The organism is Micromonospora sp. WMMD735 (assembly GCF_049178995.1).
GTDB classification, from domain to species: Bacteria; Actinomycetota; Actinomycetes; order Mycobacteriales; family Micromonosporaceae; genus Micromonospora; species Micromonospora wenchangensis.
Genome location: NZ_JBMHMJ010000002.1, coordinates 640341 through 696600, shown reverse-complemented (window position 1 = coordinate 696600; position 56260 = coordinate 640341). Strand labels below are relative to the sequence as shown.

The window sequence follows — 56260 nt, the reverse complement described above, 5'->3', positions numbered from 1 at the left end:
CGGCCAGTGCCGGTGCGGCCGAGGCCGACCAGGCGAAGTCGAAGCTCGGCGCCTCCATCCGTTCGGCGAGGACGGCGAGGAAGGCGCGGATGACGGTGACCGTCTCGGCCCACGACCGGGGCAGGTACGCCAGCTCGTACCGGCCGTAGTGCGCGGACGCGGCGGAGAAGTCCTGGGCGGGCAGCGGAGCGGGCCGCAGGTCGGTCAGCCGGGCCTTCCACCAGGACTCGTGCCGGCGCAGTGGTCCCTGTGCCTCGGCGATCGCCGCCAACCGCCCGGGGGGCGCGGCCGGCAGCGGCCGGCCCGGTGCGATGCCCAGCCGTTGGGCCACGGCCCGGCCGCTGAGCGCGCTGCCGTCGGTGGCCGTGAAGTCACTCAGCAGCAGGTCGCCGTCGGGGGTGGAGAGGGTGATCGCGGAGTCGGTCACGGCCGTCGCGACGGTCACCGACGGCGGGTCCTCGCGGGGGATGCGCCGGATCTGCCTGGTGAACACCGCGCCCTGGGCGGTGACCAGGGCCGGCACCCCGAGCGGGTTGGGGAACGTGCCGTAGTCGAGGGCCTTGGCGATGCGTTCGGCCTCGACGGCGGAGGTGCCGGCGTGGATGAGCCCGCCGCCGGCGATCCGGTCGCGCTGGTGGTAGAAGCGGCGCTCACGGTCGGCGGTGTCGACCGGTTCGGGCAGTGCGCGCCGCAGCAGGTGCGGGACGAGGTCGGCGAAGAGCGCGATGCCCACCTCGGCGGTCTCGTAGGTCAGGGACAGCGCGGTGGAGTGGGTGCGCACCGGGAACCACCGCTCCAGCAGCACGGGGCCGGCGTCGACCGTCTCGGTCATCCGGTGCCAGGTCGCGGCGTGCCGGGCCGCCCCCTCGTAGAGCGCCCAGGCGGCGACGTTGCTGCCGGAGTAGCGGGGCAGTGGACCGTCGTGGAAGTTGATCGCGGCGACCCGCGGCAGCGCCAGCACCGGGCCGGGCAGGATCCGGAAGTTGACGATGCTGAACAGGTAGTCGACCCCGGTGGCGGTGAGCGCGGCGGCGAGGTCGGCGTGCGGGTCGAGCACCGGGACGTCGTGCGCGTCCGCCCAGGCGGTGGCGACCGGTTCGTCGGTGAAGACGCCCTCGATCCGTACCCCGGCCGCGACGAGCTGGTCGGCACAGCGGGCCAGGACCCGGGTGCCGCCGATGAGGAAGCAGTTGACCACGGCCGTCATCCCTCGGTGTCGACGGAGTCGGCCGTCTCACGCGCCACCCAGGCGTCGATCTGGGAGACGACCTCCTCGTCCAGGGAGAGCTGGCCGGGTGACCAGAGCGGGTTGGACAGGCCGCGGTGGGTCCGCTCGCACATCTCCCAGTCCTCGTAGTTGGCCTTGTCCCAGAGCGCGAAGACGGCCTCGTGCGAGAAGTCGCTGCGGGCCGTCTCGGAGGGGTGGAACAGCCAGAAGTGCCGTACGTAGCAGGTGCTCGGGCTCTCCGGCCAGACCCACTGCATCATCACGTAGTCGGCGGTGAAGCCGAAGAGCAGGTTCGGCAGGATGGTGATCCAGTTGATCTTCTTGAGGTCGGCGTCCGGGACCAGCGGCATGGGTGCCCGGTCGCTACGTCCGGTCATCGACACCGAGTTGTACTTGTCCCGGATGACCTGCCACGCCCCGACGATGTCGCCCTTGAGCTCGTAGGTGCCCGCGTCGTCGAAGTCGGTGATCCGGTGCAGGTCCTTGTGCGCCGTCGGGAAGTGCAGGCTCTCGTTGACGTTGTGCGCCACCAGCTTCCAGTTGGACGCGACCGGGTAGTCCTTGGCCTGCACGCACTTGAGGTCGGCCAGCTCGTAGACCCGGGCGAACTCGCCGAACTCGCCGAGGGAGGCGTCGAGGTCGGGGGCGTCGTCGGAGAAGGTGATGAAGACGACCCCGAACCGGATCTCGGTACGCACCGGCAGCAGGCCGTTCTTCTCCTTGTCGAAGAAGTGGTCGAAGTACGTGCCGTTGAAGCTCTTGAGCTTGCCGTTGCGGTCGTAGACCCAGCAGTGGTAGATGCAGACGATGCTCTGCCGCTTGCCGGCGGCCTCCTCCACCAGCCGGTACCCCCGGTGGCGGCAGTAGTTGTGGTACGCCTGGATGCCGTCGTCGCCGTTGATGATCAGGATGGAGCCGGTGCCGATGGTCAGGGTCGCGTAGGAGCCCTTCTCGGTGAACCGGGAGACGTGGTCCACCGGCAGCCAGCGGCGGCGGTAGATCCGTTCCAGCTCCCGCTGGTGCTGCTCCTCGCCGGTGTAGAACGCGTGGGACCGGCCACGGCCGCCGGTGTCGTAGTACGGCCGTTGGTCGTCCTGTTGGCCGATGAGATCGAACATGCTGGACGCGCGCGTCATCTGCCTGCCTCCTCCGGGGGGGTCAAGTGCCACGAACGGACGGCGGAGGACGGGGGGACGTCCTCCACCGTCGTGCCGCGCTGTCCCGCGCGGCCTCACGCCGATCAGGACGGTTCGTAGATCCGCTTGTGCTGGGGTACGCCGGCGTCGTCGTAGATCCGGTCCAGGTTGTCGGGGGCGAACAGCTCGTGCCCCTCGACCCCGCCGGCGATCATGCCGAGCATCTTGGTGGTCCACTCCCGGCTGGTGCTGATCGCGCCGAGCACCGCCTCCAGGTACGGGTCGAGGGTCAGCTCGGCCATCGCCGTGGTGTAGTCGTAGACCGGCGCGCTCTCCTCGTCGCGCACCTTGACGTAGTCGGCGAGGGCGTCGTCCATGGTCCGCTCGCCGGAGAGCGCCTCGTGGATGCGGTCGGCGAGCAGTTCGCCGTGCAGGAAGGCGTCGGTCATGCCCCACCCGGTGATGGGGTCCTTGTGGTAGCCGGCGTCGCCCACCAGCGCCCAGCCGGGGCCGTGCGAGCGGCGGTAGTAGTTGTCCGGGTAGCGCATCGGCCGCAGCGGTTCCTCGCGCCGGCCCTGCTCGCGCAGCTGCGCGCCCATCTCCGGCTCGACGTCGTCGAAGACGGCCAGGAAACGCGCCTCGGGGTCCTGCCGGAACTCCTTGAGCTGCCGGCGGGTGCAGATGACGGCGACCATGTTGACGTCGCCGTTGGTCGGCCAGGTGCCGAACCACTGCTCGTGGAAGCCGGTCTTGTGGTGCAGGCCCCAGTCCAGGCCGCTGTAGTAGGAGTAGTAGGTGAACCCGGCGGCGGGCCGCACGTTGTACAGCTCCGCGCCGACCTTCCGGGCCACCGTCGAGTGGAAGCCGTCGGCGCCGACCACCACCGTGGACCGGAACTCCTGCTCCGGCCCGTCGCCCTCGCGGCCCCGGATGCCGACCACCCGACCGTCGGAGAAGACCAGGTCGGAGACGGTGAACTGCTCCAGGACCTCGACGCCGGCCCGGCGGGCCGCGTTGACCAGGATCTCGTCGAGCACGACCCGACGCGGGCAGTAGACGGCGTCGATCCCGTCGATCGGGTCGGCGAACCCGATCAGCGGGATGCCGTGGTTGGCGTAGTTCATCGTCCGGATGGCCGGCGTCTTCGCGTCGATCACCTCGTCGAGCAGTCCCCACGCCTGGAGGCGGGACAGCCCGGCCTGGTGGATGTAGTGGGTCGACACCGCGTCGCTCGGAAAGGAGGAGCGGTCGACCATCAGAACCCGGTGGCCCTGCCGGGCCAATAGCATTGCCACGGGCGAACCCGCGCAGCGTGCACCGACAACGATTACATCGAACATGGGCCTGCTCCGATCAGTCGTCAGCCCTGGAAAGCAACCGTCCAATGCGGATGTGGGATTGCCAAGAGAGTACGTTTCCGCGTTCCTCATGGTCAATACGCAGGTTCGCCGTGGGGTGGTGAATGAGAACGCTAACAAGAAGGAGTCCCTGCTTGTGGACCATGCTCGAATCGGCAAGATGTGACGTGGGTCACATGCATAAAACAGCCTGAATGAAAGCTGAGAATTGCACTGAGCTGGGATGATCACTTTCGGTTTACCAAATCACCCCGACCAATCACAGAATCGAGTCGGGGTGAACGGCCCGGCAACCACCCCCCGAAGCGGCACCATCCGGTGAAGCACCCCTGGGCGAATCGGCGGTGAGGCACCCCAGGGCGGGCCAAACCCCCAAGAGGGGCAACGATCTCCCGTTAACACGTACCGCAACATTTCGGTCACGATCGCCCTGAACAGGAGATACGTCGACAAGAATCGAGTTCTGTCGATTAACGTCCGGTCAACACCGCGATGGTGAAGAATCCTGACGATTGCCTCCGGCAATCTCTGGCCCACCATTTGGTTGCCTCGACGAATCGTTGCCCCGGGCGCTTTTCTTTGCGGCGGGCGGCGGAGGGCGGCCACCCGGGACGGCACCACCCGCCGCCATCCGGAAACGCCGACCTTTCCGTCGCGGGTAGTCGAGAGTTTCGGTACCCATAGAGACGGTGGCTACCGGGCCGCCGAATAACCATTCCGGCGGATCCGCAGGACGGTTTCGGGCACCGGAATCATGGAAACATCTGTCGGGCCAGAAATGACGACGCGTCGGGCACAATTCGGCACGGTCCGTGACTGCGATGCGCGGGAAAACGGTCACCCGGGCATGGCACCGGCCGACGCGGCCGGGTGACGACGTCTTTCCCGGCGTCGACGGATCACCGCTTTCGCGCGGACGTCACGTCGCGGTCGTCCACTCACCGGACCACCCCGGTGGTCGGCCACACCGGCCCCCCGGGCCGCCCGGCGGACCGGGTCGGTCGACGTTCCCGACCCGGCCGGCGTGCCGGCGTGCTCCGGGCCGCCGGGCCGTGCGGCCCGATCAGCGGGGTGCCATCCGCAGGGCACCGTCGAGGCGGATGACCTCGCCGTTGAGGTAGTCGTTACCGATCAGGGAGAGCACGAGGGCGGCGTACTCCCCCGGATCGCCGAGTCGGCCCGGGAACGGCACCCCGGCGGCGAGGCCGTCCCGGTACTCCGCCGACACGGTCTGCATCATCGGCGTCAGCATGATGCCGGGCGCGATCGTCATCACCCGGATACCGTGCGGGGCGAGGTCGCGGGCGGCCGGCAGGGTGAGCCCGACGACGCCGCCCTTGGACGACGCGTACGCCACCTGGCCGACCTGGCCCTCGTAGGCGGCGACCGACGCGGTGTTGACGATCACGCCCCGCTGGCCGTGCCCGTCCGGGGCGGTCTGTGCGATCCGTTCCGCGGCGAGCGTCAGCACGGTGAAGGTGCCGATCAGGTTGACCCGGACGACACGGGCGTACAGGTCGAGGTCGTGGACGCCGCGACGGCCGAGAATCCGCTGCGACGGGGCGATGCCGGCGCAGTTCACCACCGTCCGCAGGGGATGGTCCCCCACGGCGGCCCGGTCGACCGCCGTGCGGACCGCCGCCGGGTCGCACACGTCGACGTCGACGAGCCGCACCCCGGACGGGGGTTCGCCGGCCGCCGCGACGGCTGGCCCGAGGTCGAAGCCGTGCACGGTGGCGCCCGCCGCGGCCAGTGCGGCGGCGGTCGCCGCACCCAACCCGGACGCGGCGCCGGTGACGACGGCGGTGGTGTCGGCGAGATCCATGCGGGTGCTCCTCGTGCCGGGGGTGGGGTCACGCGTCTTCTGCCGGGGGGCGGGGTCAGACGTCCGCTGCCGGGGGCGTGGTCAGACGTCGGTGACGCGCAGGCCGGCGTGCGCCCGGTAGCGCCGGTTCACCGAGATCAGGTTGGCGGTGAACGCCTCGACCTGGTGGGCGTTGCGCAGCCGGCCGCCGTAGACGCCCCGTACGCCGGGGATGGCGGCGGCGAGTTCCCGGACCAGGTCGGTGGCCTCGCGGTCGTCGCCGAGCACCAGCACGTCGGTGTCCACCCGGTCGAGATCCGGATCCTCCAGGTGTACGGCCGAGACGTGATGGAACGCGGCGACGACCCGCGACCCGATGAGGATCGCGGCGGCCTGCTGGGCGGCGGAGCCCTCCGCGACGGGCAGGGCGTAGGCACCCTGCTTGTCGAAGCCCAGCGGGTTCACGCAGTCCACCACGATCTTCCCGGCCAATGCCGGGGCGAGCGTGGTGAGCAGCTCGGCGTGCCCGTCCCAGGGCACCGCGACCACCACGATGTCGGCCTGCCCGGCGGCGTCGGCGTTCGACCCGCCCCGCACCCGGCCGGGCAGCGCGGCGGCCGTCTGCGCGGCCCGCCCGGCGTCCCGCGACCCGAGTACGACGTCCAGCCCGGCCGCCCCGAACCGTCGGGCCAATCCCCGCCCCTGCGGCCCCGTCCCGCCGAGCACGCCGACGGTACGGCCCCGCAGCTCGTCACTCACACTCACGTAGGTCTCCTTCTCGTGCCCCACCGCCCGCCCCGTGCCGTCCCGACCTCCGTCCCGCCGGCCCTCCCGTCCCCTGCCCTCCCGCGCCCCTCCGCCCCGCCGTTGCGGTGATCAAGAGGTTTGCGTCAGTCGATCAAGAGGTTCGCGTCATCGTGGAGATCATTCCTGACGCTTTTCTCTTGATCACCGGAGTGGAGCGGGCGGAGCGGGGCGGGGCGGGGCGGGCGGGAGGGGTGAGGGGGTGGGAGGGGAAGGTGGCGGGTGGGGCGGGGTGGGTCAGGGGTGGGGTTGGTAGAGGGTCAGGGGGTTGCCGGTGGGGTCGGTGACCAGGGCCCGGCGTTCGTGCGGGCCGGTGATCGGGGTGGAGACGGTGACGCCCGCGGCGGCCAGGCGGGCGAGGCAGTCGTCGAGGTCGTCGACCTGGATGCTGAGCACGGTGCGGCCGGCGACGGGTTGCTGGCCGGCGTCGGCCAGGCCGAGGGTCACCGTGCCGTCGGTGACGGCGGCGTACCGGTCGCCGTCGCGGAAGCGCACCGTCAACCCGAGCGCGGTGTAGAAGGCGAGTTGGGCGTCCAGGTCGTCGGCGGGGACGATCACGTGACCGATCCTCATGGCCGGAACCTCGGCATCACCTCGCGGGCGAACCGCTCCACGATCTCCATCGACCGTTCGATCGGCAGGCCGAGCCACTGGGCGCGGAAGACGAAGTGGTTGTAGCCGGCGTCGGCGAAATCCTGGATCTTGGCGGTGATGTCGTCGGGCGAGCCGAAGAACAGCGCCTTCTCCTTGATCGCGTCCCACTGCGACTCGAAGAAGTCCATGCCGTACTGGACGTACTCGCCGTAGGAGCGTTTCACCTGCTCACCGGCGACGGCGAAGGCGGCCTCGGCGGAGTCGGCCACGCACAGGTCCCGGTGGATCGGGAAGACCGCGTCGGACTCGTCGAACCCGGCGGCCCGGCGCTGCTCGCGGTAGTCGGCCAGGTTGCCCACGGCCCAGTTGCGGCGCACGTTGGACGGGGCCAGCCAGGGCAGCCCCTGCCGGGCGATCCGGGCGATGCCGGTCGGGCCGTTGGCGCCCACCCAGACCGGCGGGTGCGGGCGCTGGACCGGCAGCACGCTGCACCGCACCCCGTCCAGGGTGAAGTGTTTACCCTCGTGGTGCACCGGCTCCCCGGTCCACAGCTGCTGCATCACCGAAAGCGCCTCGTTCATCCGGGACACCCGGGTACGCCGTTCGATGCCGAACGACGTGAACTCGACGTCGCGGTAGCCCGAGCCGATGCCCAGGACGAACCGGCCGCCGGACATCTGGTCGATGGTGGCGATCTCCTCCGCCCAGTGCACCGGGTGGCCCAGCGGCAGGATGAGGATGCCGGTGCCGAGCTGCATCGTCCCGGAGTGGTCGACGAGCCGGCTCAGCAGCGGCAGCGGCTGCGGGGTGCGCAGCGACGACAGGTAGTGGTGGATGCCGAAGACCGAGTCGTAGCCCAGGTCCCGGACGTGCTGGACGTACTCGACGGTCTCCCCGATGCGCCGGCCCAGGTCGTCGCCGGGGGCGTACTGGTGGTCGAGCAGGATGCCGAACCTCACGCCGTCGCCTACTCTTCCCGCGACCGGCTGTCGCTGAGCCGGAAGTACGGGGCGACCAGCCGGTCCCGGTCGGCGAGCGCCTGCCCGATGCCCTTCTCCCGGCGTTCCTTGAGGAAGTTCCAGTCGCCGTCGGCGAAGCTGACGTTGGTGGCCCAGCCGTGCCCGACCCAGCCGGTCATCGCCCCGAGGCCCTTGCCGCGCGCCTCCATCACCACCTGCATCATCGACTTGCCCATCATCAGCGAGTCCAGCGGCATCACCGCGATCGCGTCGGCGTAGTCGTCGACCCACTTCTGGAGTTCGTCGCGCGGGACGACCTTGGTGACCAGGCCCTTGCGTTCGCCCTCCTCCGCGCCGATCGCCCGCATGGTGAGCATGACGTCCTTCATCGTGGTCAGGCCGACCTTCTCGATCCAGTGGTACATGTCCTGCGGCGCGGGCCCCAGGTAGCGGAACGCCGGGTGGGTGAACCGGGCGTCCGGGGAGGCGATGACGATGTCGGCCGACAGCGCGATCTGGAAGTGCCCGCCGTAGCAGTAGCCCTGCACCTGGCAGATGGTCGCCTTGAGCGACTCGATGATCGGCCGGGTGAAGCCGGAGCTGAGCACGTTGCGGTCGGGCAGGATGCGCTGCCGCTGCGCCGGGCGACGCCGGGACGCCTTGTCGGTGCCGGTCTTGTAGCCGATGTAGTGACCGAGTTCGGCGGCGTCGGCACCGGTGCCGAAGTGCTCCCCCTCCCCCGTGAACACGATGACCTTGACCCGGTCGTCGGTCTCCGCCTCCTTCACCAGGTCACCGACCCGTTCGAAGGCGGCCACCGGGATGGCGTTGAGCCGCTCGGGACGGTCGAAGGTGATGGTGGCGACGGCCCGCTCCTCGTCCACGTGGTAGCGGACGTACTTCGCGAGGACCTCGGGGTCGACCTCCATGTTCTCGACGTCCCACTGGTTCTCCAGCAGTTCGGCTTCGGTCTTCTTCACGGCGGATTCCTTAGGTCAGGTGGTGGTACGGAAGGCAGGGATCACTTCGGTGGCGAACAGCCGCAGCGAGGCGCGCAACTTCTCGGTCGGCATGCCCAGCCAGCCGGGCCGGAAGATGAGATGGTCGAACCCCAGGTCCCGCAGGGCGGAGATCCGCTCGACGAGGAACTCGGGCGAGCCCAGCAGCAGCGTGTTGCGGACCAGCTCGTCGAACCGGTCCCGCTGCCAGCGCAGCGCCGGGTACTCGGCGTACGTCGAGTACTCGACCCGGGCGTGCGGCAGCGCCTCCGCGACGGCCTGTTCGGTGCTCGGCGCGCAGTACAGCTCCACGCCGACGGGCCGCTGCACCGTCGCCGGGTCGCGCCCGTACTCGGCCAGCGCCTCGTTGTAGACCGCCAGGTGTTCGGGCAGGAACCGGCGGCTCGGGGAGTTGCCCGGCGCGTACCAGGCATCGCCGAGCCGGGCGGCCCGACGGACGGCCTTCTTGCCGCCCGCGCCGATCCAGATCGGTGGCCCGCCCGGGGTCAGCGGCGGGATGCCGATGGTGGCGTCGACCTGCGGGTAGAACTCCCCGTCGTGGGTGACCGGCGCGCCGCTCCACAGCGCCCGGATCAGCCGCAGGCTCTCGTCGAAGCGGCGGAACCGGGTCTCCGGGTCGACGCCGAAGGCGGCGAACTCGTTCTCCCGGTAGCCCGCCCCGACGCCGAGGACCACCCGCCCGCCGGAGAGGTGGTCCAGGGTGGCGAACTCCTCGGCGACGTGCACCGGGTGGAACATCGGCAGCAGCAGGATGCCGGTGCCGAGCAGCATGTCCCCGGAGCGCGGGATGAGGCTCGCCAGCATCGAGATGGGCTGCGGGGTGGCCAGGTTGGACTGGAAGTGGTTGATCGTCCAGACCGAGTCGTAGCCCAGTTCGGCGGCGAGTTCGACGGTGCCGAACAGGTCGTCGAGGTGCCTGCGGAGGTCGTCACCGGGTGGGTACTGGTGCGACGCCATGATGCCGAACCTCATCGGCTTTCGCCTCCCTGCGACGGTGCCGCCGCGCGGCTGATCTTGCCGGCCTCCGGCAGGGGAGCCGCTGCGCGGCTGATCTTGCCGGCCTCCGGCAGGGGAGCCGCTGCGCGGCTGGTCTTGCCGGTGGCGCTGCGTTCCAGCGCGGGCACGAACTCGATCCGCCGGGGGGCCTTGAAGTGGGCCAGCCGCTCCCGGGCGTACGCGACGAGCCGCGCGGCCAGGTCGGTGTCGTCGACCGTGTCGTCGGCGGCCCGGACCACCAGCGCCACCGGGATCTCGCCCAGCCGGTCGTCCGGTCGGCCGAGCACCCGGACGTCGCGCACGAGCGGGTGCCCGCGCAGTTCGTCCTCGATCTCCTCGGGCCAGACCTGGAAACCGCCGCACTTGATCATGTCCCGCTTGCGGCCGACCAGGAAGAGCACCCCGTCGGGGTCGACGTAGCCCATGTCGCCGGTGTGCACCCAGCCGTCGCGGACCAGCTCGGCCGAGGCGGCGGCGTCGTCGACGTACCCCCGGGTCAGCGCGGAGCGGACCACCACCTCGCCCTGGGCGCCGGTCGGCAGCGCGGCCCCGGCGTCGTCGCGGATCTCCAGCTCGACGCCCGGGTAGACCCGGCCGGCAGAGCCGGGCTTCCACCGGCCGGCCTTCATGTCCCGGCCGGTCCAGCCGGCGATGTGCCCGGCCTCGGTCGAGCCGTAGTTGACCAGGATGGGCACCCGGTAGCGCTCCTCGAAGGCGCGCCGCACCGGCCAGGAGATCGCCTGCCCGGCCACCAGCACCGACCTGACCCCGTCGAACGGCAGGTCCCGTTCGGCGTGCACGATGTCGAAGACCATGGTGGGCAGCAGGAACAGGTTGTCGAACCCGAACCGGGGCATCAGGTCGGCGAGCCGGTCGACGCCGAAGCGTTCCCAGACCACCGCCGGGCGGCCCACGAAGTACGCGAACAGCAGCGCGTGCTGGCCGCCGCTGTGGAACAGCGGCAGCGCGATCAGGTTGGGGCGGGCGTCGCGGGCGGCGCTGCCCTCGGCCTCGGTGCCGGTGGTGACCCGGGCGAGGCGCATCAGCGACTCCCGCGTCCCGCCGTGGGTGACGCTGACCGCTTTGGGTCGTCCGGTGGTGCCGCCGGTGAACAGGATGCACGCCTCGGCCTGCGGCCCCACCTCGACGCCGGTGACCCGGGTCTCCCGCCGCCACGGCAGCTCGGGCACGCCGGTCAGCGGCGTCGTGATGGACCGGACCGGGACGGCGGCACCGTTCCCGTCGGGGTCAGACCGGGCGGCGAGGAAGGCGGCGACCACGTCGGGCCGGCGGTCGTCGACCAGCAGCAGCCGGGGCGCGGTCTTCGCCACCGACTCGGCCAGCTCGGCGGCGTTGTAGAGGCTGCTGACGGTGACCGGCACCGCGCCGATCTTCCAGGCCCCGAAGAGCAGGAAGACGATCTCGGGGCCGTTGGTCAGGTAGCAGGCGACCCGGTCGCCGGGGCCGACGCCCTCGGCGCGCAGCGCGGCGGCGACGCCCCCGGCGAGCAGGTCGATCTGGTCGAAGGTCCAGGACCTGCCGTCCTCGCCGTGCAGGCCGGGCAGGTCGCCCCGGTCGGCGCACCGGCGCTCCAGGACGCCGACCAGGTTGCCGCCGTTCACCGGGTCACCCCGGGCACGGTCGCGGCGATCCTCGGGGCGACGGTCGTGGCGACCCTGGGGATGACCTCCGCGCCGAAGCGGGCGAGCTGTTCCATCGCCTCGTCCTGGCTCGCGCCGACGAACTGGTGGCGCAGCGAGACCTCGGTGATACCCAGCTGGGTCTCCCAGCGGCGCAGCTTGGCCACGATCTCGTCGGCCGAGCCGACCAGGCAGTCCTCGGCCAGGTACCGGTCGAGGTCGAGGGACTGCGCGTCGTCCCAGGACTTGTAGCCGGCGTACTGGCGCTGCAGGTGCGGGCGGACGGCCGCGACCGCCGCCGGGTAGCTGTCGCCGAGGTACGCCTCACGGCTCATCGGGTACTCCCGGTCGAGGGGGAAGCCGCGCTCGGCGAGGTCGGCCCGGTAGATCCCGAGCAGCCGGGCCAGTTCGGCGTCGTTGCCCTTGGGGCCGATCAGCCAGGGGGCGTCGAGGCGGGCGGCACGGCGGACTGCGGGTTCGGCGAACGCGCCGATCCACAGCGGCGGGCCGCCGGGCTGGGCCGGGCGCAGCGCCAGCGACGCGCCGGGAACCTCACCCCAGCTGCCGGCGGCGTCGATCGTCTCGCCGTTCCACAGGGCGCGCAGGATCGGCACGTACTCCCGCAGCCGGCGCAGCCGGTCCTCCCAGGCGACGCCGAACGCGGCGGTCTCACGTTTGCGGTAGCCCGCGCCGATGCCGACGGTCAGCCGGCCGCCGCACAGCACGTCGAGGGAGGCCAGGTCCTCGGCGAGGGCGACCGGGTTCAGCAGCGGGGCGAGCAGCACGCCGAACCCGATCCGGACCCGGGAGGTGGCGTGGGCGAGGTAGCCGGCCAGCGGGACGGGTTGGACGAACGCCGACCGGGCCAGGTAGTGGTGGCCGAGGTAGACGGCGTGGAAGCCGGCCGCCTCGGCGGCGGCCGCCTGGGCCAGCACGCCGTCGATGCCCTCGGCGGCGGACGCCGACGGATCGAACTGGGCACTCAGGAAGCAGCTGATCTTCACCCGAGGACCGCCTCGGCGGTGGGCACCCGCTCGGCGGCGCGGTCCTGGGCCCGGAAGTGCGGGATGACCTTGTCGGCGAACTCCTCCATGGAGCGCAGCGCGGCGGCGCGGTCCAGCGACGGGATCCGCAGCCAGCCGATGTAGTGGTTGATGCCGAGCTGGTCGCGCAGCATCTCGATGGTCTCGATGACGCGCTCGGCCGGGCCGAAGTTCCCGCCGTGGGTCAGCGTCTGCTCCAGGGTGAGCAGCTCGATGTTCTTGGCGACCGCCGCGTAGTAGGCGCGCTCCTGGGCGATGGCGTCCTCCGAGCCGGGGATGACCTTGCCGACGGACTTGTAGTAGTTCATCGCCGCCGTCGCCGCCGTCCGCAGGCCCTCGTCGCCGTCGCCGCACCAGACCTGCTGCATGAACGGCAGGTCGTAGGTGGACAGGTCGAAGCCGTTGTCCCGCATGCTCTGCCGGTAGAGGTCGAAGTTCTTCTGCATGATGCCCAACGGCGTGAAGTTCGGTGAGGTGATGATCGACTCGCCGACCGCGCCGCGGTCCCGGAAGCTCTCCGGGGAGACCGTGCCCTGCAGGATGGGCGGCCCGCCGGGGGTGTACGGCCTCGGGTAGGTGGTGACGTTGTCGTAGTGGAAGATCTCGCCGTGGTAGGAGAAGTTCTCCTGCGACAGCGCGAGCCGCAGGATCTCCAGGGTCTCCTGGTAGCGCTGCTTGGACTCCGCCAGCGGTACGCCGAAGCCGGCGAACTCGGCGGGCTGGTAGCCCCGGCCGACGCCGATGGAGACCCGGCCGCCGCTGAGCACGTCGAGGGCGGCGATGTCCTCGGCCAGGCGCAGCGGGTGGTGCAGCGGGAGGACCAGGACGGCGGTGCCGATGGTGATCCGGCGGGTCCGCTCGGCGACGGCCATGCCGAAGTTCAGTGGGCTGCCGAGGATGCCGTACTTCGAGAAGTGGTGCTCGGCGAGCCAGACCGAGTCGAAGCCCAGCTCGTCGGCCAGCTGGATCTCCTCGAGGGTTTCCCGGAGCACCTGATGGTCCGATGCGCCGTCGGCCACCGGGAACAGGTTCATGATTCCGAACTTCACGGCCTTCTCCTCATTTATTCCGACCAGGCGGTATGTTAGTGCCCCGGGCTGGTGCCCGGCAAGACTTCCGCAGGTCAGCCGCGTGCGGCCCGACGTGCCCGGATGCGCAACTCCCCGGCCCGCCGCCGGTGCCACGACCCCCGCCCGCAGCGGGCGTCGAGCACGAACGCGCGACGCAGGAACAGGTGCGGGTCCGCCTCCATGGTGATGCCCATCCCGCCGTGCACCTGGATGCACCGCTCGGCGGCGAACACCGCCGCCTGCCCGGCCGCCGCCTTCGCCGCGTGCACCTGGACCGCGGCGTCCGGGCGTCCGGTGTCGACCGCCCACGCCGCGTACAGGGTCAGGTCCCAGGCCGCCTTGCGCGCCGTGGCCGCCTCGGCCAGCGGGAACGCGACCCCCTGGAACGACCCGATCACCCGGCCGAACTGGCGACGGGTGCGGGCCTGCTCGGCGGCCAGGTCTATCGCCCCCTGCGCCACCCCGCACAACTCGGCCGCCACCACCAGCGCCGCCCGCAGCGGCCCGGTGCCGGCCGGGCCGGGCCGCTCGGGCGCGGCCACCGTCACGTCCGCCAGCGGCACCGACGGGTCCAGCGACTGCCGCGCGGTGATCCGGACCGGGTCGGCGAACCAGACCCCCGCCGGGCCGAGCGCGACCACGCCGTCGGCCTGCTCCGCGTACGGCACCAGGGTGCGCACCAGCGGGTCCACCGGCACCCGGTCGGCCCAGCCGGAGCCGCCCGGCACGTCGACCGCCGCGGTGAGCACCCGCCGACCGTCGAGCACCTCCTCGGGCAGCGGCCCGCGCTGCCCGTCGCCGCAGAGCAGCTGCACGGCCGCCGCGTGCGCCGGGAACCGGCTGGGCAGCAACCGCCCGCCGAGCGCCTCGACGGCGACCAGCAGGTCGATCAGGCCCGACCCGATGCCACCGGCCGACTCGGGCACCCCGAGCAGCCCGAAGTCGCGCAGCAGCGGCCCGTCCCCCGCCGGGGCCCGCCACCCGCCCGACCACGCCGCGCGGGCCGCGCCCCGGTCGGCGTCCGCGAGCGCGCCCACGGTACGGCCGATGTCCTGCTGTTCCTGGGTGAATGTCGCGCGCACCGGACCACCTCGCTCAGCGGGAGCGGGGCAGGCGCAGGACCCGCTCCGCGAGAATCGACTTCTGGACTTCCTCCGTGCCGCCCTCGATGGTGTGGGCGCGGGCCCGCAGGTAGCGGCGCATCCGGGCGGCGGCGCCGTCGCCGTCGACCAGCACCCCGCCGGCCTCGTCGAGCTGCACGGCGAGCCGGTTGGCGTTCTGCACGACCCGGGCCCACAGGCTCTTGAGCGCCGAGGTCTCCGGCCCCGGCACCCCGCCGGCCCGGCTCTCGCCGAGCATCCGCATCGACCCGATCCGGACCGCCTCGGCGTCGCACTGCAACGCGCCCACCGCGTCGACGAACGCGCTGTCGTCGGCGACGCCCCGCTCGACGGCGACGTCGATCAGCCGGTCGACCGCCTGCCGGGCCCAGACCCACAGGTTGAGCGCCATGCTGCCGCGCTCGAACGCGAGCGTGGTGAGCGCGACGGTCCAGCCGTTGCCGACCCCGCCGAGCACGTCGTCGTCGGCGACGAACACGTCGTCGAGGAACATCTCGTTGAACTCGGTGTCCCCGTTGATCATCACCAGCGACCGGACGGTGAACCCGTCCATCGGGGCGAGGAAGTAGGTGATCCCCTCGTGCTTCGGCGCGGCGGCGTCGGTACGGGCCAGCAGCAGGCAGCGCGAGGCGTTGTGCGCGTTGGACGTCCAGATCTTGGCCCCGTTGATCCGCCAGCCGCCGTCGACCCGGGTCGCCGCCGTGGTCAGGCTCGCCAGGTCCGACCCGGAGCCGGGCTCGCTGAACCCCTGGCACCAGTACTCGTCGCCGCGCAGGATGCCGGGCAGGTGCCGGGCCTGCTGGGCGTCGGTGCCGTGCGCGATGATCGTCGGCCCGGCCAGCATCATGCCCACCCCGTTGAGCGGGTACGGCGCGCCGCGTACCGCGGCCTCCTCGTTGAAGACGGCCTGTGCCAGCGCGTCCATCCCCCGGCCGCCGTGCGCCGCCGGCCAGGACAGCCCGGCCCAGTTGCCGGCGCAGAGCCGGTCCTGCCACACCCGGGACCAGTGCTCCCGCTCGTCCTGGGTCAACTCCTCCTGGTCGGGCACGTCGGCCAGCGCCCCGTCGAGCCACCTGCCGACCTCGTGCCGGAACGCCAGGTCGGTGTCGCTGTCAGCGAAGTCCATGCCCACCCCCCTGTGGGTCGTCGGTGTCGCCGGTCATGCGCTGGCCTCCTCGGCGGGCACGAGCCGGGCCTTGTAGAGCTTGCCGTTCGGGTCGCGGGGCAGCGCGTCGCGCACGACGTAGGACTGCGGGCGCTTCGGCTTGGCCAGCCGCTCGGCGAGGTACCGGCGTAGCTGCGCGACTGCCGTATCCGGGTCGGGCGCGGTGTCGGTGAGCACGACGTGTGCCTGGGGCACCTCGCCGAACTCCGGGTCGGGCACCCCGACGACGCCGACGTCGGCGACCCAGTCGTGGCCGATCAGCGCCGCCTCGATCTCGGCCGGGTAGACGTTGACCCCGCCGACGAGGATCAGCTCGGCCGCGCGGCCGGTGATGTAGAGGAAGCCGTCGGCGTCGACGTGGCCGACGTCCCAGACGGTCATCAGGCCGTCGCGCCGCGCGCCGTCGGTCTTGCCGGGGTCGTTGTGGTACTCGACCCGGTCGTCGCCCTGGCGCATGTAGACGATGCCGGTCTGCCCGACGGGCACCTCGTTGCCCAGCTCGTCGAGGATGCGCAGGGTGGAGATGGAGGCCGGCCGGCCGACCGTGCCCGGGTGGGCCAGCCACTCGTGGGGACGGGCGACGGTGGTGCCGACCTCGGTCGAGCCGTAGTACTCGTAGACCACCGGACCGAACCAGTCGAGGATGCGCTGCTTGACCTCGCGCGGGCAGGGTGCCGCGCCGTGCAGCACGTAGCGCAGCGAGGACAGGTCGTAGCGGTCGCGGACCGCCTCGGGCAGTTGCAGCAGCCGGTAGAAGTGGGTCGGCACCATGCTGGTGCCGGTGACCCGGCACTCCTGGACCCGGCGCAGGAAGCCCTCCGGCGTCCAGCCGTCCATCAGCACCATCGTGCCGCCGGCGTGCAGCGCGCCCATCGCGGGGGTGATGTTGGCCGAGTGGTACATCGGGGCCGACACCAGCCAGGACCTGAACGCCTCCCGTTCCATCCCGAACTCGCGGAACAGCCAGACGTAGGTCAGCGCGCCGGTGTCGGCGTCGACGCCGCTGAGCGGGCGCTTGACCCCTTTGGGCCGGCCGGTGGTGCCGGAGGTGTACATCATCAGGGAGCCGGCCGGGGTGTCCGCCGGGCTGGTGGCGGGCATGTCGGCGGTGAGCGCCGTGAGCGGTCGGGCCCGGTCGGTGCGGGGCGTGCCGTCGACGAAGACCTGGATGCCGGGCGCCGCCGCGGCGGCGTCCAGCACGACGTCCTCGACCCGGGCGGAGCCGACCACCACCCGGGCCCCGCTGTCGGCGAGGATGTAGCCGACCTCGGGGGCGGTCAGGTGGTAGTTGAGGGTGACCAGGTAGAGCCCGGACTGCATGGTCGCGAGATAGAGCGCGACCAGGCCGGGGCTGTTGGTCATCACCGCCGCGACGGTGTCGCCGGGCCGCAGGCCCGCGTGCGTACGCAGCCCGTGCGAGATCCGGTTCACCTCGGCGAACAGGTCACCGTAGGAGATCCGCCGGTCGTCGGCGGTCACGATCGCGCACAGCTCCGGTTCCGCGGCTGCCCACAGCCGGAACCCGGTCCGCTCCTGGCTCATCGGACTCCTTGAGCTAGATTCCGACCATCCGGTATGTTGGTGTCCCACAGTAAGGGAGCCTCCCGACGATGTCCATACCCGTGAGCGACGCCCACGCCGCCAGTTGGCGGGCCCGCCAGGTGCCGGTCCCCACGCAGGTCGTCGACGGTGTCTGGGCGATCCCGGTCCCCCTGCACGGCAGCGCCCTGCGGTCCATCACCGTCTTCCTGATCATCACCGGCGACGGCCCGGTCCTCGTCGACGCCGGCTACGACCACCCGAGCTGCTGGACGTCGTTCCAACGGTCGGTGGCGTCCATCGGGCAGCGGGTCGACACCATCGCGGCGGTCCTGCTCACCCACAACCACCCCGACCACGTCGGCTTCGCCGACCGGGTACGCGCCGCCTCCGGCGCGCGGGTGGTGATGGGCGCGCCCGACGACTTCACCACCATGCACCGCCGGCGCGGCACGTTCCTCCAGCAGGTACGCACCGCACTCGACCTGACCGGCGCCCCGCCCGACGTCGTCACCGCCATGTACGCCGACGCGGTCGCCGTCGCCGTGCACCAGGAGGACCTGCGGCTCGACGTGGCCGTGGAGCACGACACCGAGTTCCGCTTCGGCGACGTGACCGTCCGCGCCCTGCCCGCCCCCGGGCACACCTACGGCCACACCGTCTACGTCGACAGCCGGGGCCTGGTCTTCACCGGTGACACGATGATGGCCGAGGGGCCCACCCAGCTCGCCATCGTCAGCCGCCCCGACGACGACCCGGCCGCCGACCTGTTCGGCACGCTGGCCCGCATCGGCGACCTCGGGGCCGCCATCGCCTGCCCCGCCCACCAGTTCCCCTACCGGGACGTCGCCGCCCGCGCGCAGGCGCTCGCCGCGTTCCACCGCGACGAGGTCGGGACGGTCCGGGGCCTGGCCCGCGACGGCGACACCGCGTGGGACGTCGCCCGGCGGATGACCTGGAAGAAGCCGTGGGACGAGCTGGGCCGGGGCACCCGACGGTTCGCCCTGGTGCACACCCTCGCCCTGCTCCGCCACGCCGCCGCCGACAGGTGACGCCGGGGCGGCCCGCCCGGCCCGGCGGCCGGCTCAGTCCCGCCGGGCGTCGTCGTACGTCCAGTCCGGGCGCAGGGTCGGGCGCAGCTCCCGCAGGGTCCGTTTGAGCACCTTGCCCGACGGGTTGGTGGGGAACTCCGGCACCAGGTAGACCTCCCGGGGCACCTTGAACCGGCCCAGCCGCTGCCGGGCGTGCGCGATCAGCGCCTCGGGCGTCAACCCCGGCCGGGCCACCACGAACGCGGCCGGCACCTCCTGCCACGTCGGGTGCGGGGCGGCCACCACCGACGCGGCCAGCACCAGCGGATGGTCGGCCAGCACGTTCTCGATCTCGGCGCTGGACATGTTCTCCCCGCCGCTGCGGATCATGTCCTTGAGCCGGTCGCGGATGTAGAGGTAGCCGTCGGCGTCGAAGCAGCCGATGTCGCCGGTGTGGAACCAGCCGTCCCGGAACGCGGCGGCGGTCGCCACCGGATCGTCGAGGTAGCCGGGGCTCACCTTCGGCCCGCGCGCGACCACCTCGCCGTGCGCGCCGACCGGCACGTCCGCACCGTCCGGGTCGACCACCCGGACCTGGACCCACGGCACCGGCAGCCCCACCGACCCCTGCTTGGACTCCTGGTGGGCGGCGTCGAGGTAGGTCAGCCCGCTGCACGTCTCGGTGAGGCCGTACCCCTCGATCAGCCGGGCGTTCGGGAACAGCCCCCGGGCCACCCCGAACAGCGCCGAGGTGACCTGCGAGAAGATCAGCCAGCGGACCGACGACAGGTCGGTGGTCGCGGCGGTGGGCTCGCGGCGGACCATGTCCAGCATGGTCGCCGCCACCACCATGCCGGTGATCCGTTCCGTCTCGATCGCCCGCAGCACGGCCGCCGGCACGAACCTGCGGTGCAGCACCATCGCGCCCCCGACGTGCCAGATACCGAAGCCCGGCAGGTCGGTGCCGCCGACGTGGTAGAGCGGCGCGGCGTTGAGGATCCGGTCGGTCGGCCGCAGCCCCAGCTCGACGATCTGGGCGTGCATGTTCATGTTCACGTTGCCGTGGGTGAGCAGCACCCCCTTGGGCAGGCTGGTGGTGCCGGAGGTGTAGACGATCCGTTGCAGGGCCGCGTCGTCGAGGTCGGCGTCGGCGACCCGCGCGCCCCGGTGCGCCGCGACGAGCGCCCGCACGTCGGTCCAGCCGTCGCCGACCGGCTCCAGCGCGAACCGGCGTACGGCCGGCAGGTCGGCGAGGGCGGCGGCGGTGAGCGGGGCGAACTCCGGCACGGTGGCGACCGCCCCGACCCGCGCGTGCGCCAGCAACCGGGCCAGCTCCCCCGCCGTCAACCGGTAGTTCAGCGGGACGACGACCGCGCCGAGTTTCGCCAGCGCCAGGCAGAGCAGCAGGAACTCGGGGACGTTGTCCGCGACGACCGCCACCCGGGTGTCCCGGCGTACCCCCTCGGCGACCAGGCCGGCGGCCAGGGCGTTGACGTCGTCGTCCAGCTGCCGGTGGGTCCACCGGCGCGCCTCGAACACGAGCGCGTCGGCGTCGGCGAACCGGCGGGCGTTGCCGGCCAGCATCGCGGCGAGGTTCGCGGTGCTCACCCCGCCGCCTCGCGCAGCGCCTTCTTCAGCACCTTGCCGGAGTCGTTGCGCGGCAACGACGTCACCAGCTGCACGTACCGGGGGACCTTGTAGCGGGCCAGTTCGGCCCGGCAGTGCGCACGCAGCTGCTCGGCGGTGCCGGTCGCGCCGTCGCGGAGGATGACGAACGCCTTCGGCACCTCGTCCCACCGCGGGTCCGGCACCCCGATCACGGCGACCTCGGCGACGTCGGGGTGCTGGGCGAGGACCCGTTCGATCTCGGCGCTGGCGATGTTCTCCCCACCGGACTTGATCAGGTCGGCCCGGCGGTCGACGAACCACAGGTAGCCGTCGGCGTCGATCCGGCCCACGTCGCCGGTGCGGAACCAGCCGTCGCGCCGGCTGCGCCGGTTGGCCTCGTCGTCGTTCCAGTAACCGGGCGACACCTTCTCCCCCCGCACGACGATCTCCCCCTCGACGTCCGGGCCGACCGGCCGGAAGTGCTCGTCGACGATCCGGATCTGCACCCCGGGGAACGGTGCGCCGAGCGCGCCGAGCTTGCTCTGTTCGTGGGCGGCGTCGAGGTAGCAGACGCCGTTGCACAGCTCGGTCATGCCGAACGTGTCGATCAGGCGGACGTGCGGCAGCCGGCGCTTCACCTCCTGCCGCACGCTCGGCGCGACCCCGGCGAACAGCAGGTAGCGCAGTGCCCCGAGATCCGGCGGGTCGTCCAGGTCGAGCAGGCCGAACAGGATCTGGGCGGCCAGCACCATGCCGGTGATCCGCTCCTGCGCGGCGATCCGGGCGATGTCGGTCGGCTTGAACGTCGGGGTGAGCACCATCGTCGCGCCGGCCACGAACGTCGCCAGGCCCGGCGCCTCCAGCCCGCTGACGTGGAACAGCGGCGCGGAGACGAGGATCCGGTCGGCGGCGGTCAGCTCCAGTTCGAGGACCTGCGCGAAGTGGTTCGCGGTGAGGTTCCCGCAGGTGTGCACCACCCCCTTGGGGCGGGCCGTGGTGCCCGAGGTGTAGAGCAGCCGGTGCACGTCGGCCGGGCCCTTGTCGGCGTCGGCGACCCGCACGCCCGGCGGCTGCCCGGCGAGCAGGTCGGCCAGCCGGCGGGCGTCGCCGACGACCGTGTCGCCGTTGGCGACCAGCGTACGCAGCCCGGTGGTGGCCGCCAGGCGGGCGGCGTCGGCGGCGAAGTCGTCGTCGTAGAGCAGGCCGGTGGCGCCGGCCTGGTCGATGACGTACGCCTGCTCGTTGGCGTGCAGCCGCCAGTTCAGCGGCACCGAGACCGCGCCGAGCCGGCTCAGCGCCAGCAGCTCGATGACGTAGGTGGCGGTGTTGCGCCCGAGCACCCCGACCAGGTCGCCGTCGGCGATGCCGGCGTCGCGCAGGGCGGCGGCGTGCCGGTCCACGTCGGCGTCCAACTCCGCGTACGTCCAGCGGGCGGCCCCGTCGACCAGAGCCTCGGCGTCGGCGCGGCGCAACGCCTGCCGGCGCAGCGTCTCGGTGAAGTTGCTGCCGCCCATCAGTCGCCGCTCCCCCGCCGCCGGGCCAGGATCTCCTCCCGGGACGGCAGCGACACGAACTCCAGCAGGTTGCCGTCGAGGTCCCGGGCGGCGAACGCGGTGATGTACCCGTAGTTGTCCAGCAGCACCCGGTTGGGCGCGGACAGGCACTGCGCGCCCAGCTCGGTCAGCCGCCGGTGCAGGTCGTCCAGCTCGTCCAGGGGCACCTCGAAGCTGAGCAGGAAGGTGCCCAGCTCCAGATGACCGGCGGTGGCGGTGCGGGTCTTCACGCCGTTCCACTCGATGAGTTCGAGCTGGCCGACCCGGCTGGGACCCTGGAGGTACTGGACCCGGCCGGTGGTGCCGGCGGGCAGCCCCAGCGACACCTCGATCCCCGGCCCGCCGACGTCGGTACGCAGCGTCCGGCGGTAACCCAGGGCGCGCTCGTAGAAGTCCGCGGCACGGTCGACGTCCGAGACGGTCATCGCCACGTGGTGCACTTCACTGACCGGCATGATGCCTGCCTTCCGATGGGGTTCGCGGTTCAGGCGGACGGGCCGGACGACCCGCCGAGGACCCGTTGGATCAGGGTGACCTCGTCGGCACCGCTGTCGGGCACGATGAAGTCGTCGAGTCGGCAGATCTCGTCCACCGCGCCGAGCACGTCGTCGGGCGAGGCCGGGGTGGGCCCGCCGTACCAGCCGGGGGTGACGCCCAGGAAGATCCGCCCGACCCGGCCGCCGCCCACGGTGAGGATGTGCCGGTTGAGCTGGCACTGCTCCGAGGCGAGGAAGGTCGCCACGGCGGCCACGTGCTGCGGGTCGAACCGGTCGGTCAGCTCGCCGAGCAGGTTCTCGGTCATCCGGGTCGCCGCCGTCGGCGCGATCGCGTTGACCAGGATGCCCCGGCGGGCCCCCTCCAGCGCGAGCACGTTCATCAGCCCGATCAGGCCGGCCTTGGCCGCGCCGTAGTTGGCCTGGCCGAAGTTGCCGAACAGGCCGGACGACGAACTGGTCAGCACGATCCGGCCGTAGCCCTGGGCGACCAGGTGCGGCCAGGCTGGCCGCAGCACGTGGAACGCCCCGGCGAGGTGCACGTCGAGCACCGCGCTGACGTCCTCGTCGGACATCTTGGCCAGCGTCCGGTCCCGCAGGATGCCGGCGTTGTGGATGACCGCGTCGAGCCGCCCGTACGTGTCGATCGCCCGGCCGACCAGGTCGGCACCCCCGGCGGCGGTGGCCACCGAGTCGGTGGAGGCGACGGCGGTGCCGCCGGCCGCGCGGATCTCGGCGACGACCTGTTGCGCCGCGCCTGAGGAACCGGAGCCGTCGACCGTCCCGCCGAGGTCGTTGACGACCACCGACGCGCCGCGGGCGGCGAGGGTCAGCGCGTGCGCCCGGCCGATGCCGTTGCCCGCACCGGTGACGACGACGACCCGGCCGTCGAGGGTGACCCGGGCGCTCATCGCTCGTTCCCCAGGACCGCCACGAACGCGACGCAGGAACCGGGCTGCCCGCCGAGGTTCTGGGCCACCGCCAGCCGGGCGTCGGGCACCTGTCGGGGCCCGGCCTCCCCGCGCAGCTGGGTGAAGCACTCGAACATCATCCGCAGCCCGGTCGCGCCGATCGGGTGGCCGAACGACTTGAGCCCGCCGTCGGTGTTGACCGGCAACGCCCCGTCGGCGTCGTACCGGCCGTCGAGGATGTCCCGCCAGGCCTTGCCGCGGGCGGAGAAACCGAGGTCCTCCATCAGCACCACCTCCGTCGGGGTGAAACAGTCGTGCACCTCGGCCAGCGAGATCTGCGCCGCCGGGTCGGTCACCCCGGCCTGCTCGTACGCCTCGCGGGCGGCGGTGACCACCTCGGGGAAGGTGGTGAAGTCGTAGCCGTCGGCGGCCAGCCCGGCCCCGGAGCCGGCGACGAAGCTCATCCCGCGCAGGTAGACCGGTCTGTCGGTGTACCGGTGGGCGTCCTCGGCCCGGACCAGGATCGCCGCCGCCGCGCCGTCGGAGACGCCCGAACAGTCCATGACACCGAGCTGCCCGGCGATCCGCGGGGACCGCTCCACCGTCTCGGCGGTCACCGCCCGACGGAACTGGGCGCGGTCGTTGCGGGCCCCGTTGGCGTGGTTCTTCACCGCGACCCGGGTCATCGCGGCGCGCATCTGTCGCTCGTCGATCCCGTACGCCGCCTGGTAGGCGGGGGCGAGCAGGGAGAACCCGGCGGGCGCGGTCCAGTCGACGTCGGTGCCGTCGGCGGGTGGGAACACCGCCGACAGCCCGGAGTAGGAGGAGTCCTTGAGCTTCTCCACCCCGGTCGCCATGACCATGTCGTACGCGCCGGAGGCGACGGCGAAGGCGGCGTTGCGGAACGCCTCCGATCCGGTGGCACAGTAGTTCTCCACCCGGGTCACCGGCTTGCCGGCCAGCCGCAGCGGGCGGGCGAGGGTCTGCCCGGACAGCCCTGAGCCCTGGGTGCCGACCCAGAACGCGTCGACGTCGTCGAGGGTGACGTCGGGCAGCGACCCGACGCACTCCTGCACGGCGTCGACGAGCAGGTCGTCGGCGGAGGAGTTCCAGTGGTCCCGGAACGGGGTGCAGCCCATCGCGACGATCGCGACGTCGTGGGTGGTGCGCCTACTGGCCATCGGCGGTGTCCTTCCCTGGCGCGGCGTCGGCGGGTGCCGGGCGGAGCTTCCAGAAGTAGTTGTGGATCGAGTCGGTGGTCCAGAGCCGCCGGAACACGGGGGTCATCGCCATCCCCACCGCCACGTCGGCGGGTGCCACGTCGGTGGCGTACGCGCTGAGCCGGCCACCGCCGTCCACGTCGGCGACGACGATCGCGACCTCGGGTTCCGGCATGGTGGTCAGGTGGTCGCGGGTCACCGAGACCACCCGGGCGGTGCGGTCGCGCAGCGACACCGGGGCGGTGCCGGAGCCGGCGGTGCCGCAGGCGGCGCAGACCCGCCCGGGGGGTGTGGTGACCCGGCCGCAGGCGGCGCACCGGCTGCCCTCCAGCCGGTACTTCCAGCCGGCCCGGCGGTGCATGGGCGGGGCGGCCGGGGCCGGCGACGCCGGTCGGGCCGGGCCCTGCACGTCGAGCAGTCCCCGCCAACGTAGGTAGCGGCCGTAGCCGAGGCGCTGCCGCGCGGCGAGCTGGGCGCGGACAGTCGGCCCGCCCCGGGCGGCGCGGACGCCGTCGCCGACCCGCAGCACGAACGCGTCGGCACCCTCGGTGGCTGACACCAGCAGGATGCTCTGCCCGGGTTCGGCCTCGTCGAGAGCGGCGGCGAGCAGCAGGCCGGGGTGGGCGACGCCGGTAAAGCCGGTGGCCCGTTCGACGCTCGCGTCCCCTCCGGTGCCGCCGAGCGCCTTGCGCAGCGCCGCCGCCGCACGGGGGTTCGACGACGACACGACGACCTCGTCGACGGTGTCGAGGGACGCCTGCGCCAGGGCCCGGCGGGCGGCGTCGAGGCCGGCGGCGACGAGGATCTCGGCGGTGAACCGTTCGTCCCAGACCCGGTCGTGCCGTTCCCCGGGCAGCCGCCAGCGGTCCAGCAGTTCGGTGGTGTGGCCGGCGCGGGCGAGGAGCACGGCGGCCCGGCCGCCGCCGGCGAACGCCGCGGCGGCGTCGCCCTGGGCCAGCTCGTCGGGGGCCCCGGGGCGGGTGGTGCGCACGTCGGCCAGGGCCGCGGTGGCGACGCCCCGCAGGACCAGGTCCAGGGCGGACGCGCCGGCCCGGTGGCCGCGCAGGTCGAGGGCGGTGACGCCGGGGTCGAGGCCCAGCGCCTCGTGGACCACCCCGGCGGAGGTCTTCGTCTCGTACGGGGCGCTGGTGGTGGCCAGCAGCAGGTGCCGTCCGGCCGGGGTGTCGGCCGCGATGTGCCGCAGCGCCTCGACGGCCATGGTGACGGGGTCCTCGTCGTAGCCGGCGACGCTACGGGTGGGGCCGCCGGCACGGGCCGGCGCGGTCGGGTCGAGCCTGGTGTCGTCGAGCGCGTACGCCGGGAGGTAGGCCGCGTAGGCGTCGATGCCTGGTTGCTCGGGCATGGGTCGCGGGTTCTCCTTCAGCTCCACGAGGGGATGGCGGCGAGCAGGCGTCGGGTGTACTCCTGCTGCGGTCGGTCCAGCACGGTCAGGGCGTCGCCCTGTTCGACGACCCGCCCGCCGCTCATCACCGCGATCCGGTCGCACAGGTCGCTGGCGAGCATCAGGTCGTGGGTGACGAAGAGCAGGCCGATGCCGAGTTCGTCGACGAGGGTGCGGAACAGGTCGACGACCTTGGTCTGGGTGGTGACGTCCAGGGCGGTGGTGCACTCGTCGGCGATCACCAGCGCGGGGCGGGTGACGACGGCGAGCCCGATGGCGACCCGCTGGCGCAGGCCGCCGGAGAGCTGGTGCGGGTAGCTGGCCAGCACCCGGCCGGGGTCGTCGATGCGCATCTGGGCCAGCACCTCCACCGAGCGGCGTTCCACCTCGGCGCGGGTGATGTCCCGGACGTGGCGGCGCAGCACCTCGGCGAGCTGGGTGCGGACCTTCAGCAGCGGGTTCAGCGACCGGGACGCGTCCTGGAAGACCATGCCGACGGCGCTGCCCCGGACCCGCGCGGTGCGGTCGACGCCGGGGGCCACCACCTGTTCGTCGCCGACGGTGACGGTGCCCCGGTCGACCCGGACGTTGCGGTCGAGCAGCCCGACGACGGCGCGGGCGAGGGTGGTCTTGCCGCTGCCGGACTCGCCGACGACGCCGACGATCTGGCCCCGGCGGATCTCCAGGTCGACGTCGTCGAGCAGGCGCAGGTCGCCGTCGGCGAGCCGGGCGGTGATGGACAGCCCGGAGAGTGTCAGCAGTGCGCTCATCGCCGCCTCTTCCGTGGGTCGTGGTGGGTGAGCAGCGCGTCGCCGAGCAGGTTCACCAGCAGCACCAGCACGGTGATGGCGAGGCCGGGGAAGAAGGCGATCCACCAGGCCTGGCTCAGTTCGTCCTGGCCGGAGGCGAGCATCGAGCCCCAGCTGTTCATCGGCGGCACCACGCCCAGGCCGAGGAAGCTCAGCGCGCTCTCGACCAGGATCGCGGTGCCGACCTGGAGGGTGCCGAGCGCGACGATGGTGCCGGCGAGGTTGGGCAGGATGTGCCGGAAGACGATCCGGGGTTCGGACGCGCCGGCGGCGCGCAGGCCGACGACGAACTGGCGTTCCCGGATGGCCAGCGTCGCCGCGCGGGTGACCCGGGCGCACACCGCCCACCCGGTGAGCGCCAGCACCAGGAACAGCACCGGCAGGGAGCTGCCCCGGTTGGCGATGATGGCGAGGGCGACCAGGATGAACGGCAGGGCGAGCTGGGCGTCGATGAGGATCGAGATGACCCGGTCGACCCAGCCCCGGAAGTAGCCGGCCAGCAGGCCGAGCAGCGTGCCGGGGCCGATCGCGACGAGCGCGCCGACCAGGCCGATCACGATGGTGAGCCGGCCGGCGGAGACGAACTGGGTGAGCAGGTCCTGGCCGAGCTTGTCGGTGCCGAGGGGGTGTGCCCAGCTGCCGCCGGCCAGGAACGCGGGCGGCTGGCGGGTCGCGTCGAGGTTCTGGCCGCCGTCGGGCAGCAGCCCGGTCAGCGGCAGCACGAACACCGCGACGGCGGCCACCGCCAGCGGCAGGGCCAGCCAGAACACCGAGGTACGCGCCCGGCGGCCGGCCCGGCGCGGTGGCGACACCGGGGCGGTGACCGGGTCGAGTTCGAGTTGGCTCATGCTCACCGCACCCTCGGGTCGACGATCGAGTGCAGGACGTCGACGAGCAGGTTCAGCACGACGAACACCAGCGCGCCGAACACCACGATCGCCTGCACCAGCGGGAAGTCGCGGAACTGGATGGCCTGCAACGCGAGCTGGCCGAGACCGGGCCAGGAGTAGACGTACTCGACGGCGACCGCGCCGGAGAGCAGGATGCCGGTCTGCAGCACGACGATGGTGAGGATCGGCATCATCGCGTTGGTGAAGGCGTGCCGCCACACCACCCGGCGGGTGCTGATGCCCCGGGCGCGGGCGGAGTCGATGTAGGGCTCGGCCAGCGCGTCGCTCATCGAGGCGCGGGTGAGCCGGGCGATGTGCGCCATCGGGTAGACCGACATGGTCAGCGCCGGCAGGATCAGGTGTCTCGGGCTGCCGGACTGGCCGGCGGGCAGCCAGCCGAGTTTGACGGCGAACAGCACCACCAGCATCATGCCGAACCAGAAGACCGGCACGGACTGGCCGAGCAGGGCGAGGGTGGAGGCCCCCCGGTCCCACCAGGTGCCCTCCCGGGTGGCCGCGAGCACCCCGAGCGGCACGCCGACCAGCAGGGCGAGGGCCATGCCCGCGCCGACCAGTTGCAGGGTGTACGGCAGCCGGTCGGCGATCATCGAGGTGTTCGACTGGTAGAACTGCAACGACTGGCCGAGGTCGCCGGTGAACACGCCCTTGAGGTAGTCGAGGTACTGCACGACGACGGGCAGGTCCAGGCCGAGCTGGTGGCGCAGCGCCTCGCGTTGCTCGGGCGGGGCCATCGGGCCGAGGATGGTGGCGGTCGGGTCGCCGGAGAGCCGGCCGAGCAGGAACGCCAGGCTGAGCGCGATGAGCAGCGAGGCGAACAGCGACGCGAGCCGGCCGCCGACGCGGCGTACGGTGCTGGCCTTCATCGGCGGGACCTCCAGCGCGCGCCGGGCATCGCGGCGAGCAGTTCGCGGGTGTAGTCGTTCTCGGGGGTGCCGAAGACCCGGTCGCAGGGTCCCGCCTCGACGACCCGGCCCCGGTACATCACGTGCACGACGTCGCAGAGCGAACGGACCACGGCCAGGTCGTGACTGATCATCAGCAGCGCCGCGCCGGTGGTGGCCCGGATCTGGCGCAGCAGGGCCAGCACGTCGGCCTGGACGGAGACGTCGAGGCCGGAGGTCGGTTCGTCGGCGACGATGAGGCGGGGACGCATCAGCAGCGCGCGGGCGATGCAGACCCGCTGCGCCTGGCCCCCGGAGAGCTGGTGGGGGTAGCGGTCGAGCAGGTCCGGGGCGAGCCGGACCCGGCCGAGCAGGTCGGCGTCGTCGATCCAGGAGGTCCGTTCGGGTTGCAGCGCCCGCAGTTCCCGCAACCCGGAGCGGACCGACTGGCGGGGGTCGAGCGAGCCGTGCGGGTCCTGGAAGACCACCTGCACCTCGGGGCGCAGCCGGCGCAGCTGGGTGCGGCTGACCGCCGCGAGCGAGTGGCCGAGCAGCCGGATGTCGCCCCGGCCGCGCGGGCCGAGCCCGGTGGCGGCCATCGCGAGGGTGGTCTTGCCGGAGCCGGACTCGCCGACGACGGCGACGCTCTCACCGGCCGCGATGCGCAGTGACACCTGGTCGACCGCGCGGAAGAGCGTGCCGGTGCCGCCGTCGCGGTGCTCGACGACGAGGTCGTCGACCTCCAGCACGGGGGTGTCCGACTCCGGGGTGCGGGGGTGCCGGGCGAGGTCGCCCGGCACCCCCGTCTCCGCTACCTCGGACATCGTCAGCGGGTCGTCTTCGTGAAGTCCACGGTGTTCAGCGGGCCGAACACCACGCCGGAGACGCCGGGGCCGGTCGCGTAGTTGAACACCTGCCGGTACAGCGGCACGTAGCAGTGCTTCTGGACCACGCCGATCGTGTTGAGCTGCTCGTAGAGCGGGGCGGCCTGTTGGGCATCGTTCTGTTCCAGCGCCTGTTGGGCCAGGGTGTCGATCTGCGGGTCGGGGCAGTTGCCGGTGATCGACTTCGTCTTCATGAAGCCGCTGACGAAGTAGTCGGGCACGGCGACGTTCGGCACCCCGGCGAAGATCGACAGGCCGGGCACCTGGCGGCCGACGATCCGCTTGACCAGCGTGCCGTAGTCCAGCGGCACGTAGCTGACCTTGAAGCCGGCCTTCTCCAGGCTGCCACCGACGGCCTGGGACACCTCTTCGATGTTGGTGTACTGGGCGGCCGGGTAGGTGATCTGCACGGTCGGGGTCGCCCCGCCGAGGAGTTCCTTGGCCTTGGCGGCGTCGGCGGTCACGCTCTGCGTCGGCTGCTGACCGGGCTTGACGTTGAGCAGGCCGGCGTCGGCGACCGCCTGGCCGTCGAAGATGCCCTTGACGATGGCGTCGCGGTCGATGGCCAGGGCCGCCGCCTCGCGCAGCTTGGGGTCGTCGAACGGCGCCTTCGTGGAGTCGAGGAAGGCGATGATCTTCATGGCGGTCTCGGTGCTGACCACCTCGACCCCGGCGGACTTGGCGGCGCTGGCCTGGGCCGGCGGCAGGTCGAAGGAGACGTCCACGCTCTTGCTCTGGATCAGCGCGAGCCGCTGGGCGGCCTCGTTGGCCCAGGTGAAGGTGACGCCCTCGTTGGTCGCCTTGGTGCCCCAGTAGTCGGGGTTGCGCTTGACCGAGATGTCGCGGCCGGCGTTCGCGCCCGACCAGACGTACGGGCCGGTGCCGACGGGTGCGGCGGCGAAACCCTCCGAGCCCTTCTCCTGGTAGTACTTCGGCGGCACAAGGTAGACGGTGGTAAGCAGGTCGGGGATGTCGTACTGCGGGGTCTTGGTCTTGACCACGACCGTGGTGGCGTCGGGCGCCTCGATCGCGGTGACGTTGCCGAAGTACGACTTGAGCTGCGAGGCCGCGCTGTCGCGGGTGAGCGTGATGGTGTTGGCGACCGCCGCCGCGTCGGCCTTCTCGCCGTTGCTGAAGCTGATGTCGGGCCGGACCTTGAACGTCCAGGTCGTGGCGTCGGTACGGGTCCAGCTCGTGACCAGGCCGGTGTCGGTCGGCGCGAGGTCGCTACCGGTGTTGATCAGGGGTTCGAGCATCGTCGCCCAGACGATCTGGGCGGAGCGCGCGCCGACGATCGGGTCGAGTGTCGCCGGCTGGGCGGCGAGCAGCGCCCGGATCGGGCCCGTGCCCGACGCGCCGGAGTTGTCGGAATCGGAGCCGCCGCACCCGGTGAGGCCGGCGCCCACGACGGCCAGGGCCGCGGCCAGTGCCAGGGAGCGCCGGGAGCGCAGGGATTTCATGATCATCATGGGTGTCCTTCACTGCGATGGACCCGTTCTGTCTCCGCGTGAGGCGGCGGTGACGTTCGCCACAAAGTACCGACCAGCCGGTATCAAGTCAACGGGTCGACCGGGTATCTCGCTCGTGACATTCGCGTGACAAAGGCCCGCCGGCCAGCACCGTTGTGTTCATACCGACCGGTTTGTATGATGCCGCGGTGACCATCACCCTCACCCATGGGCACGACGGCCGCCTCGCCCGGGTCCGCTACGACAACGCGGCGCGCGGCAACTGTTTCGACACCCCGACGCTGCACCGGCTCGTCGACACCCTGGAGACCGCCGCCGCCGACGCGACCTGCGCGGTCATCCGCCTCGACATGGCCGGGCGGCACTTCTGCGCCGGCTGGGACACCTCCTCCTTCACCGCGCTGGCCGGGGCCACCCGCGAGGAGGTGGCCGCCGACCTGCGCGCCAGCGACACCGCGGTGCAGCGCATCCGCCGGCTCCCGGTGCCCGTCGTCGCGGCCGTCCGGGGACGGATCATCGGGTTCGGCGTCGGCCTGCTCGCCGCCGTACACCTGCCGGTCGCCGCCGCCGACGCCCGGCTGTCCCTGCCGGAGGCGCGCTACGGCTTCGCCCCCGCCGGGGTCGGCCACACCATCGCCCGGTCGGTGCCCCGGCCACACGCCTACCACCTGCTCACCGGGGTGGCGGAGGCGACCGCCGGGCAACTGCTCGACTGGGGCCTGGTGGCCCGGGTGGTCCCCGACGACGAGCTGGACGGGGCGGTCGACGAGCTCGTCGACGCCCTGCTGGCCGTGCCGGGGGCGACCCTGCGGGCGGTGGTCGGCGTCGTCGAGTCGAGCCTGACCACCGGGACCGCCGACCAGGCGTACGACATCTCGGCCCGCACGATCGTCGCGGGCCCGGCCACCAGGGGGGCAACCGGATGAGACCACGATTCCAGCCCGGCGAGGCGGTCTGGGTGGAGCTGTGCACGCCCGACCCGGCGCAGGCCGAGACCTTCTACGCCGCGCTGCTCGGCTGGACGGTCCGCGCCGAACGCCTCGGCGGCACCACCTACCGGATGTGCAGCATCGACGGGCGGGACGTCGCCGGGATCTCCGACGCCGCCGCCCTGCACGGCGACCGCCCCCGGGGCTGGCTCACCTACTTCGCCGTCGACGACATCACCGCGTCCGCCCGGCAGGCGGTGGCGCTCGGCGGCGAACTGGTCGCGCCGCCACGGTACCTGCCGGCGGCGGGCACCGGCGCGGCGGTGATCGACCCGTTCGGCGCGGCCTTCGGCCTCTACCAGGGTGAGTCGCGCGTCGGCGTCCAGGCGGTCAACTCGGTCGGGGCGCTGTGCTGGAACGAGTTGGACACCGGTGAGCCGGCCGAGGCGGTGGCCTACTACCGCGCGCTGTTCGGCTACACCACCCAGCAGCGCGACGACTCGCCGACGGCCCGGCCCTACACCGTGCTGATGCTCGCCGACGTGCCGGTCGCCGGGGTCCTCGAACTCGACAACGCCTGGCCGAACCCCATCCCGTCGACGTGGGTCACCTACTTCGCCGTCGCCTCGCTCGACGACGCGCTGGCCCGGGTGACCGCCCTGGGCGGCAAGCCGACCGTCGGGCCGGTCGACACCCCGCACGGACGGCTGCACCTGGTGAAGGACCCGGGTGGGCACACCCTGTGCCTGATCCAGCTCGACACCGGGCTGCGTCCCGACCACGACTCCTGCGACCCGGCGGTGACCCGATGATGGCCGAGCCCCTGTTCGACTCCGCCGAGTTCCGCCAGGTGTGCGGGCACTTCCCCACCGGCGTGACGGCGGTGACCGCGGTGACCGCCGGGGGCGCCGTCGCCGCGCTGACCGTGAACTCGTTCACCTCGGTCTCGTTGCACCCGGCGAAGGTGCTGTTCTGCGTCACCAGTTTCTCGTCGAGCTTCCCGGTGCTGATGGACGCCGACCGGATCGCCGTGCACATCCTCAGCCAGGACCAGGAGGACGTGGCCCGGCGGTTCGCCACCTCCGGGTTGTCCGGGGAGCAACGGCTCGACGGGGTGTCCTGGGTGCCCGGCCCCGACGGCGTCCCGCTGCTGCCCGACACCCCGGCGATCCTGGCCGGACGACGCGACGACGTGATCACCAGCGGCGACCACGTGATCGTCCTGATCGACGTCGACCGGGTCCACCTGAAGCCCACCGACGTGCCGGCGCTGTCGTTCTACCGGGGCCGGTTCGTCGCCCCGTCGCGCACGATGACCGAGTGACCGCGGGCCGCCGGGCCGGGTGACCGCCGGCCCGGCGACGGCCCTGGTCCGGCCGCCGCCGGGCGGGTCGGGCGACGTTCTGCTAGCTCAGGCGTAGTAGCGGAACACGATCTCCGCCACGCAGCAGGGCTGCGACGTGTCGGCGAACTCCACCGCCACCGACGCCGTGGCCTGCACCCCCGGGGTGGCCTGCGGGCCGGGCGCGGTGATCGCGGTGGCCGCGACGAGGGTCGCGGTGCCCTGGATCTCGACCCCCGGCGGCAGCGGACGGACGAACCGGACCCGGTCGAGGCCGTAGTTGACCCCCATCGAGAAGGTCCGCACCTCCAGGATGTCGGCGAGCAGCCGGGGGACGAGGGCCAGGGTGAGGAACCCGTGCACGACGGTGCCGCCGAACGGCCCGGACCGGGCCCGTTCGACGTCGACGTGGATCCACTGGTGGTCCCCGGTGACGTCGGCGAACTGGTCGACCTGCCGCTGGGTCACCACCTGCGGCGCGCTGACGCCCAGTTCCGTGCCGACCAGCCCCAGCAGGTCGGAAGGGGTGTCGACGGTGGTCCGTCTCATGGTGCGCATCGGGCGTGCTCCGTTCCGGGCGGTGGGTCCAGGGGGTCGGGTCGGGTGGGTGCCCCGGGGGCGTGCCGGTCGGGCGGGGACGCGGCTGCGGCACGGGCCGCCGCCTGGGCCGTGACGTGTGCGGTCAGCGTCTCCCACTCCCGGTCCCAGTCCGCCTCGGCCACCGGCGGGCGGGCGACGGTGAGCATCCGGCGGACCGCCACCGGGTCGCGGGCCGCGACCGCTGCGGCCAGCGCGTCGACGTGCCCGACGAGCCGGTCGTCGGCGACGGCGGCGCTGACCAGTCCCCGGCGTACGGACTCCTCGGCCGACCAGGTCTCCCCCGTGATCAGCAGGCGTCGGGCGAGCGCCGGGCCGACGGCTGCGGGCAGCAGCACGCTGGACCCCCAGCCGGGGACCTGACCGGCGGCGAGGTGCCGGTCGCCGATCCGGGCACTGTCGGCGGCGACCGCGACGTCGCAGCCGAGCAGCAGTTCGAGGCCGCCGCCGAAGGCCGCCCCGTTGACCGCCGCGACGGTGGGCACCGGGGCCGCCCGGAGGGCGCGGACCAGGCGGCGGCCCCGGTCGAGGTGGGCCAGCAGCGCGGGCAGGTCGCCGAGCAGGGCGGTGGCCTCGGCGAGGTCGGCCCCGGCGCAGAAGCTGCGGCCGGTGCCAGTGAGCACGAGCACCCGTACGCCCGGGTCGGTCGCGGCGGCGAGCCACCGTTCGAGACCGGTCAGCACGGTGCTGTCGCAGGCGTTGCCGGACCCGGGCCGGTCGATGCGCGCCCAGAGGGCGGCCCCGCGCCGGGTCAGCACCACGGAGGTCACGTCAGGCTCACGCAGAGCTTGCCGAACGCGGTGCCGGCCAGCATCCGGCCCGCCTGGGTGCGGATGTCGGCGAGGTCGACGACGCTGTCGACGACGGGTCGGAGCCGGTGGGTGTCGACGAACCCGACCAGCGCCACGAACTCGTCGAGGGTGCCCATGGTCGCGCCGTGCACGCTGATCTCCCGGGCGAACAGGCGTGGCAGGTCCAGCTCGGCGGTGAAACCGCTGGTGCCGCCGCACACCACGATGGTGCCGCCGGCCCGGGTGCAGCGGGTCGAGTGGGCGAAGGTGGCCGCGCCGACGGTCTCCACGACGATGTCGGCGAGTTCCGGGGTCCGCGCGTCGCTGTCCAGGGCGACGGCTGCGCCGAGGGCGAGGGCCCGTTCCCGTTTGGCCGCCGAGCGGGAGGTGACCATCACGGTTGCGCCGGCGGCCACGGCGAGGCTGATCGCGGCGGTCGCCACCCCGCCACCCGCGCCCTGCACCAGCACGGTCCGCCCGGGGCCGACGGCCGCCCGGGTGAACAGCATCCGGTACGCGGTGAGCCAGGCGGTCGGCAGGCTGGCGGCCTCGGCCCAGCTCAATCCGGCGGGTTTGGCGACGAGGTGCGCCGCCGGGACGACGATCCGTTCGGCGAGCACGCCGTGGCCGGCGTCGGGCAGCAGGGTGGGGTGCGGGACGGTCCGACCGTCGGGCGCGGTGGGCAGCACCGGGTAGACGATCACCTCGCGGCCCGCGGCGACGCCTGCCGCGTCGCTGCCGATGACCCGGGGCCCGTCGTGTCCGGTGGTGCCGACGCCGCGCAGCGTCCACAGGTCGTGCATGTTCAGCGCGCCGGCCCGGACGTCGACGTCGACCCAGCCGGGGGGTGCCGTCGGGGCGGCGAGGTCCCCGACGTGCAGCGCGCCGACCGGGTCGGCGGCGCTGGGGGTACGGACATGGGCGGCTCTCACCGGGCCGCCGATCCGGCCGGTTCGGTGGCCCCGTTCCAGAACGCCACGTCGGCGAGGTCGGCGCGGGCGGCGGGGCGGAAGTCCAGGCCCCGGGTGTAGGCGACCGGGACGAGGGTGACCGGTCGCCAGTCGTCGGGCAGGCCGAGCACCTCGCGTACCCGGGTGGCCCGGTGGGCCAGGGCGGTGGCCAGCACCGAGCCGAGGCCCCGGGAGCGCAGGGCGAGCTGGAACGACCAGGCGAACGGGAAGATCGACCCGTAGTAGCCGGAGGCGGTGCCGCCGACGGGTCGCTGCGGGACCGGTTTGGTGCTGCACAGCACGACCAGGACGGGCACCTGCGCCAGGTGGTCGACGAGGTGCTTCACGGCGGCGAGGACCCGCTGCTGCCGGGCCTGGGCGCGGGGGTCGGCCCGGACGCCGGGCGACAACCGGGTGGTGGTGGCCGCCTCGCCGTCGGCCAGCGGGCGGGCGACCGTGTCGTGCCAGATCTCGGTGTACAGGGTGGACAGTTCCCGCTTGAGTGCCGGGTCGTCGACCGCGACGATCCGCCAGTCCTCCAGGTTGGAGCCCATCGGCGCCTGCTGCGCGAGGCGCAGGCACTCCTCGACGACGGCGCGGCCGACGGGCCGGTCGAAGTCCAGCCGGTGGCGCACCGCGCGGGTGGTGGTCAGCACCTCGTCGATGTCGGTGATCACTGCTCCGGTCATCGGTGGTCCTCTCCGGTGGGGCGGTCGACGGGGGCGACGCCCATCAGGTCGGTGACGTGCAGGGTGTCGCAGTACTCGCGGACCTCGGCGATGCCGCCGGGTCGGACGTCGACGATCCAGAGGTAGCGGTTCTGGTAGCGGGCGTCGCCGCCGAGGACGGCGTGTCCGTGGGCCTCGACGGCGACCAGGGTGTCGTCGACGATCCACCGGTCGGCGGTGACCGCGATCCCGGGGGACGCGTAGGCTCCGCCGGCCAGCAGGGCCCGCATCGCGGCGAGTTTCCCGCTCATCGCGACCCGGCCGTGCAACGGCCCGTTGGCGTCGAGGTCGCCCCGGCCGTGGTGCCGGCCGAGGTCGCGGCGGCGGCCGGAGTCGGTCCACCAGGTGGCGTCGGCGGTGAACAGCGCGCCGAAGGCGTCGAGGTCGCCCCGGGCGAGGGCCGGCCACATCGCCAGCGCGGTCGCCAGCACCGGGGGCGCGTCGAGCGGGGCGGGCGGGACGTGGTGCGGGGGGTCGTCGAGGCTGCTGCGGGGTACGGGCGCGTCGTCGCCCACGACGTGCTGCGCGTGGGCGGTGTCGAGGTACTCCCGCACGGCGACGATCGCGCCGGTCGGGTCCACGTCGACGACGAAACCGTAGCGGTTGGCGTACTCGCGTCCGTTGGCGTGGACGCCGTACCCCTCGACCTCGATGACGCAGGTGTCGTCCCCGGCGACGATCCGGCGGGGGATCTGCCGGCAGCCGGTGGGGAACGCGTGCGGGCCGAGGGACCGCATCAGCGCCAGCTTGTCGTCCATCCGCATCAGGCCGTGCAGGGGGAAGCGTCCGCTGCCGTACGGCGCGAGATCCGGATCGCCGCCGCGACGGTCCGGGCCGGTGTCCACCCACCAGGTCGCGTCGGGGGCGCACAACCGGGCGAGGCCGCCGAGGCTGCCCCGGTCGAGCGCGGAGACGAAGTCCATGCCTGCCCGGACCGCGCGGGTCATCCGGCCTCCCACATTCCGACTGGTGGGTATCTAACACCTCCGGTCCGGAGAACTCAAGGGGTGCTCAACATACCGACCGGATGGTATTTTACTGTCCGGCGGTTCTGACGAGGGGGTCTGTGGTGTTCGAGGCGTACCGGTTGCCCGAGGAGCACGACGCGGTCCGCGAGGCGGTCCGCGAGGTCTGTGCCGCCAAGGTGGCCCCGCACGCGGCCGAGGCCGACGAGAGCGGCGAGTTCCCCCGCTCCGGCTACGACGCGCTGCGGGCCGCCGACTTCCACGCCCCGCACATCCCCGTCGAGTACGGCGGAGCCGGCGCGGACGCCCTGGCCACCGCGATCGTCATCGAGGAGGTCGCCCGCGCGTGCGCCTCGTCGGCCCTCGTCCCCGCCGGCAACAAGCTCGGCACGATGCCCCTGCTGCTGGCCGGGTCCGAGGAACTCCGACGGCGTTACCTGACGCCGGTGGCGGCGGGTGAGGCGATGTTCTCGTACTGCCTGTCCGAACCCGAGGCCGGCAGCGACGCGGCGTCGATGACCACCCGCGCCGTCCGCGACGGGGACCACTGGATCCTCAACGGCGTGAAACGGTGGATCACCAACGCCGGGGTGTCGGAGTTCTACACCGTCTTCGCCGTCACCGACCCCACCGCCCGCTCCCGGGGCATCTCCGCCTTCGTCGTCGAGAAATCCGACCCCGGAGTCAGCTTCGGCGCACCCGAGAAGAAACTCGGCATCAAGGGCTCCCCCACCCGCGAGGTCTACCTCGACAACGTCCGCATCCCCGCCGACCGCATCATCGGCGCACCCGGCACCGGCTTCGCCACCGCCATGCAAACCCTCGACCACACCCGCGTCACCATCGCCGCCCAGGCCGTCGGTATCGCCCAGGGCGCCCTCGACTACGCCAAGGGCTACGTCCGCGAACGCCAGCAGTTCGGCAAACCCGTCGCCGAGTTCCAGGGCATCCAGTTCATGCTCGCCGACATGGGCATGAAACTCGAAGCCGCCCGCCAGTTGACGTACGCGGCGGCCGGGAAGTCCGAACGCGGCGACGCCGACCTCACCTACTTCGGCGCCGCCGCCAAGTGCTTCGCCTCCGACGCCGCCATGGAGATCACCACCGACGCCGTCCAACTCCTCGGCGGCTACGGCTACACCCGCGACTACCCCGTCGAACGCATGATGCGCGACGCCAAGATCACCCAAATCTACGAAGGCACCAACCAGGTCCAACGCATCGTCATGGCCCGCCAACTCCTCAAGGACTGACGGGCGGGGCGAGGGCCCCGGCGGGGCTCAGGCGGTCAGGCCCTCCAGCACCATCGCACTGAACTGGCGGGCCACCTCGTCGACGCTGAGCGGTCCGCCGACGTTGAGCCACTGGTAGGCCCAGGCGCACATGCCGACCAGCCCGAAGGTGGCGATGCGCGGGTCGACGTCCGCGCGGAACGCCCCCCGGGCGACCCCGTCGGCGATCATCCCGGCGAACGCCGCCTCCACCAGGCCCCGCTTGCGGGTCACCTCGGCGAACAGGTCACCGGAGAGGTAGCGCCGCTCCTGGTAGAAGATCGTCACGTGGGCCCGGTACTCGGCCACGCTGGTGAGGCTGAACCGGATCAGCTCGCGTACCCGTACGGTCGGGTCGTCACTGTCGGCCTCGATCTTCTGGATCGCGGCGAGCTGCGCCTCCAGGTACTCCTCCTGGATGTGCCGCAGCAGGTCGTCCTTGCTGGCGAAGTGGTGGTAGAAGGCACCCTTGGTGAGCTGCGCCTGGTCGGCGATCTCCTGCACCGAGGTGCGGTCGAAGCCCCGTTGCTCGATCAGCCCCAACGCACTGGTGATCAGCGAGTTGCGGGTGTTCTCCGGGTCGTACCCGTCGGGCCAGCGTTGCCGGCGTCGGGTCGACTCCGGGCGGGACGTCGCACGCGCCATCAATGGCCTCCCTGTCCGCGATACAGCCAGACAATGCTACCGTCCGGTCGGAAGGAAATGAAGGGAGCCACCCCGATCGATCCGCCCGAGAAGTGTCGCGCACCCTCGACGCGAGGGGAAACCCCAACCGCGACACCCGTCGTACGCGGGACGGGCTCAGCGCCGGGTGTCGCCCGAGCGCCCCGGCCCGGCGGTGCGGTGGCCGACGCGCGGCGCGCGTACCACCGGGGAGGTCGCCGCACCGGGGCGGAACTGCCGGGCCGCGTCCGCGACCAGCTCGTCCGGGTCGTCGGTGAGCGCCTGCCGCAGGTGCGCCGGGACGAGTTCCGACGTCGCCACCGCCATCCGCACCTGTGCCGACCGGTCCTCGACCAACGCACGCAGGTCGGCCTCGTCGAGCGCGACGGCGGACACCAGGGCGGCGCGGACATCCGGCACCGGGTCCTGGGCGAGCGCGCGACGGTGCTCGGCGGTGGTCCGCGGATTGCGCGCCAGCCCCTTGCGAACCCGTGCCGTGCGGTCGGCCAGCAGCGTGGTCATCACGTCGGGGTCGTGGGTGTGGGCGGCGAGGCGCTCCCGCACCTCGGGTGAGACGTCGTCGACCAGCCGCACGGCCAACTCCGGCTCCAGGTCGCGCGACTCGGCGAGCAGGCCCCGCAGTTCCTTGTCGGCGGTCTGCGCCATCGCCCGGCGTACCGACGCGTCGCAGGCCGGGTTGCCGGCCACCGCCCAGCGGACCCACCGGTCGGCGTCCCTGACCAGGCGCAGCAGGTTGGCGATCGAGGTGGCGGGGTTACGCGCCACGGCCTCCCGCACGTCGCGGTCACGGTCACGGGTGAGCGGGCGCAACGCCTGGGCGGGCGCGTCGGCCCGGATGGCGACCGCCCGCCGGACCACCGGCGACGGATCGGCGGCCAGGTCGATCAGGGTCAGGTGGGTGGTGCCCGGGTCCTGCGCGAGGCGGAGCCGGGCGTCGACGTCGCCGTCCAGCGTCGCGGGCGGGCGGGCACCCTCGCCACCGTGACGGTCGGGCCGGTCGACGTCCTGCTGCTTCCCCATGGGCGTCATCATGTCACGGGCCGGACGGGCCGCCGCGGGGCCGACCGGGGCCGACGGACCGTGCCGGCCCGGTCAGGCCCGCGCGGGTCGGCGGCGCGCTCATCCGCCGCCGGGGGTGACCAGGCCGGACTCGTAGGCGGCGATCACGAGTTGGGCGCGGTCGCGGGCATGGAGCTTGACCATCGCCCGGTTGATGTGGGTCTTCGCGGTCAGCGGGCTGATCACCAGCCGGTCGGCGATCTCCCCGGTGGACAGGCCCTGCGCGACCAGGGCGACGGCCTCGCGCTCCCGACCGGTCAGCCCCGCCAGTGCGACGTCGGCGGCGACCCGGGGGCGGGCGGAGACGTACCTGTCGATGAGCCGGCGGGTGATCGACGGCGCGAGCAGGGCGTCACCACGGGCGGCGACCCGGACGGCGTGCAGGAGGTCCTCCGGCACGATGTCCTTGACCAGGAACCCGGCCGCCCCGGCACGCAGCGCGTCGACGACGTACTCGTCCAGGCCGTAGTTGGTCAGGATGACGACGCGCACCCCGGCCAGGGTCGGGTCCGCGGCGATGCGTCGGGTGGTCTCGATGCCGTCCATGACCGGCATCTGGATGTCGAGCAGCGCGATGTCCGGCCGGTGCCGCCGGGCCAGCGTCAGCGCCGCGACGCCGTCGGCGGCCTCCCCCACCACCTCGATGTCGTCCTCGATGTCGAGCAACGCGCGGAAGCCGCTGCGCAGCAGCGGCTGGTCGTCGACGAGCAGCACCCGGATCACGGAATGCCGCCCGTGGGGAGTTCGGCGTGGACGGTGAAGCCGCCGCCACGGCGCGGGCCGGCGCGCAGCCGACCACCGAGGGCGGCCACCCGTTCGCGCATGCCGAGCAGCCCGACGCCGGGGGTGGACGCGCCGGACGGGAGTGCGCTGCCGTCGTCGTCGACCCGGATGGCGAGCGCGTCGCGCCGGTAGTCGATCCGGATCGACGCGGTGGTGGCGGCGGCGTGCCGGGTGACGTTGGTGAGCGACTCCTGGACGATCCGGTACGCCGTCGCACCGACCGCCGCCGGAACGTCGTGCCGGTCACCGGCGATGGTCAGGGTCGTGTCCAGACCCGCCGCACGGGCCCGACGCACCAGCTCCGGAACGTGGTCGAGGCCGGGCGGGCTGCCCTGCCCGTCGTCCCGGAGCGCCTCCAGGGTCGCCCGCAGCTCCCGGGTCGCCTCCCGGCCGGCCGCCCGGATCGCCAGCAGCGCCTCCGGCACCTCCTCACCACGCCGCTGGGCCAGATGCACGGCCACCTCGGCCTGCACGGTGATGACCGAGATCTGGTGGGTGAGCGAGTCGTGCAGCTCGCGGGCGATGTGCAGCCGTTCCTCGTCGGCGCGCCGCCGCGCGGTCTCCTCCCGGCTCCGCTCGGCCTCGTCCGCCCGCCGCTCGGCCTGCCGCAGCGCCTCACCCGCCGCGCCGGCGGCGACCAGCCAGGCCAGTTCGAGCACGCCCCGGGCCCGGGTGAACGCCGCGCCCAGAGCCAGTTCCTGGGGCGGGCCGAGAGCCACCAGGGGCAGTGCCACCAGCACCGTCACCGCCGCCACCACCGTGGCCGTGCGGTGTCCCGCCCGCACGGCGGAGTACACCGCGAACAGGAAGGCGACGGCGGGCACGTCGAGGCCGACCGCCTGGCAGCCCACCGCGCACCCGCCGGTGCCGACCAGCACGGCGACCGGGGCCTGCCGGCGGGCGGCGAGCGCCAGACCGCCGGCCGCCAGCAGGGCGTAACCGACCGGACCGGGCCCCGGATCCCCGGCCACCCCGGCGAGCAGCAGCACCACCGCCACCCCGCCGGCGATCGCCCCGTCGCGGACACCGCAGCGTGCTGTGCTCATGGGCGCACCCTAACCGGCTGCCACCGGGGGGCGACTCCTGCCGACGGACGACCGGCGGATACCACGGACGCGGTAGGCGTACCGCGTCGGCGGCGGCCGGGTACGCCACGGCGGCAGTGCGCACTGTCCACGTTCGCCGGACGACGGCCGTCGCGCCCGCCGCCATGATCGGGGAGACCGGCGCGTGGGGGCACGCGTCGCGGACAGGAGGAGCATCATGCGTCCAGCAGGCGTTTCCCGGTCGTCCCGACTGGTGTCGACGGTGCTCGCCGCCGTCGTTCTCGGCGCGACGGGGTTCGCCGCCCCGGCCTCGGCGCACCTGTCGGCGCGGCGGGACGCGGTCGGTGTCACCACCATGAGCGTCGGACGGTTCGGGGCGACGGTCGCCGTGCTGCTGGGGCTCGCCGGGGTGGTCGTCGCAGGGTTGGCGCTGCGCCGGCCGACCGCCGCCGGGCGGCGCGGCGGCGTGCTGGCCGTGACGGCGGGGGTGGTCGGGGTGGCCCTGGGTGGGCTGGTGGTGGCCTCCGCGGACGGTGGCGTCGGAACCGGCAACGGACGCGGCGGCGGCTACGTCGCCCTGGTGGTGGGGCTGCTCGCCGCCGGGCTGGGTGCGCTGGCGCTGGCCCGTCGACGCCGCGTCGGGTGAGCCGGCCGGGCCGGCGGGCGCGGGGACGCCCGCGCGGGTCCGGCCCGCCCGCCACGGCCGGCCGCCGGATGCCCCGGCCGCCGTGGCGGGCGGTGGGGTCACCGGGCCAGCGCGACCGCGCGGGGCACGATGCCCCCGGCGTCGAAGGCCGGCGGCAGGCCGAGGTCACGGTCGATGACCAGCCACAGCCGGATCAGGTCCCGCTTGCGTTCCGGCTCCGGGTAATCCTGGTAGTCGGTGCGCGCGTGCATGATGGTGTAGTTGTTGAGGAACTGGATGTCGCCGGGGGCGAAGTTCATGTTGAGCACGAACTCGTCGGAGTTGTCGAGTTCGTCGAGCAGGTCCATCGCCTCGATCTGGGCGGGGGTCAGGTCGGGCACGCCCTCGCCCCGGGGGGCCGACTCGATGTACGCGCGGCCGTAGTGCGCGAACAGCTTGCCGTCGTCGTTGCGGCCGAAGATCGGGCACTGGAAGAAGCTCTCCGGGCCGTTGCCCGAGCGGCGGTCGTGCCACCAGTCGGCGTACAGCACCTCGGCCAGGTCGGGGCGGCGGCGGACGATCTCGTCGTGTACCGCGACCGCGCTGACGATCGTGCTGACCCCGCCGGACATGGCGGGGCGGATGCACAGCAGCCCGACCACGTCGGAGGAGTCGGCGTGGTAGTCGAGCCGGGCGCTGGTCTGGAAGCCGCGCACCAGCGGGTCGTCGCGGTCGACGCCCTGGTCCCGGATGTGGATGAGCAGGTCGTCCTCGGTCTTCTGGTGGATCGGGATGCCCACGTGCAGCCCGATGCCCCAGTACATCAGCTCGGCCTGCCGTTCGGTCAGCCGCTCGACCGGCACCCCGCGCACCAGCACGAAGCCGCGACCGTCGACCAGTTCGTCGACCACGCCCGCGAGCACCGGGGCGAGCGTGGGCAGCACGAAGTTCTCCTTCGTGACGTCCCGCAGGCCGACGTCGGGTCGGTCGACCGCCGCCAGGGCGGCCATGAGTTCGGCGACGTGCGCGTCGGTCAGTTCGATCTTCCATTCGGTGCTGTCCACGATGTCCGGTCCCCGCCATGCCGCGGGGCCACCCACGATCTCGACCACATCAGATCCTTTCCTCGATGACTGTTCAGGACATCCGTGCGTAGGCGGGCAGGGTGAGGAACTCGACGAACTCGTCGGCCAGGCTCACCTCGACCAGGAGCTCCCGGGCGGCGGCGTAGCCGGCGGCGTCGAACGCCGGTCCCCGGGCGGCGGCGATCGTGGCGGTCTCCTCGTCGATCACCTGCTCGACCAGGTCCCGGGTGACCGGCCGCCCGTCGGCCAGGACGACGTCGTTGTGCACCCACTGCCACACCTGGGAGCGGGCGATCTCGGCGGTGGCGGCGTCCTCCATCAGGTTGAAGATCGCGACCGCGCCCAGGCCGCCGAGCCAGGCCGCGAGGTACTGCAGGGCGGCGCTGACGTTGTTGCGCAGGCCGGCCTCGGTGACCTGCCCGCCGGCCGACCGGACGTCGAGCAGCGCGGCGGCGTCGACCGTGACGTCGTCGCGGGTGCGGTCGAGCTGGTGCGGCGCGTCGGCCAGGAAGCCGTCGAAGACCTCCCGGCACAGCGGGACGAGGTCCGGGTGCGCCACCCACGACCCGTCGAACCCGATCGTCGCCTCGCGGGTCTTGTCCTCACGGACCTTGGCCAGGGCGGTGGCGTTCACCTGGTCGTCGCGGCGGCTGGGGATGAAGGCCGCCATGCCGCCGATGGCGTGGGCGCCGCGCCGGTGGCAGGTCCGCACCAGCAGTTCGCAGTACGCCTGCATGAACGGCGCGGTCATGGTGACCGAGTTGCGGTCGGGCAGGACGAAGTCGGTGCCCCGGTTGCGGTGCTTCTTGATGATGCTGAACAGGTAGTCCCACCGGCCGGCGTTCAGCCCGGCCGAGTGCTCCCGCAGCTCGTGGAGGATCTCGTCCATCTCGAACGCGGCCGGGATCGTCTCGATCAGCACGGTGGCCCGGATGGTGCCCTGCGGGATGCCGTGCTCCCGCTGGGCCCAGACGAAGATGTCGTTCCACAGTCGGGCTTCCCGGTGGCTCTCCAGTTTGGGCAGGTAGAAGTAGGGCCCCCGGCCGGCGTCGAGCTGCCGCCGGGCGCAGTGGAAGAAGTAGAGCCCGAAGTCGACGAGCGCGCCGGCCACCGGTTGCCCGTCGACGTGCAGGTGCTTCTCGTCCAGGTGCCACCCCCGGGGCCGCACGACGATGGTCGCGAGGTCGTCGCCGAGGGTGTAGGACCTGCCGTCGGGGATGCCGAAGTCGATGGTGCGGTCCAGCGCGTCAACGAGGTTGAGTTGACCCGAGATGACGTTCTCCCAGGTGGGGGTGATGGCGTCCTCGAAGTCGGCGAGCCAGACCTTGGCGCCGGAGTTCAGCGCGTTGATCGTCATCTTGCGGTCGGTGGGGCCGGTGATCTCGACGCGACGGTCCACCAGGCCGGGGGCCGGGGGCGCGACCCGCCAGTCCGCGTCGCGCACGTGCGCGGTCTCGGGGAGGAAGTCGAGCACGGCCCCGGCGTCCAGTTCGGCCTGTCGGGCGACGCGCAGCGCGATGAGTTCGTCGCGTCGGGCCCCGAAGCGGCGGTGCAGTCCGGCGAGGAAGGCCACCGCCTCCGGGGTCAGAATCCGCTCGGATCCCGGCACGGCCCGACCGGTGATCGTCACGTCCACGTCCTGCTGGTTGGTCACGGCTGAACCTCGCTGTTCGTTCGCCAGTTTCCTGCGCCCGGGTCGCGGTGCTGCTCATGCGGGTCGTCGGCCGGGGCAGTCTGTATCAAAAAGAGAGACGCCATCTCGGATAGCGATAGATTTACCCATCATGCAGGTGCTGTCAACCCCACGCCACGGTGGCCGCGACGGCACCACACCGGCCGTGAGGTGCGCGAACGCGGGCCAGGGGCCGCATGGATCGCTTGACAAGATGCCGTCTCGCATAGAGTACTTCGGCACCCGTCAACGCAGCTCCACCGTCGGCACGGCCGCCACCCTTCCTCGTGCCCGTGACCGAGGCGCCGGTCATCCCGCCGCCTGCCGTGAAGTCCTGGCGACACCGGCCCGCGTCACCCACCACGTCCGATCGGCGACACCGGTCGGGTACCGCCGCACCCTCCTCATCCCCCACCAGGCCCCGTCGACGATCGCGGATCACCGCCGGCCCCACCTGCGGCGTCCGCGGCGTCGGTGTCCGCGCCGGCCGAGGCGCACACCCCCTCGGGATGCCTGTCAACTCACTGGAGGACATCCCCATGGCTTTCTTCTCTGTGGACTCGAAGGCACGTACCCCGGGAGACCGGGCCGCCGACGGACCCCGTCACGGACACGACCGCGCCCCGCACCGCCGCCGGCACGGTGGACCGCTGCGGCGCGGACGGCTGGGCGTCGCGTTGGTCGCCGTCAGCGCGCTCGCCCTGTCCGGCTGCTTCTCCGACGGTGGATCGAGCGCCCCCGCCGACGCCTCGCTCGGCGAGCCGCTGAAGGTCACCCAGATCGGCTTCCCCAACGAGATCACCCTGGTCTGGGCGCTGAAGAAGGGCCTCTTCGCCAAGCACGGCATCGCGGTGGAGCCGGTCACCCTCGCGTCCGCCTCGTCCGCCGTCGCCGCCGCCGACTCCGGCCAGGTCGACCTGGCCTTCTCCGGCGGCTGGGGGGCGATCGTGGCCGCCTCGCAGGGGGTCAAGGTCAAGATCGTCATGGGTGCGTACTTCAACCCCACCCCGCCCGACCCGACCCGCAGCCGGGGCGTCTTCGCCAGTACGAAGAGCAGCGCGAAGACCTACTGCGACCTGGTGGGCAAGACCGTCGGGGTCACCGAACTCAACGGTCCCGGCCAGGTCTACACCAGCGCCGCCGTCCGCAGGGCCGGCTGCGACGACAAGAAGATCAAGTACGTGAACATCCCGAGCGCGCAGATGGCCACCTCGTTGAAGGGCGGCGCGGTCGACGCGATCAACGCCAGCGGGGCGATCGGTCAGACCCTGGTCCGCGAGGGCGGCGCGGTCTGGCTCGGCGAGCCGTACGCCGACGTGCAGGGCCGGATCAACTACGCCGACTACGTCGCCTCGGAGAAGTTCGTCGCCGGCAACGCCGACCGGATCGCGAAGTTCCGGGCCGCCATGGACGAGTCGCTGCGCCAGATCAAGGACCCGGCCAACGAGGCGGAGTGGCAGCAGATGGCCGACCTCGCCCACGAGTTCGGCGCGATCAGCACCAGGGTCGACACCTCCGGCCTCGTCCACGAGTCGGCTTGATGGACGCCGTCCGCATCGCGCTGCGGCGCGGCGAGCCGATGCTCTGGGGGGTGGCGGGCCTCGGCCTGCTGGTCGCCGGCTGGGCCGCCGTCGCCGCCGCCGGGGTGGTGCCCGCCTCCGGGCTGCCCGGCCCGGTCGCCGTCGGGCGGGCGTTCGCCAGCCTGCTCGGCGACGCCGACTTCGTCCGGGAGTACCTCGACACGCTCGCCACCTGGGCGGTCAGCCTCGGCCTCGCGGTGGTCATCAGCATCCCGCTGGGCCTGCTGATCGGCTACCTCGGACCACTGGCCCGGGCCAGCTCCCTGGTGATCGACATCGGGCGGGCGATGCCGGTGGTGACGCTGATCCCGGCGGCGATCGTCCTGATCGGGCTGGGCCCGCAGATGAAGATCTCGGTGGTGACCTTCTCGGTCTTCTGGATCCTCCTGGTCAACACCATCTACGGGGTACGCAGCGTCGAACCGCTGGCGCTGCGGGTGGCCCAGGCGCTGAAGTTCGGCCGGGTGGAGACGATGCGCCGGGTGCTGCTGCCGACCACCCTGCCGTACGTGGTGACCGGCATCCGGATCGCCACCGGCATCGCGTTCGTGGTGACCCTCAGCGCCGAGCTGCTCGGGGCCACCACCGGCGTCGGCACGGTGCTCGTCAGCTACCAGGAGGCGCAGCGGGCCGACGCGGTCTACGCCGGGGTGCTGGCGGTCAGCATCACCGGCATGGTGCTCAACATCGCCGCCCAGCTCACCGAGCGACGCGTCATCCGCTGGCGTCCGTCCGGGCAGGAGTAGACAGTGCGCAGGTTCCTCATCCGAGTGGTGTCCTACACGTGGCTCGTGCTCGCCCTGGTGCTCGTGGCCGAGGTGCTGCTGCGCTGGCGGGACTCGTCGTTCACCCCGCCGCCGAGCCGGGTCGCCGGTGCGTTCGTCGACCTGTGGTGGAGCGGGCCGGCGCACCGGCTGTTCGCCTCCGACGCGTTCGTCGCGGACGTCGGCGCGAGCATGTTCCGGTTGCTCGTCGGCTACGCCCTGGCGGTGTCGGTGGGCACCGTGGCCGGCGTGGCGCTGGGCCGCAGCCGACGCCTGGAGTGGCTGTGCGCGCCGGTGGTGCGCCTCGGCGTCGCCACCCCGGCGGTCGTGCTCATCCCGATCGCGATCGTGCTGCTCGGGATCAACGACCGGATGCCCATCTTCGTCATCGCGTTCGGCTCGATCTGGCCGGTCGTGTTCAACACGATGGACGGGGTGGCCAACGTCGACCGGCTGGCCCTCAACAGCGCCCGCGCGATCGGGCTGCGGCGGGTGGACCGCTTCCGGTTCGTCGTGCTCCCGGCGGCGCTGCCGCGCATCCTGGCCGGCGCGCGGGTCAGCCTGGGCATCGCGGTGGTCCTGATGGTCAGCTCCGAGCTGTACGCCTCCACCTCGGGGGTCGGCTACCAGATCCTGCTCCAGCAGCAGAAGTTCGACACCCCCCGGATGTTCGCCGGGGTGGTGATGGCCTGCGCGATAGGCATCCTGTTCAACGCACTCTTCGGCCTGTACGAGCGGTGGGCGCTCCGCGGGCGACCGACGGTAGGGAGATCGGCATGAGCGACCCGCAGCACACCCCGGCCGCGCTGGTCGTGGCGGGACTGTCCAAGACGTACACCACGAACGGGGTCGACCACCTGGCGATCGAACAGGTCGACCTGGAGGTGCACGCCGGCGAGTTCGTCTCCATCGTCGGGCCCTCGGGCAGCGGCAAGACCACGTTGCTCAACTGCATCTCGGGGCTGATGCGACCGAGCACCGGCGAGGTCCGGTCGTTCGGTGAGACCATCGGCGACGGCCCGTCCGAGGACATGGCGATCGTGTTCCAGGACTACAGCCGCTCGCTGTTCCCCTGGCTCACCGTCGAGCGCAACATCGGGCTGCCGCTGCGCCGTACCGGGGCGAGCCGGGCCACCGTGAGCAGCGCGGTGGACAGCCTGCTCGCGGCCGTCGGGCTGCCCCGTTCGGTGATCGGCAAGTACCCGTGGCAGCTCTCCGGCGGCATGCAGCAGCGGGTCGCCATCGCCCGCGCACTGATCAACAAGCCGAAGATCCTGCTGATGGACGAGCCGTTCGCCTCGGTCGACGCGCAGACCCGGATCAGCCTGGAGGACCTCACCCTGCGGGTGTGGCGGGAGTGGAACAAGTCGGTCCTGTTCATCACCCACGACATCGACGAGGCGGTCTACCTCTCCGACCGGGTGGTGGTGCTCAGCAAGGGCCCGTCGACGGTGAAGGCGACCGTGGACGTGCCACTGCCCCGCGACCGCGACCAGATCCTCACCAAGCAGGAGCCGCTCTTCGGCAAGCTGCGCAGTGAGGTGATGGACCTCGTCATGGGCCACTGACCGGGCCGCCGCGGGCCGCCGGGACCGTCCCGCCGACGGGCGGCCCGGCGGCCCCCGCGGGCGGGTCGGCCGGCGGCACCGGCCGGACGGGGGTGCGACAATCTGACGGGGTGACCGCCGAACAGCCCGTCCCCGACGTCCGCACCCCCCGGGCCCAGCACGGGTCGAGCCCGCAGCACCTGCTGGCCACCCTGCTCGGCGAGTACCTCGACTCCGCGGACGCCGACCTGCCGTCGGCGGCGGTCATCGCGATGCTGCGGGAGTTCGGGGTCACCGAGCCCAGCGCCCGTGCCGCGCTGTCCCGGCTGGTCAAGCGGGGTCTCATCGCCGCCCGGGGCGACACCCGGCCGCCGGTCTACCACCTCACGCCCGCGGCGATCGCCAGGCACCGCTCCCGGATGCGGCACTTCCTGACCTTCGGCGCGCAGCCGCCGCACTGGACCGGCGACTGGGTGCTGGTCTCCTTCTCGATCCCCGGCTCCGGGCGGGCGGCCCGGCACGCGGTGCGCCGGGCGTTGACCGCCCACGGCTTCGTGGGCCTCTACGACAGCGTGTGGATCAGGCCGGGGGTCGACGCCGCGCCGGTCCGGGCGGAACTCTCGGCGCTGCTGGACCCCGTCGAAGGGGCCCGCTGGTCGGTGCTGCACGTCCGGTTCGACGAGGAGGCCGGGCCGCACGGCCCGGCCGCCGCATACGACCTGACCGGGCTGGCAGCCGGCTACGCGGCCTTCGTCGCGCGGTTCGCGCCGGTGCGGGCGGCGGCCCGTCGCGGCACTGTCGATCCGGCCACCGCGCTGGTGGCACGCACCTCGGCGATGGACGCCTGGCGGCGGTTCGCCGACACCGACCCGGATCTGCCCGCGCACCTGCTGCCGCAGCCCTGGCCCCGTGGTCAGGCCCGGGAGACCCTCCTCGACGTCCACTGCCGGCTCGGCGCGCTCGCCCGGGCGCGGCTGGTCGAGGTGACCGCCCCGCACTGGCCGGACGCCGCCCGGTGGATCACCCACTTCGACGCCCCGGGCGACCCCGCTCGACCGGAGCCGGTGGGCGTCCCGCGCCGCACCGGCTGAGCGTTTCCGCACGGGCGTCGCACCCGGCCCGCCAGGCGGGCAACACATTGACACTTTTCGTTACCCCGGTGATAGTAACTGCATACCGCGACCGCCTGTGGGGACTGCGGCCGGGCGGTCGACGCGTCCACGTCGGCCCGCCCCGTCGCCGGTGCTGACCACCCTGGTCGGGCCCGGCGGCAGACCCGCCACCGCAGGGGTGCCACCGCCGACACCCGCAGGAGGGTGCATGCCAAGGAGATCGAAGCTCTACGCGGGCCTGACCGCCGCGCTCGTGCCGGCAGCCGCCGTGCTGATGGCCCTCGGCGCGACGCCGGCCGACGCCGCAGTGGGCGGCTCGGGGCCCTACCCCGCCGACTACGAGACCTCGACCAGCCTGCCCAACCACACCATCTTCCGGCCCCAGACGCTGCCGGCCGAGCGCCTGCCCATCCTCGTGTGGGGCAACGGCGGCTGCTCGGCCAACGGCCTCTCGCAGGGCAACTTCCTGCGCGAGATCGCCTCGCACGGCTTCCTGGCCATCGCCAACGGCGGCCCGAACGCCTCCGGCTCCACCAACTCGCAGATGCTCACCCAGTCCATCGACTGGGCGGTGGCGGAGAACTCCCGCCAGGGCAGCAAGTACTACAACCGGATCGACACCGGCAAGGTCGCCGTCGCCGGCTTCTCCTGCGGTGGCCTGGAGGCGTACGCCGTCTCCAACGACCCGCGCGTCACCACCACCGGCATCTTCAGCAGCGGCCTGCTCAACGACGCCGACGACTACCAGCTCCGGCGGCTCACCAAGCCGATCGCCTACTTCGTCGGCGGGCCCAGCGACATCGCCTACCCCAACGCCATGGACGACTGGGGCAAGCTGCCCGCCGGGCTGCCCGCCTTCATGGGCAACCTGAACGTCGGGCACGGTGGCACCTACGACCAGCCCAACGGCGGCGAGTTCGGCCGGGTCGCGGTGCTCTACCTCAAGTGGCGGCTCAAGGGCGACACCACCGCCGGCAGCAACTTCGTCGGCGCGAACTGCGGGCTGTGCCGCACCCAGTGGACCGTCCAGCAGAAGAACCTGACGCTCGACGGCCCGCCCCCCACCACCCCGCCCCCCACCACCCCACCACCGACCACTCCCCCGCCCACCACCCCACCACCGACCACTCCGCCGCCGACGACGCCCCCGCCCACCACTCCCCCGCCCGGCGGCGCCGGCTGCACCGCCGTCTACGCCGTGCAGGACCAGTGGAACGGCGGGTTCGTCGCCAACGTCAGCGTCACCGCCGGGTCCACCGCGCTCACCGGCTGGCGGGTCACCCTGACCCTGCCGGGCGGCGCAGCGGTCAGCTCGGTGTGGAACGGCGTCGCCACCGGCACCAGCGGCACCATCACCGTCACCAACCAGAGCTACAACGGCCGGCTCGGTGCCGGGCAGAGCACCAGCTTCGGGTTCCAGGGCACCGGAAACGGCACCGGAACCACCGCCACCTGCACCGGAAGCTGACCGGCGCGCCCGCCGCGCGGGCGGGTCGCACGGTGCGGCGGGCCGGTACCGGGTACCGGCCCGCCGCACCGTGCTCTAGGGTGCCGGCATGACCAGCGCACCCCGGGAGGCGGAGACCCGCATCGGGCCGGTCGGCGCGCTGCTCTGCCGGCTGCTCTTCGTGGCCATCTGCCTGCCCGGCCCGGTCCTGCTCGCCGCCGACGTGACAGGCGACCTGCCGGTGTCACCCGGGGAACGTTGGGGGCTCGTCGCCGGCGGGGTGTTCACCACCATCGTCGGGGTCGGCTTCGGCATCTTCGGCTGGCGGGTGGTCGACCGGTCCCGCAGCGACGCCCACCGGCTCGACGCCACCGGGGTCGCCGCCACCGCCGAGATCCTCACCGTGGCGCACCACCTCGGCGGGGAGGGCCCGGAGCTGGATCTGCACCTGCGGATCAGCGGGCCCGGCTTCGCCCCCTTCGAGGCGGACACGGTCCGGCCCGACGACCCGGGACTCGTGCCCGGCCGGCTGCTGACCGCCGTCGTGGACCCGGCGAGCCGGCTCTACCGGGTCCGGTGAGGACGCCAGGCCCTCACGCCCCGCGCAGGTCCTCCTCGATCCGCCTGGCGGTGGCCAGCAGCGGCGGGAGCAACTCGCGCCGGATCAGCTCGAACGACCCCCGCGAGGCGTGCGCGGACAGGTTCACCGCCGCCACCACCGACCCGTGCGGGCCGTGGATCGGCGCGGCCAGCGACCGCAACCCCTCCTCCAGTTCCTGGTCCACGATCGCGTACCCCTGGGCGGCGATCTTCGTCAGGACGGCCCGCAACCGCACCGGGTCGGTGACGGTGCGCCGGGTCAACTGGTGCAACCGCGCGGTGGCCAGGTAGTCGTCCAACCGGTCCGCCGGCTGCGCGGCGAGCAGCACCCGACCCATCGACGTGGCGTAGGCGGGGAACCGGGTGCCGACGCTGATCCCCACCGTCATGATCCGTCGGGTGGGTACCCGGGCGACGTAGACCACCTCGTCGCCGTCGAGCACCGACACCGAGCAGGACTCGTGCACCTGCGCGACCAGCGCCTCCATGTGCGGTTGGGCGATCTCGGGCAGGCCCAGGCCGGACAGGTAGGCGTAGCCGAGGGCGAGGATCCGCGCCCGCAGCGAGAACAGCCGGCCGTCGGTGTGCACGTACCCCAGCTCGACCAGGGTGAGCAGGAACCGGCGGGCCGCGGCCCGGGTCAGCCCGGTACGGCGGGCCACGTCGCTCAGGGTGAGCTGCGGATGCTCGGCGTCGAACGCCCGGATCACCGCGAGCCCACGCTCCAACGACTGCACGAACTCCGGTGACCGTGCCGCCTGACCGCCCACCTCACCCAGCCTCCCGCCGCAGGGCCTCCCGGGCCACCGTGAACGCCCGGTTCGCCGCCGGTACGCCAGCGTAGACGCCGACCTGGAGCAGGACCTCCGCCACCTCCTGTTCGGTCAGCCCGTTGCCCAGCGCGGCCCGCACGTGCATCGCCAGCTCCTCCTCGTGGCGCAGGGCGGCGAGCACCGCGAGGGTGATGCAGCTACGGGTACGCCGGTCGAGGCCGGGTCGGGTCCACACCTCGCCCCAGGCGTAGCGGGTGATGAAGTCCTGGAAGTCGGCGGTGAACGCGTCGGTGCCGGCGACCGCGCGGTCGACGTGCGCGTCACCGAGCACCTGCCGACGTACGGTCATGCCGGCCTCGTGCCGTTCGCGGTCGTCCATCAGTCACCCGCCTGGTCGAAGTGTTCCCGCAGGAGTCGGCCCACCCGCCCGGGTCGCTCGACGTTGGCCAGGTGGGCCGCCGCGTCGAGGACGACCAGCCGCGCCCCGGGGACCCGCTCGACGATCTCCCGGGCGTGCCCGACGGGGATCGCCGGGTCGTCCGCACCGGCGACGACAAGCGTCGACACGCCGATCCGGCCCAGGTCGGGGCGCAGGTCCAGGGCGGCGATCGCCTCGCAGCAGGCCGCGTAGCCGGCCGGGGAGGTCGCGGTCAGCATGGCGCGGTAGCCGGCCACCAGAGCCGGGTGGGCGGCGGCGAACGGCGGGGTGAACCAGCGGGCCAGCACCGCGTCGGCGATCGCCGCCAGGCCGGCCGCGCGGACCGTGGCCGCCCGTTGCCGCCACGGGTCGGGCGGGCCGAGCCGGGCCGAGGTGCACAGCAGGGCGAGCCGGCGCACCCGGTCGGGCGCGTGGGCGGCGAGCCACATGCCGACCATGCCACCCAGGGACAGCCCCGCGTAGTGGACCCACGGCACGTCGAGGTGGTCCAGCGTCCGCAGCACCTCCCGGCCCAACAGCTCCACCGTGTACGGCCCGGCGGGCGTCGCCGAGCGGCCGTGGCCCAGGTGGTCGTACCGGATCACCCGGAACCGTCCGGCCAACGCCGCGACCTGGGGTTCCCACATCGCGCCGGTGGTACCGAGGGAACCGCCGAGCAGCAGCACCGGCGCGGTGGGCGGGCCGTCGACGGTTAGGTGCAGGCGGGAGGTCACGATCCGGCGTCCCGGGCGACGGCCAGCGCGGCGTCGACGAACCGGCCGGCCGACCCGAGCCACCGGTCCGGGTCGAGCGCCTCGTCGATCTCCGCCCCGGACAGGTGGGCGCGGATCTGCGGGTCGGCGAGCAGCGCGGCGCGGAACGCGGGTGCGGCGGCGGCGCGGGTGACCAGGTCGTGCGCGACGTCGCGGCCGACGGCGGGGGCCAGCCGGGCGGCGACGGCCTCGGCGAGCACCCGCCCGCCGGTGGCGTCGAGGTTCGCCCGCATCCGGGCGGCGTCGACCCGCAGCCCGCCCAGCAGCCGGGCGGACCGGGCGGTGGCACCCCCGGCCAGGTGCAGCAGGTCCCGCAGCGGCTCCCACTCGGCGTGCCAGCCGCCGGCGGCCCGTTCGTGCTCCTGCACCGCCGCGGCGAACAGGGTGGCGACGAGGCCGGGGCCACGGCGGGCGGCGGCCCCGACCAGGATCGCGTCGACCGGGTTGCGTTTGTGCGGCATGGCGGAGGAGCCGCCGCGTCCGTCGCCGCCCTCGGTGACCTCGCCGACCTCGGTCTGGGCGAGCAGTCCGACGTCGAGGGCGACCTTGCCGGTGGCCGCGAGCAGGCCACCGAGCGCGGCGGCCAGATCGAGTCGGGGCTGCCGTCGGGTGTGCCAGGGCAACGCGCTCGCGGGCAGCCCCAGGTGGGCGGCGAACCGGGCGGCGACGTCGGGGCCGGCCGGGCCGAGCGCGGCGAGGGTGCCGACCGCGCCGCCGAGTTGCGCGGGCTGCCCGCCGCCGGCCTGCCGGAGCCGGTCGCGGGCCTGGGCCAGGCCGGTCAGCCAGCCGGCGGCCTTGAGTCCGAACGTGGTGGGTGCCGCCTGCTGGCCGAGGGTCCGGGCGACCTGCACGGTGTGGCGGTGGGTGTCGGCGAGCCGGGCGGCGGCGTCGACGGCGGCGTCGAGGTACGGGCGCAACGCGTCGAGCGCCCGGACGGCCAGCAGGCTCAGCGCGGTGTCCAGGATGTCCTGGCTGGTCGCCCCGAGGTGCACCCAGGGTCGGGCCGGGGCGGGCACGGCGGCGGTCACCTCCCGCACGAGGGGGACGACGGGGTTCCCGGCGGCGTCGGCGGCCCTGCCCAGCGCCGCCGGGTCGTACCGCCCGGTGTGGCACGCGGTGACGATCGCGTCGGCCGCCGGGGCGGGCACGAGGCCGGCGTCGGCGCCGGCCCGGGCGAGCGCGGCCTCCGCGTCGAGCAACGCCCGCAGCAGGGCGCGATCGTCGAGTTCCGCGTCCACCGCCGGGCTGCCGGACAGGCCGGAGAGCAGGCCGTCAGACGGCGAAGAAGACGGTCTCACGGTCGCCCTGCAGATGGATGTCGAAGCGGAACCCGTCCGGTGCGGCGCTGGCCAGCAGCGTGTCCCGACGGTCGGCCTCCACCCCGGAGAGCACCGGGTCGACGGCGTTGGCCGCCTGCTCGTCGGGGAAGTAGAGCCGCGTCACCAGGCGGTGCAGCAGCCCCCGGCCGAGCACCGACAGGGTCAGGTGCGGGGCCTCGGTGCCGCCGTCCGGGTCGGGCAGCGGCCCCGGCCGGACCGTCAGTAGCCGGTAGCACCCCTGCTCGTCGGTCTCGCTGCGGCCGAACCCCCGGAATCCCGCGAGCCGCGGCGGCCGGGCCCCGCGCGGGTCGTCGGGGTGGTCGAACCGGCCGTCCGGGTCGGCCTGCCAGCTCTCCACCAGCGCGTCGACCACGGGTTCCCCGGTGCCGTCGACGATCCGGCCCCGGATCCAGAACGCGCCGGGGGTGCCCTCGGGGACGACGTACGGGCCGTCGGGCCAGTGCAGGCCGATGCTCAGGTACGGCCCGACGGTCTGCGCCGGGGTGACGCCCAGCCGGTCACTCATGGTCGCCGTCCTCGAAGGGGGTGCCCTCCCGGCCCCGCAGCACGATGTCGAAGGCGTAGGCCAGCGCCCACTCGGGCTGCGTGGCGGCGTGGTCGTAGCGGGCGACCAGCCGTTGCCGGGCCATCGGGTCACGCACCGAGTGCAGCACCGGGTCCTGGAAGAACAGCGGGTCGCCGGGGAAGTACATCTGGGTCACCAGCCGCTGGGTGAACGCCCGGCCGAACA

General features: G+C 73.0%; 56 protein-coding genes (2 of these 56 only partly in view). 13 read left to right on the top strand and 43 right to left on the bottom strand.

What is annotated here, in order from left to right:
- The 15 genes from ACN268_RS03150 to ACN268_RS03080 form a co-directional block, all read right to left on the bottom strand.
- A protein-coding gene (locus tag ACN268_RS03150) for an amino acid adenylation domain-containing protein (protein WP_421481634.1) crosses the window boundary here: on the bottom strand, positions 1–1207 show its beginning. It extends 8486 nt beyond the left edge of the window; the window shows 1207 of its 9693 coding nt (coding positions 1–1207); its start codon is at positions 1205–1207; its stop codon lies beyond the left edge, outside the window.
- Positions 1204–2364, bottom strand: a complete 1161-nt coding sequence (locus ACN268_RS03145; RefSeq protein ID WP_421481633.1) for an aromatic ring-hydroxylating oxygenase subunit alpha — start codon at positions 2362–2364, stop codon at positions 1204–1206. The genes ACN268_RS03150 and ACN268_RS03145 overlap by 4 nt, the downstream gene beginning before the upstream one ends.
- 104 nt (positions 2365–2468) lie before the next feature.
- Positions 2469–3704: an NAD(P)/FAD-dependent oxidoreductase gene (locus ACN268_RS03140; protein WP_088647641.1), complete on the bottom strand. Its 1236-nt coding sequence runs from the start codon at positions 3702–3704 to the stop codon at positions 2469–2471.
- Positions 3705–4785: 1081 nt separating this feature from the next.
- Complete coding sequence (locus ACN268_RS03135; protein WP_421481632.1) at positions 4786–5547, bottom strand: SDR family NAD(P)-dependent oxidoreductase; 762 nt, start codon at positions 5545–5547, stop codon at positions 4786–4788.
- A gap of 81 nt (positions 5548–5628) precedes the next feature.
- On the bottom strand, positions 5629–6291 hold the full coding sequence (gene npdG, locus ACN268_RS03130; RefSeq protein WP_421481631.1) for an NADPH-dependent F420 reductase: 663 nt from the start codon (positions 6289–6291) through the stop codon (positions 5629–5631).
- A 276-nt stretch (positions 6292–6567) separates the two neighbouring features.
- Positions 6568–6903: a VOC family protein gene (locus ACN268_RS03125; protein ID WP_421481630.1), complete on the bottom strand. Its 336-nt coding sequence runs from the start codon at positions 6901–6903 to the stop codon at positions 6568–6570.
- Positions 6900–7883: an LLM class flavin-dependent oxidoreductase gene (locus ACN268_RS03120; protein ID WP_421481629.1), complete on the bottom strand. Its 984-nt coding sequence runs from the start codon at positions 7881–7883 to the stop codon at positions 6900–6902. The genes ACN268_RS03125 and ACN268_RS03120 overlap by 4 nt, the downstream gene beginning before the upstream one ends.
- A gap of 8 nt (positions 7884–7891) precedes the next feature.
- A complete protein-coding gene (locus tag ACN268_RS03115; protein WP_204961056.1) occupies positions 7892–8863 on the bottom strand; it encodes an enoyl-CoA hydratase/isomerase family protein in 972 nt (323 codons plus the stop codon).
- A 15-nt stretch (positions 8864–8878) separates the two neighbouring features.
- The gene (locus ACN268_RS03110) at positions 8879–9874 is read right to left on the bottom strand and encodes an LLM class flavin-dependent oxidoreductase (RefSeq protein ID WP_421481628.1); all 996 of its coding nucleotides are present in this window, start codon (positions 9872–9874) and stop codon (positions 8879–8881) included.
- Entirely contained in the window at positions 9871–11520 is a 1650-nt protein-coding gene (locus ACN268_RS03105) for a class I adenylate-forming enzyme family protein (RefSeq protein ID WP_421481627.1), read from the bottom strand. The genes ACN268_RS03110 and ACN268_RS03105 overlap by 4 nt, the downstream gene beginning before the upstream one ends.
- Positions 11517–12542 (bottom strand): LLM class flavin-dependent oxidoreductase, encoded by a 1026-nt coding sequence (locus ACN268_RS03100; RefSeq protein WP_421481626.1) that lies wholly within the window; start codon positions 12540–12542, stop codon positions 11517–11519. The genes ACN268_RS03105 and ACN268_RS03100 overlap by 4 nt, the downstream gene beginning before the upstream one ends.
- Entirely contained in the window at positions 12539–13630 is a 1092-nt protein-coding gene (locus ACN268_RS03095; protein ID WP_421481625.1) for an LLM class flavin-dependent oxidoreductase, read from the bottom strand. The genes ACN268_RS03100 and ACN268_RS03095 overlap by 4 nt, the downstream gene beginning before the upstream one ends.
- A gap of 74 nt (positions 13631–13704) precedes the next feature.
- Positions 13705–14733 (bottom strand): acyl-CoA dehydrogenase family protein, encoded by a 1029-nt coding sequence (locus tag ACN268_RS03090; RefSeq protein WP_421481624.1) that lies wholly within the window; start codon positions 14731–14733, stop codon positions 13705–13707.
- 13 nt (positions 14734–14746) lie between these two features.
- The gene (locus ACN268_RS03085) at positions 14747–15898 is read right to left on the bottom strand and encodes an acyl-CoA dehydrogenase family protein (protein ID WP_421481623.1); all 1152 of its coding nucleotides are present in this window, start codon (positions 15896–15898) and stop codon (positions 14747–14749) included.
- A 33-nt stretch (positions 15899–15931) separates the two neighbouring features.
- Complete coding sequence (locus tag ACN268_RS03080; RefSeq protein WP_421481622.1) at positions 15932–17479, bottom strand: AMP-binding protein; 1548 nt, start codon at positions 17477–17479, stop codon at positions 15932–15934.
- Between the two features lie 68 nt (positions 17480–17547).
- Here ACN268_RS03080 and ACN268_RS03075 point away from each other — a divergent pair, with 68 nt between their 5' ends.
- Complete coding sequence (locus ACN268_RS03075; protein WP_421481621.1) at positions 17548–18528, top strand: MBL fold metallo-hydrolase; 981 nt, start codon at positions 17548–17550, stop codon at positions 18526–18528.
- 33 nt (positions 18529–18561) lie between these two features.
- Here the strand turns inward: ACN268_RS03075 and ACN268_RS03070 are convergent, their stop codons facing one another.
- The 11 genes from ACN268_RS03070 to ACN268_RS03020 are packed head-to-tail and all read right to left on the bottom strand — an operon-like array spanning position 18562 to position 30646.
- Positions 18562–20115: a class I adenylate-forming enzyme family protein gene (locus ACN268_RS03070; protein WP_421481620.1), complete on the bottom strand. Its 1554-nt coding sequence runs from the start codon at positions 20113–20115 to the stop codon at positions 18562–18564.
- A complete protein-coding gene (locus tag ACN268_RS03065) occupies positions 20112–21629 on the bottom strand; it encodes a class I adenylate-forming enzyme family protein (protein ID WP_421481619.1) in 1518 nt (505 codons plus the stop codon). The genes ACN268_RS03070 and ACN268_RS03065 overlap by 4 nt, the downstream gene beginning before the upstream one ends.
- Positions 21629–22123 carry a VOC family protein gene (locus ACN268_RS03060; RefSeq protein ID WP_067309619.1) on the bottom strand — a complete coding sequence of 165 codons (495 nt, stop codon included), beginning with the start codon at positions 22121–22123 and terminating at the stop codon, positions 21629–21631. The genes ACN268_RS03065 and ACN268_RS03060 overlap by 1 nt, the downstream gene beginning before the upstream one ends.
- 29 nt (positions 22124–22152) lie before the next feature.
- Positions 22153–23073, bottom strand: a complete 921-nt coding sequence (locus ACN268_RS03055; protein WP_421481618.1) for an SDR family NAD(P)-dependent oxidoreductase — start codon at positions 23071–23073, stop codon at positions 22153–22155.
- Complete coding sequence (locus ACN268_RS03050) at positions 23070–24254, bottom strand: acetyl-CoA acetyltransferase (protein WP_421481617.1); 1185 nt, start codon at positions 24252–24254, stop codon at positions 23070–23072. The genes ACN268_RS03055 and ACN268_RS03050 overlap by 4 nt, the downstream gene beginning before the upstream one ends.
- Positions 24244–25656 (bottom strand): zinc ribbon domain-containing protein, encoded by a 1413-nt coding sequence (locus ACN268_RS03045; RefSeq protein WP_421481616.1) that lies wholly within the window; start codon positions 25654–25656, stop codon positions 24244–24246. The genes ACN268_RS03050 and ACN268_RS03045 overlap by 11 nt, the downstream gene beginning before the upstream one ends.
- A gap of 17 nt (positions 25657–25673) precedes the next feature.
- Positions 25674–26465: an ABC transporter ATP-binding protein gene (locus tag ACN268_RS03040; RefSeq protein ID WP_421481615.1), complete on the bottom strand. Its 792-nt coding sequence runs from the start codon at positions 26463–26465 to the stop codon at positions 25674–25676.
- Positions 26462–27352, bottom strand: coding sequence for an ABC transporter permease (locus ACN268_RS03035; protein ID WP_421481614.1), 891 nt, complete (start codon positions 27350–27352; stop codon positions 26462–26464). Before ACN268_RS03035 ends, ACN268_RS03040 begins: the two co-directional genes overlap by 4 nt.
- 2 nt (positions 27353–27354) lie before the next feature.
- Positions 27355–28278, bottom strand: a complete 924-nt coding sequence (locus ACN268_RS03030; RefSeq protein WP_421481613.1) for an ABC transporter permease — start codon at positions 28276–28278, stop codon at positions 27355–27357.
- Entirely contained in the window at positions 28275–29120 is an 846-nt protein-coding gene (locus ACN268_RS03025) for an ABC transporter ATP-binding protein (protein WP_421481612.1), read from the bottom strand. The genes ACN268_RS03030 and ACN268_RS03025 overlap by 4 nt, the downstream gene beginning before the upstream one ends.
- A 2-nt stretch (positions 29121–29122) precedes the next feature.
- Positions 29123–30646, bottom strand: a complete 1524-nt coding sequence (locus ACN268_RS03020; protein ID WP_421481611.1) for an ABC transporter substrate-binding protein — start codon at positions 30644–30646, stop codon at positions 29123–29125.
- A 191-nt stretch (positions 30647–30837) separates the two neighbouring features.
- Between ACN268_RS03020 and ACN268_RS03015 the strand changes: the two genes are divergently transcribed.
- The 3 genes from ACN268_RS03015 to ACN268_RS03005 are packed head-to-tail and all read left to right on the top strand — an operon-like array spanning position 30838 to position 32902.
- A complete protein-coding gene (locus tag ACN268_RS03015; protein ID WP_421481610.1) occupies positions 30838–31575 on the top strand; it encodes an enoyl-CoA hydratase/isomerase family protein in 738 nt (245 codons plus the stop codon).
- Positions 31572–32390, top strand: a complete 819-nt coding sequence (locus ACN268_RS03010; protein WP_421481609.1) for a VOC family protein — start codon at positions 31572–31574, stop codon at positions 32388–32390. Before ACN268_RS03015 ends, ACN268_RS03010 begins: the two co-directional genes overlap by 4 nt.
- Positions 32387–32902: a flavin reductase family protein gene (locus tag ACN268_RS03005; protein WP_421481608.1), complete on the top strand. Its 516-nt coding sequence runs from the start codon at positions 32387–32389 to the stop codon at positions 32900–32902. The genes ACN268_RS03010 and ACN268_RS03005 overlap by 4 nt, the downstream gene beginning before the upstream one ends.
- Positions 32903–32989: 87 nt before the next feature.
- Here ACN268_RS03005 and ACN268_RS03000 read toward each other — a convergent pair whose 3' ends face one another.
- Genes ACN268_RS03000 through ACN268_RS02980 form a run of 5 tightly spaced genes read right to left on the bottom strand, consistent with a single transcriptional unit; the run spans position 32990 to position 36933 of the window.
- The gene (locus tag ACN268_RS03000; protein WP_421481607.1) at positions 32990–33478 is read right to left on the bottom strand and encodes a MaoC family dehydratase; all 489 of its coding nucleotides are present in this window, start codon (positions 33476–33478) and stop codon (positions 32990–32992) included.
- Positions 33466–34287, bottom strand: coding sequence for an enoyl-CoA hydratase/isomerase family protein (locus tag ACN268_RS02995; RefSeq protein ID WP_421481606.1), 822 nt, complete (start codon positions 34285–34287; stop codon positions 33466–33468). Before ACN268_RS02995 ends, ACN268_RS03000 begins: the two co-directional genes overlap by 13 nt.
- Entirely contained in the window at positions 34284–35240 is a 957-nt protein-coding gene (locus ACN268_RS02990) for a zinc-binding dehydrogenase (RefSeq protein ID WP_421481605.1), read from the bottom strand. Before ACN268_RS02990 ends, ACN268_RS02995 begins: the two co-directional genes overlap by 4 nt.
- Entirely contained in the window at positions 35237–35947 is a 711-nt protein-coding gene (locus ACN268_RS02985) for a nitroreductase family protein (protein ID WP_421481604.1), read from the bottom strand. Before ACN268_RS02985 ends, ACN268_RS02990 begins: the two co-directional genes overlap by 4 nt.
- Entirely contained in the window at positions 35944–36933 is a 990-nt protein-coding gene (locus ACN268_RS02980; protein ID WP_421481603.1) for a nuclear transport factor 2 family protein, read from the bottom strand. The genes ACN268_RS02985 and ACN268_RS02980 overlap by 4 nt, the downstream gene beginning before the upstream one ends.
- A gap of 122 nt (positions 36934–37055) precedes the next feature.
- On the opposite strand from ACN268_RS02980, the gene ACN268_RS02975 reads away from it, so the two are divergent.
- Complete coding sequence (locus ACN268_RS02975) at positions 37056–38204, top strand: acyl-CoA dehydrogenase family protein (protein ID WP_421486794.1); 1149 nt, start codon at positions 37056–37058, stop codon at positions 38202–38204.
- A gap of 27 nt (positions 38205–38231) precedes the next feature.
- Here ACN268_RS02975 and ACN268_RS02970 read toward each other — a convergent pair whose 3' ends face one another.
- From ACN268_RS02970 to ACN268_RS02955, 4 genes are all read right to left on the bottom strand, one after another.
- Positions 38232–38867, bottom strand: coding sequence for a TetR/AcrR family transcriptional regulator (locus tag ACN268_RS02970; RefSeq protein ID WP_204926564.1), 636 nt, complete (start codon positions 38865–38867; stop codon positions 38232–38234).
- Positions 38868–39023: 156 nt separating this feature from the next.
- On the bottom strand, positions 39024–39926 hold the full coding sequence (locus ACN268_RS02965; RefSeq protein ID WP_421481602.1) for a hypothetical protein: 903 nt from the start codon (positions 39924–39926) through the stop codon (positions 39024–39026).
- 99 nt (positions 39927–40025) lie between these two features.
- Positions 40026–40688 (bottom strand): response regulator, encoded by a 663-nt coding sequence (locus ACN268_RS02960; RefSeq protein WP_421481601.1) that lies wholly within the window; start codon positions 40686–40688, stop codon positions 40026–40028.
- Positions 40685–41794 (bottom strand): sensor histidine kinase, encoded by a 1110-nt coding sequence (locus ACN268_RS02955; RefSeq protein ID WP_421481600.1) that lies wholly within the window; start codon positions 41792–41794, stop codon positions 40685–40687. The genes ACN268_RS02960 and ACN268_RS02955 overlap by 4 nt, the downstream gene beginning before the upstream one ends.
- 217 nt (positions 41795–42011) lie before the next feature.
- Here ACN268_RS02955 and ACN268_RS02950 point away from each other — a divergent pair, with 217 nt between their 5' ends.
- Positions 42012–42440 carry a DUF6223 family protein gene (locus tag ACN268_RS02950; protein ID WP_421481599.1) on the top strand — a complete coding sequence of 143 codons (429 nt, stop codon included), beginning with the start codon at positions 42012–42014 and terminating at the stop codon, positions 42438–42440.
- Positions 42441–42538: 98 nt separating this feature from the next.
- Here the strand turns inward: ACN268_RS02950 and ACN268_RS02945 are convergent, their stop codons facing one another.
- Positions 42539–43483 (bottom strand): TauD/TfdA family dioxygenase, encoded by a 945-nt coding sequence (locus ACN268_RS02945; protein WP_421481598.1) that lies wholly within the window; start codon positions 43481–43483, stop codon positions 42539–42541.
- Positions 43484–43556: 73 nt separating this feature from the next.
- Positions 43557–45158, bottom strand: a complete 1602-nt coding sequence (aceB, locus tag ACN268_RS02940; RefSeq protein ID WP_421481597.1) for a malate synthase A — start codon at positions 45156–45158, stop codon at positions 43557–43559.
- 557 nt (positions 45159–45715) lie between these two features.
- Between aceB and ACN268_RS02935 the strand changes: the two genes are divergently transcribed.
- From ACN268_RS02935 to ACN268_RS02905, 7 genes are all read left to right on the top strand, one after another.
- The gene (locus ACN268_RS02935; protein ID WP_421481596.1) at positions 45716–46717 is read left to right on the top strand and encodes an ABC transporter substrate-binding protein; all 1002 of its coding nucleotides are present in this window, start codon (positions 45716–45718) and stop codon (positions 46715–46717) included.
- On the top strand, positions 46717–47502 hold the full coding sequence (locus ACN268_RS02930) for an ABC transporter permease (RefSeq protein ID WP_421481595.1): 786 nt from the start codon (positions 46717–46719) through the stop codon (positions 47500–47502). The genes ACN268_RS02935 and ACN268_RS02930 overlap by 1 nt, the downstream gene beginning before the upstream one ends.
- 27 nt (positions 47503–47529) lie before the next feature.
- Positions 47530–48300, top strand: a complete 771-nt coding sequence (locus tag ACN268_RS02925) for an ABC transporter permease (RefSeq protein ID WP_421481594.1) — start codon at positions 47530–47532, stop codon at positions 48298–48300.
- The gene (locus tag ACN268_RS02920; protein ID WP_421481593.1) at positions 48297–49088 is read left to right on the top strand and encodes an ABC transporter ATP-binding protein; all 792 of its coding nucleotides are present in this window, start codon (positions 48297–48299) and stop codon (positions 49086–49088) included. Before ACN268_RS02925 ends, ACN268_RS02920 begins: the two co-directional genes overlap by 4 nt.
- A 110-nt stretch (positions 49089–49198) precedes the next feature.
- Complete coding sequence (locus ACN268_RS02915) at positions 49199–50158, top strand: PaaX family transcriptional regulator C-terminal domain-containing protein (protein WP_421481592.1); 960 nt, start codon at positions 49199–49201, stop codon at positions 50156–50158.
- Between the two features lie 229 nt (positions 50159–50387).
- A complete protein-coding gene (locus ACN268_RS02910) occupies positions 50388–51647 on the top strand; it encodes a cellulose binding domain-containing protein (RefSeq protein ID WP_421481591.1) in 1260 nt (419 codons plus the stop codon).
- Positions 51648–51735: 88 nt separating this feature from the next.
- Entirely contained in the window at positions 51736–52206 is a 471-nt protein-coding gene (locus tag ACN268_RS02905; protein ID WP_421481590.1) for a hypothetical protein, read from the top strand.
- A gap of 13 nt (positions 52207–52219) precedes the next feature.
- On the opposite strand, the gene ACN268_RS02900 is transcribed toward ACN268_RS02905, so the two are convergent.
- The 6 genes in view from ACN268_RS02900 to pcaH are tightly spaced (at most 1 nt apart) and all read right to left on the bottom strand, a layout consistent with a single transcriptional unit that may run on beyond the window.
- The gene (locus tag ACN268_RS02900; RefSeq protein ID WP_421481589.1) at positions 52220–52996 is read right to left on the bottom strand and encodes an IclR family transcriptional regulator; all 777 of its coding nucleotides are present in this window, start codon (positions 52994–52996) and stop codon (positions 52220–52222) included.
- Between the two features lies 1 nt (position 52997).
- Entirely contained in the window at positions 52998–53378 is a 381-nt protein-coding gene (pcaC, locus tag ACN268_RS02895) for a 4-carboxymuconolactone decarboxylase (RefSeq protein WP_088642633.1), read from the bottom strand.
- A complete protein-coding gene (pcaD, locus tag ACN268_RS02890; protein WP_421481588.1) occupies positions 53378–54151 on the bottom strand; it encodes a 3-oxoadipate enol-lactonase in 774 nt (257 codons plus the stop codon). The genes pcaC and pcaD overlap by 1 nt, the downstream gene beginning before the upstream one ends.
- The gene (pcaB, locus tag ACN268_RS02885; protein ID WP_421481587.1) at positions 54148–55488 is read right to left on the bottom strand and encodes a 3-carboxy-cis,cis-muconate cycloisomerase; all 1341 of its coding nucleotides are present in this window, start codon (positions 55486–55488) and stop codon (positions 54148–54150) included. Before pcaB ends, pcaD begins: the two co-directional genes overlap by 4 nt.
- A complete protein-coding gene (gene pcaG / locus ACN268_RS02880; protein ID WP_421481586.1) occupies positions 55463–56035 on the bottom strand; it encodes a protocatechuate 3,4-dioxygenase subunit alpha in 573 nt (190 codons plus the stop codon). The genes pcaB and pcaG overlap by 26 nt, the downstream gene beginning before the upstream one ends.
- Positions 56028–56260: the final stretch of a protocatechuate 3,4-dioxygenase subunit beta gene (pcaH, locus tag ACN268_RS02875; protein WP_421481585.1), read on the bottom strand. 508 nt of this gene lie beyond the right edge of the window; 233 of the gene's 741 nt are visible here — the last part of the coding sequence; its start codon lies off the right edge, out of view — the gene reads right to left on this strand; it ends in the stop codon at positions 56028–56030. The genes pcaG and pcaH overlap by 8 nt, the downstream gene beginning before the upstream one ends.

Bases quoted from the DNA above. Each gene is read 5' to 3' on its own strand.
- ACN268_RS03010 (WP_421481609.1), top strand. From the start codon at position 31,572: ATGAGACCACGATTCCAGCCCGGCGAGGCGGTCTGGGTGGAGCTGTGC.
- ACN268_RS03075 (WP_421481621.1), top strand. From the start codon at position 17,548: ATGTCCATACCCGTGAGCGACGCCCACGCCGCCAGTTGGCGGGCCCGC.
- ACN268_RS03060 (WP_067309619.1), bottom strand. From the start codon at position 22,123: ATGCCGGTCAGTGAAGTGCACCACGTGGCGATGACCGTCTCGGACGTC.
- ACN268_RS02910 (WP_421481591.1), top strand. From the start codon at position 50,388: ATGCCAAGGAGATCGAAGCTCTACGCGGGCCTGACCGCCGCGCTCGTG.
- ACN268_RS03080 (WP_421481622.1), bottom strand. From the start codon at position 17,479: ATGAGCCAGGAGCGGACCGGGTTCCGGCTGTGGGCAGCCGCGGAACCG.
- ACN268_RS03035 (WP_421481614.1), bottom strand. From the start codon at position 27,352: ATGAGCCAACTCGAACTCGACCCGGTCACCGCCCCGGTGTCGCCACCG.
- pcaG (WP_421481586.1), bottom strand. From the start codon at position 56,035: ATGAGTGACCGGCTGGGCGTCACCCCGGCGCAGACCGTCGGGCCGTAC.
- ACN268_RS03125 (WP_421481630.1), bottom strand. From the start codon at position 6,903: ATGAGGATCGGTCACGTGATCGTCCCCGCCGACGACCTGGACGCCCAA.
- ACN268_RS03040 (WP_421481615.1), bottom strand. From the start codon at position 26,465: ATGAGCGCACTGCTGACACTCTCCGGGCTGTCCATCACCGCCCGGCTC.
- ACN268_RS03000 (WP_421481607.1), bottom strand. From the start codon at position 33,478: ATGCGCACCATGAGACGGACCACCGTCGACACCCCTTCCGACCTGCTG.
- ACN268_RS03145 (WP_421481633.1), bottom strand. From the start codon at position 2,364: ATGACGCGCGCGTCCAGCATGTTCGATCTCATCGGCCAACAGGACGAC.
- ACN268_RS03065 (WP_421481619.1), bottom strand. From the start codon at position 21,629: ATGGGCGGCAGCAACTTCACCGAGACGCTGCGCCGGCAGGCGTTGCGC.
- ACN268_RS03055 (WP_421481618.1), bottom strand. From the start codon at position 23,073: ATGAGCGCCCGGGTCACCCTCGACGGCCGGGTCGTCGTCGTCACCGGT.
- ACN268_RS02920 (WP_421481593.1), top strand. From the start codon at position 48,297: ATGAGCGACCCGCAGCACACCCCGGCCGCGCTGGTCGTGGCGGGACTG.
- ACN268_RS03085 (WP_421481623.1), bottom strand. From the start codon at position 15,898: ATGGACTTCGCTGACAGCGACACCGACCTGGCGTTCCGGCACGAGGTC.
- ACN268_RS03020 (WP_421481611.1), bottom strand. From the start codon at position 30,646: ATGATCATGAAATCCCTGCGCTCCCGGCGCTCCCTGGCACTGGCCGCG.
- ACN268_RS03025 (WP_421481612.1), bottom strand. From the start codon at position 29,120: ATGTCCGAGGTAGCGGAGACGGGGGTGCCGGGCGACCTCGCCCGGCAC.
- ACN268_RS02930 (WP_421481595.1), top strand. From the start codon at position 46,717: ATGGACGCCGTCCGCATCGCGCTGCGGCGCGGCGAGCCGATGCTCTGG.
- ACN268_RS03045 (WP_421481616.1), bottom strand. From the start codon at position 25,656: ATGCCCGAGCAACCAGGCATCGACGCCTACGCGGCCTACCTCCCGGCG.
- ACN268_RS03005 (WP_421481608.1), top strand. From the start codon at position 32,387: ATGATGGCCGAGCCCCTGTTCGACTCCGCCGAGTTCCGCCAGGTGTGC.
- ACN268_RS02955 (WP_421481600.1), bottom strand. From the start codon at position 41,794: ATGAGCACAGCACGCTGCGGTGTCCGCGACGGGGCGATCGCCGGCGGG.
- ACN268_RS02905 (WP_421481590.1), top strand. From the start codon at position 51,736: ATGACCAGCGCACCCCGGGAGGCGGAGACCCGCATCGGGCCGGTCGGC.
- ACN268_RS02985 (WP_421481604.1), bottom strand. From the start codon at position 35,947: ATGACCGGAGCAGTGATCACCGACATCGACGAGGTGCTGACCACCACC.
- ACN268_RS02965 (WP_421481602.1), bottom strand. From the start codon at position 39,926: ATGGGGAAGCAGCAGGACGTCGACCGGCCCGACCGTCACGGTGGCGAG.
- pcaC (WP_088642633.1), bottom strand. From the start codon at position 53,378: ATGGACGACCGCGAACGGCACGAGGCCGGCATGACCGTACGTCGGCAG.
- ACN268_RS03110 (WP_421481628.1), bottom strand. From the start codon at position 9,874: ATGAGGTTCGGCATCATGGCGTCGCACCAGTACCCACCCGGTGACGAC.
- ACN268_RS03135 (WP_421481632.1), bottom strand. From the start codon at position 5,547: ATGGATCTCGCCGACACCACCGCCGTCGTCACCGGCGCCGCGTCCGGG.
- ACN268_RS02970 (WP_204926564.1), bottom strand. From the start codon at position 38,867: ATGGCGCGTGCGACGTCCCGCCCGGAGTCGACCCGACGCCGGCAACGC.
- ACN268_RS03050 (WP_421481617.1), bottom strand. From the start codon at position 24,254: ATGGCCAGTAGGCGCACCACCCACGACGTCGCGATCGTCGCGATGGGC.
- ACN268_RS03140 (WP_088647641.1), bottom strand. From the start codon at position 3,704: ATGTTCGATGTAATCGTTGTCGGTGCACGCTGCGCGGGTTCGCCCGTG.
- ACN268_RS02980 (WP_421481603.1), bottom strand. From the start codon at position 36,933: ATGACCCGCGCGGTCCGGGCAGGCATGGACTTCGTCTCCGCGCTCGAC.
- ACN268_RS03030 (WP_421481613.1), bottom strand. From the start codon at position 28,278: ATGAAGGCCAGCACCGTACGCCGCGTCGGCGGCCGGCTCGCGTCGCTG.
- ACN268_RS02950 (WP_421481599.1), top strand. From the start codon at position 42,012: ATGCGTCCAGCAGGCGTTTCCCGGTCGTCCCGACTGGTGTCGACGGTG.
- ACN268_RS02935 (WP_421481596.1), top strand. From the start codon at position 45,716: ATGGCTTTCTTCTCTGTGGACTCGAAGGCACGTACCCCGGGAGACCGG.